This window comes from Kitasatospora sp. NPDC058170, assembly GCF_042883905.1.
In the GTDB taxonomy this organism is placed as follows: Bacteria; Actinomycetota; Actinomycetes; order Streptomycetales; family Streptomycetaceae; genus Kitasatospora.
Genome location: NZ_JBHVUV010000007.1, coordinates 230687 through 277272, shown reverse-complemented (window position 1 = coordinate 277272; position 46586 = coordinate 230687). Strand labels below are relative to the sequence as shown.

At 73.6% G+C, this 46586-nt stretch carries 25 protein-coding genes and 1 pseudogene (1 of these 26 cut by a window edge); 19 read left to right on the top strand and 7 right to left on the bottom strand.

The features are described 5' to 3' along the window. Positions 1-460: 460 nt before the first annotated feature. The 14 genes from ACFVVX_RS10905 (at position 461) to ACFVVX_RS10840 (ending at position 12963) form a co-directional block, all read left to right on the top strand. Positions 461-1132: an HAD family hydrolase gene (locus ACFVVX_RS10905; RefSeq protein ID WP_387943785.1), complete on the top strand. Its 672-nt coding sequence runs from the start codon at positions 461-463 to the stop codon at positions 1130-1132. A 552-nt stretch (positions 1133-1684) separates the two neighbouring features. Then, positions 1685-1978 (top strand): hypothetical protein, encoded by a 294-nt coding sequence (locus ACFVVX_RS10900; RefSeq protein WP_387943783.1) that lies wholly within the window; start codon positions 1685-1687, stop codon positions 1976-1978. A 135-nt stretch (positions 1979-2113) separates the two neighbouring features. Beyond that, positions 2114-3496, top strand: a complete 1383-nt coding sequence (locus ACFVVX_RS10895) for a B12-binding domain-containing radical SAM protein (protein WP_387943781.1) — start codon at positions 2114-2116, stop codon at positions 3494-3496. Beyond that, a complete protein-coding gene (locus tag ACFVVX_RS10890) occupies positions 3480-4379 on the top strand; it encodes a hypothetical protein (protein ID WP_387943779.1) in 900 nt (299 codons plus the stop codon). The genes ACFVVX_RS10895 and ACFVVX_RS10890 overlap by 17 nt, the downstream gene beginning before the upstream one ends. Positions 4380-4390: 11 nt before the next feature. After that, positions 4391-5608, top strand: a complete 1218-nt coding sequence (locus ACFVVX_RS10885) for a hypothetical protein (protein ID WP_387943777.1) — start codon at positions 4391-4393, stop codon at positions 5606-5608. A gap of 11 nt (positions 5609-5619) precedes the next feature. Beyond that, on the top strand, positions 5620-6624 hold the full coding sequence (locus ACFVVX_RS10880) for a radical SAM protein (protein WP_387943775.1): 1005 nt from the start codon (positions 5620-5622) through the stop codon (positions 6622-6624). Beyond that, complete coding sequence (locus tag ACFVVX_RS10875) at positions 6621-7913, top strand: MFS transporter (protein ID WP_387943773.1); 1293 nt, start codon at positions 6621-6623, stop codon at positions 7911-7913. Before ACFVVX_RS10880 ends, ACFVVX_RS10875 begins: the two co-directional genes overlap by 4 nt. Continuing rightward, positions 7906-9216, top strand: coding sequence for a class I adenylate-forming enzyme family protein (locus ACFVVX_RS10870; protein WP_387943771.1), 1311 nt, complete (start codon positions 7906-7908; stop codon positions 9214-9216). Before ACFVVX_RS10875 ends, ACFVVX_RS10870 begins: the two co-directional genes overlap by 8 nt. Next, complete coding sequence (locus tag ACFVVX_RS10865) at positions 9209-9571, top strand: phosphopantetheine-binding protein (protein WP_387943769.1); 363 nt, start codon at positions 9209-9211, stop codon at positions 9569-9571. The genes ACFVVX_RS10870 and ACFVVX_RS10865 overlap by 8 nt, the downstream gene beginning before the upstream one ends. 68 nt (positions 9572-9639) lie before the next feature. Next, positions 9640-10368 carry a 2OG-Fe(II) oxygenase gene (locus ACFVVX_RS10860; protein ID WP_387943767.1) on the top strand — a complete coding sequence of 243 codons (729 nt, stop codon included), beginning with the start codon at positions 9640-9642 and terminating at the stop codon, positions 10366-10368. 28 nt (positions 10369-10396) lie between these two features. Continuing rightward, positions 10397-11218 (top strand): aspartyl/asparaginyl beta-hydroxylase domain-containing protein, encoded by an 822-nt coding sequence (locus ACFVVX_RS10855; RefSeq protein ID WP_387943765.1) that lies wholly within the window; start codon positions 10397-10399, stop codon positions 11216-11218. A 48-nt stretch (positions 11219-11266) separates the two neighbouring features. Beyond that, a complete protein-coding gene (locus ACFVVX_RS10850) occupies positions 11267-11932 on the top strand; it encodes an O-methyltransferase (RefSeq protein ID WP_387943763.1) in 666 nt (221 codons plus the stop codon). 148 nt (positions 11933-12080) lie between these two features. Beyond that, positions 12081-12617 (top strand): M48 family metalloprotease, encoded by a 537-nt coding sequence (locus ACFVVX_RS10845; protein ID WP_387943761.1) that lies wholly within the window; start codon positions 12081-12083, stop codon positions 12615-12617. A gap of 181 nt (positions 12618-12798) precedes the next feature. After that, positions 12799-12963 carry a hypothetical protein gene (locus tag ACFVVX_RS10840; RefSeq protein WP_387943759.1) on the top strand — a complete coding sequence of 55 codons (165 nt, stop codon included), beginning with the start codon at positions 12799-12801 and terminating at the stop codon, positions 12961-12963. 144 nt (positions 12964-13107) lie between these two features. Here the strand turns inward: ACFVVX_RS10840 and ACFVVX_RS10835 are convergent. Both ACFVVX_RS10835 and ACFVVX_RS10830 read right to left on the bottom strand, forming a co-directional pair. Further along, positions 13108-13263: pseudogene (locus tag ACFVVX_RS10835) on the bottom strand (nitrate reductase); the annotation flags it as partial. A 153-nt stretch (positions 13264-13416) separates the two neighbouring features. Further along, on the bottom strand, positions 13417-14460 hold the full coding sequence (locus ACFVVX_RS10830; RefSeq protein WP_387943757.1) for a LysR family transcriptional regulator: 1044 nt from the start codon (positions 14458-14460) through the stop codon (positions 13417-13419). A 138-nt stretch (positions 14461-14598) separates the two neighbouring features. On the opposite strand from ACFVVX_RS10830, the gene ACFVVX_RS10825 reads away from it, so the two are divergent. The 5 genes from ACFVVX_RS10825 to ileS all read left to right on the top strand — a co-directional run bounded on the left by ACFVVX_RS10825 (position 14599) and on the right by ileS (position 23740). Further along, positions 14599-15759 carry an iron-containing alcohol dehydrogenase gene (locus ACFVVX_RS10825; RefSeq protein ID WP_387943755.1) on the top strand — a complete coding sequence of 387 codons (1161 nt, stop codon included), beginning with the start codon at positions 14599-14601 and terminating at the stop codon, positions 15757-15759. A gap of 98 nt (positions 15760-15857) precedes the next feature. Next, complete coding sequence (locus tag ACFVVX_RS10820) at positions 15858-16415, top strand: NUDIX hydrolase (protein WP_387943753.1); 558 nt, start codon at positions 15858-15860, stop codon at positions 16413-16415. A 130-nt stretch (positions 16416-16545) separates the two neighbouring features. After that, on the top strand, positions 16546-18366 hold the full coding sequence (locus tag ACFVVX_RS10815) for an ABC transporter ATP-binding protein (protein ID WP_387943751.1): 1821 nt from the start codon (positions 16546-16548) through the stop codon (positions 18364-18366). Next, positions 18363-20141: an ABC transporter ATP-binding protein gene (locus ACFVVX_RS10810; RefSeq protein ID WP_387943749.1), complete on the top strand. Its 1779-nt coding sequence runs from the start codon at positions 18363-18365 to the stop codon at positions 20139-20141. Before ACFVVX_RS10815 ends, ACFVVX_RS10810 begins: the two co-directional genes overlap by 4 nt. Positions 20142-20539: 398 nt before the next feature. After that, on the top strand, positions 20540-23740 hold the full coding sequence (gene ileS / locus ACFVVX_RS10805) for an isoleucine--tRNA ligase (protein WP_387943747.1): 3201 nt from the start codon (positions 20540-20542) through the stop codon (positions 23738-23740). A gap of 112 nt (positions 23741-23852) precedes the next feature. Here the strand turns inward: ileS and ACFVVX_RS10800 are convergent, their stop codons facing one another. The 5 genes in view from ACFVVX_RS10800 to ACFVVX_RS10780 are tightly spaced (each overlapping or abutting the next) and all read right to left on the bottom strand, a layout consistent with a single transcriptional unit that may run on beyond the window. Next, on the bottom strand, positions 23853-24641 hold the full coding sequence (locus tag ACFVVX_RS10800; protein ID WP_387943745.1) for a JmjC domain-containing protein: 789 nt from the start codon (positions 24639-24641) through the stop codon (positions 23853-23855). Further along, positions 24638-25432: a CmcI family methyltransferase gene (locus tag ACFVVX_RS10795; protein ID WP_387943743.1), complete on the bottom strand. Its 795-nt coding sequence runs from the start codon at positions 25430-25432 to the stop codon at positions 24638-24640. Before ACFVVX_RS10795 ends, ACFVVX_RS10800 begins: the two co-directional genes overlap by 4 nt. Beyond that, positions 25432-26475 carry a DUF2817 domain-containing protein gene (locus ACFVVX_RS10790; protein WP_387943741.1) on the bottom strand — a complete coding sequence of 348 codons (1044 nt, stop codon included), beginning with the start codon at positions 26473-26475 and terminating at the stop codon, positions 25432-25434. The genes ACFVVX_RS10795 and ACFVVX_RS10790 overlap by 1 nt, the downstream gene beginning before the upstream one ends. After that, complete coding sequence (locus tag ACFVVX_RS10785) at positions 26472-37709, bottom strand: amino acid adenylation domain-containing protein (protein WP_387943739.1); 11238 nt, start codon at positions 37707-37709, stop codon at positions 26472-26474. Before ACFVVX_RS10785 ends, ACFVVX_RS10790 begins: the two co-directional genes overlap by 4 nt. Then, positions 37702-46586, bottom strand: partial view of an amino acid adenylation domain-containing protein gene (locus ACFVVX_RS10780; protein WP_387943737.1) — the 3' portion only. 271 nt of this gene lie beyond the right edge of the window; 8885 of the gene's 9156 nt are visible here — the last part of the coding sequence; the start codon falls outside the window, past its right edge; the stop codon is at positions 37702-37704. The genes ACFVVX_RS10785 and ACFVVX_RS10780 overlap by 8 nt, the downstream gene beginning before the upstream one ends.

Here is a 46586-nt window from a genome sequence, read left to right as displayed (position 1 = left end):
GCCCGCGCCGACGACCTCTTCTCCGTCCTGATGGGCGAGGACGTCGAGGCCCGCCGCTCCTTCATCCAGCGCAACGCCAAGGACGTCCGCTTCCTCGACGTTTAGGCCGTTTGGTTTGGATGGGGGGCGGGCCAGAAGGGAAATGTCCGTGACGTGCATGTCGGCCGACTGGATGGTCAAGGTGTTCTCGTAGCGGGCGGTGATGCCGGCCCAATGAGTAAGGTCGGCACCTATCAGGGCGATCTGGTGATGTGCGGCAACTGTGGACCACTCCTGCGCCCGGGTTCCGGCAGCGCTCCAGTTGCGATCCAGGTGACGCGCCACCCGAAGCCTGCCACTCGAAAGGGGCCGGTCGACAGCGTGCCCCGGTGCGGATACCACCTTCATGCACCACCGCCCAGCCGTTCCGCCCGCTCACCAATCAGAATTCGCCGAGCATCGCCCTGCCCCGGGAGTGCCCATGGACACAGCCGTCCTGCCGACCCGTCTGGTCTTCACCGACGTGGACGAGACGCTAATCAACTGCAGAAGCATGTTCGACTTTCTCGACTACTACATGACCGGACGCCACGGCGCGACCGGCACCGCCAGAGCCCGGCAGATACGCGAGTCCCTGCTGGAACAGGGGTCTCGGGGGATACCGCGGGAGGAGACCAACCGGACCTACTTCCAGGCCTGGGCCGGCGAGCAGGCCGAGGACGTGGCGCGATGGGGCGAGCGCTGGTTCGCAGAGCGCTCGGCGAACGGCTCCTTCTATCTGACATCCACTCGCGAGGCCCTGATACGACATCAGGCGGACGGAGCTGCCATCGCGCTGGTCTCTGGGTCACTTCCGGCACTGCTGGACCCGATCGCACGGGATATCCGAGCCGACCACGTGCTGTGCACCCGGCCCGAGGAGTGCGACGGTGAGCTGACCGGGCGGATCCTCGGCGACCCCGTGGTCGGCTCCGGCAAGGCGGCGGCCGTACACTCGACGATCACCCGCTATCCGCACCTCAACCCCGCGGAATGCTACGCCTACGGGGATCACATCTCCGATCTGCCGATGCTGAGCGCCGTCGGGCACCCAGTCGTCGTAGGATCGAATCCCGACCTGCTGGCCCGGCTGCCATCGCGGCACCGGCTGTGAGCACAGCCGTGCGCGGATGCCGATACTCGTGCGGCCCTGCACGTACTGTTCCGGTCCGTTCCCGGTGGGCCGTTCAGAGAGACGCAGTAGAACAGCCCCACGAAATCCCGCGCCGCACCAGAGCTCGGCAATTGCTTGTGTTGCACCTCGGTCCGAGCCTTCCCGGAATCTACGGACTTAAACGATTCCACGCCCGGCAGAAGTGTTGAGCCGGTCCCAGCGGGCTGTTGAGCTGGCGGCCGGCGTCCCCGCGCCCGGCTTCTGCTTTCCCGGATGGCGCCGCAGAGCTGATAGGAGCCTCCGGTAGCAGCCTGTCGCGATCGAGCGCGATGCCCCTTTTGTCATCGCATTGCCGATTGTCTCCAGTTAGTGCACAGTCCTGCTTGATCGGCCTCTTTTGCCGAGTCAAGGCGAATTGGCCGCGGATGGGCGGGCTGCTGGGTTGCTCGCGTACCAAGTTTCTGAATACGGCTGACAGGATCTTGAGTGCCTTGATATGTTCATGGTGTCGATCGTTAGTGGCTGATCGACCTCGACAAAGGAGATGTGGTAATGGTTCAGACCATCGCAAGCACATTCACCGCCGAGCAGGTTGCAGGGGCCGAGAAGGCCGCGCAGACGCTGGAGGCGCTCGTGGCGCGTCTCGGGTTCGACGAGGATTTCGCCACGGCCCTGAAGGAGAAGCCGCGGGAGACCCTCGCCGGCGCCGGGCTCGTCATCGAGAAGGAGTCGATGGAGCTGCTGATGCTCGTCGACTCCGAGCGTTTCGACAAGGCGTGTGAGGAGCTGTTCGACCTGGTCGACTCGGACTTCCTCATCACGATGAGCGTGCCGTCCTGCGGCTGACCCACAAGGCCGGGTCGGTGCGTCTGAGCAATGCCTAGACGCATCGACCCGTTGCTCGACTCTTTGGCTGGGGCGTGCGGGCTGTCCCTCGGTCAGTCCTCGTGCCCCAGCTCATTTCCGGCGAAGAGGTGCCGCATGTCACGCGTGGTGTTAGTGAACCTGGCCAGCCTTCCGATGCCTGGCAACCAGCCGATCTTCCCCATCGGGCTCCGTTGCGTCCAGGACGCCTTGGACCGTGCGGGTCATGTGACACGGCTGGTGGACTTCGTCGAGTCGCCGGCGAGTCTGGACGACCTCGAATGGCTTGACGGCCGTTGGGACGTCATCGGGTTCACCATCAGGAACATCGATCCCATCGACATCACCTGCAACACTCACGTTGACGAATACATCGCTTTCGCGGACCGGGTCCGGACAGAACTCGACCGCCGCGGCCTTGACCCGGTGCTGGTCGGCGGGGGGCCAGGGTTCAGCCTCTTCGGCAGCCTGCTCGTCGACCGGCTGGGGCTCGACGTCGGCGTCATAGGTCCCGGGGAGCAGGCCATCCTGGATGTCGCGAACGACCCCCTGTCCTTCAAGGGGCGCGGGTCAACGGTCCAGGGTCGTCGGCACTGCGGATTCCTCACCGACACCCTGCGGCACCCATCCTCGCTGATGGCGGCGTACACGAACGCCCATCGGGCGATGATCGGCGTGGAGACCCGCCGGAAGACCTGCTACCAGACCTGCGGCTACTGCCCGTACGCCTATATCGACGGCGAGAACGCGGGCGATCTCAAACCAATGGAGATCCTGGCCGAGGAGATCGTGGGGATCCACCGCCAGGGATTCCGGAGGATCTTCTTCACGGACGGGATATTCAACAGCGAGCTACGGTACGCCAAGGAAGTTGTCGGCCTGGTCCGGGAGCTCGCCCTCGACGGGCTCAGCTGGTCGGCCTATTTCACTCCGAAACCCTTTGACGACGAGTTCGGCGAAATGCTTCAGGGGAGCGGCGTCGAAGCCGTGGTGGTTTCCCCGGACAGTCTCGACGACCGGGTGATGAGAAACCTCGGAAAGAGCTTCGACACCCGGCATGTACTGCGTTTCCTGGAACGCAGTCGGAAGAACGATCTGCCGGTGCGGGTGAACGTCGTGTTCGGCGGCCCCGGGGAGACCAGAGAGTCCATCCGGAACAGTGCGGAATTCATCAACGAGAACCTCCGGGACGACGAACTGGTGATGCACGTCGGCTACCGGGTGCTGCCGGCCACCGCGCTCGCCCGCGACCTCGGAATGACCGACGACCAACTGCTCTATCCGGCCTTCTACCCCTTCGATTTCGACGTCTTCAACTGGGTGATCCAGGACTTGGACTCCCGTTTCGTCACGCCACAGCTCATGATGAACCTGATGGCCGGCCGGGCCGCGGCCCGGAAGATGGCCAGGGTGCTGTCTGCGCCAGCGGTCACCCCGCCAACCGGGACCACCTTCCTCGCGCTGGCGGGCCAAGGCGGTGGCAATGGCTGCGACCACTGAGCCGGCCCCGGAGGCGGGCCTGGCGGCCCGACGGCTCCGGACTGGGGACGCCGAAGCGGCCGCGCGGCTCTGCTCGTTCGAGGACGTCGATACGGCAGTCGTCGAACGAGAGCTGGCAGCCCCCGACGACTATTGCTGGATGGGCCTGTTCAGTGCGGACGGCACGTTGGCTGCAGTGCACCGCGGCATGCGCTGGCACCGGCATCTCCTGCTGAAGGGGGTCTTCGTCGACGATGGCCACCGCGGTGTCAGCGCCGCCGTCGGCGCGGCCTTCGCCATCAGAGACTGGGCCCGGCAGGCCGGATACGCCGGGGTCCTCGCCTGGATGGAACGGAACAAGCCGGAGGCCCAGTTGGCCGCCCGACTCCGGATCCGTCCGGTCGGGCCGCTGCTGCACCGGTTCCTGGTTCCGCTCCCAGCCGCGGGTGACACGGCCGGCTCTGACAGGGCCCCCAGCACCGGCTCCGGGCTGCCCCGACCGAACGCCGGCACCTTCACCGTGCCGCTCCCCGGCGAGGGGGCGCCCGCCGTCGGGGAACTGCTCGGCATCAAACAGGACAACCCGGACGGCACCCGGGTCGGCTGGATCCTGGACCGTTCCCGGTTGGTGCTGAGCGGCAACCCCTGCCGTTCGGTCGACGACCTGAAGGTGCTCCGCGAGGCCGCCGCGGAGACGGCCGCCGTGACCGGGGCGACCGCACTCGAAGTCCTCTTCGAGGCGGCTGACATCCTGACCGCACTGTCCCTGGCCAAGGCGGGCGTGAAGCGGCTGAGCCGCTCCCCAGTCAACCTGGGCGTGCTCCACTTCGAGTCCGGCTCCACGGACGGCTCGACTGTCGAACGCCGCGCGGCTCTCGGACGCAGCGGGGCCGCGCGGCCATGACTCGCACACCCGTGACCCGACCGCAAGAGGCGCGCCGGATCTGTCTGACCGAGGCGCCCGCCACGGCCGCCGCGCTGTTCCGGCGGCAAGGGCTCAGCCCACGCGATCTCGAAGCCCTGCTGTCCGCCGCGAACCGCGGGGCCGAGTCGAGCAGAGCGGAGACCGTGGAGTTGTCGGACGCGTGGGGGCGGCCGACGAACATGACCCTGTACGTTCCCCCGCCGCGCACGGACCGTCCGCCGGGCGTGATCGTAGGGCTGCATGGCGTCGGGAGTTCCGGTGCCGAGCTGGACGCCTACCTGCGCCCGTTCGCCGACGCGTGCGGCGCACTGTTGCTTTGCCCGACCGCCCGACAACCGGTCACCAAGCGAAGCAACTTCGACCTGGCCGGCCTCTTCGGCAGCCGGTTCCGCGACGACCGCTGGACGACCGATCCGGGAGACTACCCTGCGCAGGCGCTTCGCTGGGCAAGGGAGCACTTGGCCGTTGACACGGACCGCTGCGCGTTAATGGGCTCCTCGATGGGTGGCATCGCCACCTGGAGCATCGCTATGCGGCGCTGGGACTCTCTCAGCATGGCGACTTCCATCAACGGGGCGCCCTCGATGTGGGAGATGTTCGGACCTGACCAAGCCATGCGCGAGTTGCTGCCCAACCTGGTGAACCTGCCGTTCGCCGTGGTCCACGGAAACCGGGACCAGCAGATCCCACCAATCCTCGACCAGGACGCGGTGACCCAGCTGAGGCGCCGGGGACACCAGGAACTCTCGTTCATCGAGGTGCCCGACGGCGAGCACAAGTTGAGCACCATGCGACTGCTCCCGGGGACCCCGCAGTTCGATGACGTGGTTCGGTGCTACCGCTCCGCACGCCGCACCTCCTGGCCTGGCCGGGTCCGCCACCACGCACGCGAGAGCGAGCACGGGAGGGCGCACTGGGTGGCGGTGGACGGCATCGCAGCCGGGCGGACGGCCTTCGTCGAGGCCCGGGCCGTGGACCGCTCGCGGCTGGACGTCCGAACTGCGGGCTGTTCCCGGGTGCGACTGTTCCTCAGCGACCGGCTGGTGGACCCCGGCCGGCTGGTGGTGACGGTCAACGGGAGCGACCAGGCAGTCGACTTTCGACCGTCCCTGACAGACACGGTCACCACCTTTGCCGAGTCTGACTCGGACACCGGCCGCTTGGCGCACATGGTTGTTGATGTGGAAACACCCGAGATCGACGAGTGAGAAGGCACGTTTTGCTGACCCGTGAAGAGATGCACAGACTGCTGGTGGCACGCGGCCAGGAACAGGAGGAGCTTTTCTCGGAGAGCCGCCGGATTCGGAATGAGCAATTCGGGGCGACTGTCGTCCTACGTGGCGTCATCGAGCTGACCAACGTGTGCCGGGTGAACTGCGACTACTGCCCGATGCGTCGCGACAACGTCCGTGAGAACGATACCTTCTTTCTGACGGCCGACCAGATCGTCTCAATCGCGGAGGTGATCCGGGACAGCGGGATCGACGTCATCCTGTTGCAAGGCGGCGAAACCCCGTCGGTGCTTCCGATCCTGGAGAACGCGATTCCGAGGATCCGCCAGCTGTACGACGACCGGGTCGAAGTGCTCCTGAACGTCGGCAATCTCAAGCGCGCGCAGTACGAACGGCTACACGCGCTCGGCGCCACCAGCTACATCCTCAAGCACGAGACCAGTGATCAGGATCTGCATCTGATGATCCGTCACGAGACCCTGGACAGTCGCCTGCGGCACCTGCGGGACCTTCAGGAGGTTGGCTTCAAGATCGGCACCGGGCTCATCTCCAGTCTGCCGGGACAGAGCCTGGACAGCATCGTCGACGACATCGAGCTGGCGGGTGAGATCGGCGCGGACATGTGCAGCGTGAGCCCGTTCATTCCGGCTCCGAACACACCGATGAGCCTTGAGCCTATTGGCGACAACGAGTTGGCGCTCAACGTGATCGCCCTGCTCCGCCTGAACTTCCCGCACCTGCTGATCCCCTCGGTCAGCGCGCTGGAGCGGGTGGGCGGCGGTGGGCAGTCGCGCGGGCTCGACGCGGGCGCGAACGTCATGACTGTCAACTTCTCCGGTGCCGGCGACCAGAAGCGCTACTTGATCTACGGTAAGGATCGGTTCGTCGTGACACTCGGCCATGTACGGGATCTGGTGGAGTCCTCCGGGCTCGAACTGCGGGGCTCGGTGTTCATCGAGCAGGAGTCGACGAGCACGGGAGTCGCCCGGTGAGCACGCCCGTGTCCGGCGCGCCTGCCGCCGGGGTGAACAGCGGCAGGTTCCTCCGCTTCTGGGCCGCCCAGTCCACTTCCCAGCTCGGCCAGCGGTTCGGCCTCGTCGCGCTGCCCGTCATCGCGATCGAGACCTTGCACGCGGGGACCTCCGAGGTCGGCTATCTGACCGCGGCCCTCACGGTCTGCTACCTCCTGGTCGGTCTCCCCGCGGGCGCGTGGGTCGATCGCAGGCCGAAACGGGCCATGATGATCAGGTCGGCGGTGGTTCGTGCTCTCGTTCTGGCCACCATCCCGGCATTGTGGGCCGCCGATCGGCTCTCCCTCGGGTGGCTGTACGGTGCCGCGATCGTCGTCGGCATCGCCTCGGTCTTCTTCGATGTGGCCTATCAGTCGTACGTGCCGTTCATCGTGCCCGACGAGGCCATCGAACCGGCCAACGCGCGGCTGGAGGCCTCAGCCCAGGTCTCCGCTGCCGGCGGGCCCGCTCTCGCCGGGCTGCTGCTCAAAGTCGTCAGCGCCCCGGTGGTGCTCGTCGTCGACGCGGTCGCATACGTGGTGTGTGCCAGCTTCCTCGCGACCGTCAAGGACTCAGAGCCGCACCACGCGAACGAGAAGGGTGAGCGCTCCCGGCTGGCCCAGGACATCCGCGCCGGCGTCCAGTTCGTCATCGGTAACCCGGTGCTGCGGCGACTGTGCGTCTCGGTCGGGGTGTCGAACTTCTTCGCCACGATCGTCATGACGCTCACCCCTCTGCTCATCCTCACCGAACTGGGCCTCGGGACCACCATGATGGGCGTCGTGCTCGGCGTCGGCACGCTCGGTGGCCTGGTGGCGTCGGCTACCCTGCCCAGGATCCGTGCCCGGCTGAGTGCCGGTACGGTCATGGCGGTCGGGCTGCTGCTGGCCGGCCTCTCCATGGTGGCCTTCCCGATCGCCGGGTCCCTGAAGGGGGCGTCTGCGGCGCTGCCGGTCGCCCTGCTCACCCTGGGCCAATTCGGCATGACCTGGAGCGCGGTGACCTTCAACATCACCCAGGTCAGCGTACGGCAGCGAACCTGCCCCAAGGACATGCTGGCCCGGATGAACGCGTCGATCCGCTTCGTCATCTGGGGCAGTATGCCGCTCGCGGCGATCCTGGCTGGCTGGCTCGGCTCCCACCTGGGGGTCGTGGCGTGCATGTGGATCGGCGTGGTGGGGTCGTTCCTGACGGCCCTTCCCATCATCGGCATGGACAGGCTGATCCAGGAGACGACCCCGTCGGCGTCGGCTCCCCTGCAGAATGTCTGAGGCGCGCCGGCAGCTGGCCGGGGCGGTCCTGGCCGCCGGTGGACGGCTCGACGGGTCCGGCCCGGAGGCCACCGCGGCCCGCATCGACCGGTGCGCGCGGTGGTACCGGCGCGCCGGAGTGGGCGACGGCGACCTAGTCCTGCTGACCGGCCTCTCGCCGGACGGCCTGCTGGCCGCCGTGGTCGCGTGCTGGAGCATCGGAGCGGCCGCCTGGGTCACCCCCCGCGCACCGGAGGGGGTGCGGACCTGCGCCGCGACCTTCGTCGCGACCGCGGAAGGGACCGTCCAACCCACGGCGCCCCGGCGGGACGAGCCGACCGGGCCGGTACCCGAGGCCCTAGCGCTGGTGCACGAGACCTCCGGCTCCACCGGCGAACCCAAGCTCGCCCGCCGCAGCGTCGACAGCCTCCTGGCGGAGCACGTCGGCTACCGCGAGGGGCTTCGGCTGGACGCCACGGACACGGTCCGCGTTCCAGTACCGGTGGCCCACTCGTTCGGCTCCGGGGTCGCCATCGGTGCGCTGCTGTCGGGCTGCCGGCTCGATATCCGTCCCTTCTCCACACCGGCCAGCGTCGCCGCGGACCTGGACCGCGGGTCGGCCACCAAGCTGGCCGTGACCCCTGCCCTGCTGGGCCTACTCACCCGCACCGGACGGCGCGGCGACAACCGTCCGCGGGCGATCCTGGCCGGCGCGGGGCTGGTCCCGGACGGCTTGGACGCGGCGTGCGTGGCCCGGTTCGGAGTCCCAGTCACCAGGGGCTACGGATCGAGCGAGACCGGTGGGATCCTCATCGGTCCGCAGGGCCTTGGCCGGCCGATCCCCTCCGTCGAGATCGTCCAGCCCGAGGTCGGGGCGTGCGGCGAGCTGGTGGTCCGGACCGGGACCCCTGTGCTCGGCCATGCCGACGAGCCCGTCCGGACCTCGCTGCGGTGGGACACCGGTGACATCGTCGAACGCGACGCCTCGGGCCAGGTCCGGTTCGTCGAACGCAAACCCGGGGCCTTGCGGGCCAACGGGAAGTTCCTCGACACCGGCCCCGTCAGAGCGGCGCTGGGCGCGGTTGAAGGCGTGGACGAGGTGGCCTTCGTGGTGCTCCCACGGGCTGGCCGTACCGAGTTCGAGGACGTCTTCGCCGTGGTGGCCGGATCCCGGGTCGACCGGAAGTCGGCCGAGCGGGCGTTGCACTCCACCACCACTGACGACTTCGCGCCACGTCTTCGAATCGTCGACGAGCTGCCGCGGACCGGCCTCGGGAAGCTCGACCGGACGGCACTCACGGAAGGGATCACGGGGGATGGATGACATGGCGGTACGGCCGGCTGGCGCCCCCGAATCGGACAGCGGGTGGACGGTTCCGCCGGCAGCCGAGGACTGGGTGGGCGTGGTGATCGGCGCGGTCCTCACGGCCGCCGGGAACGCCGGGGCGGACGAGGCCTCCCTGGCGTCGCTCCGGGCCCGACTCGGTGCCCGCGGCGACGCGCTGGAGACCTCGTCCGCAGAACTCGGGATCGACTCGCTGACCTGGCTGGAGGTGATGACCTTGCTTGAGGAGGAACACGACACGCTCTTCCCCGACGAGGTCGTCACGAGCCAGGCGTCGCACACGGTGCTCGGCCTGGCCAACGCGCTGGCGGACTGCCGACGTAGTCAGGGCTGAGGCCGGACGGAAGACGCAGTACCCACGATCCAAGAAGCGGAACACGTCCAAGAGAGAGGTGTGCATTCATGAAACTCGCAGCCAGTGGCGAGCGGTTCCGGGTGATCGACGATTTCCTGCCCGAGGGTGACCTCGAAGAGATCCGGGCATTGGCGCGGCGGCGGCAGTTCCACGAGGTCGCCAGCGTCGTCAACGCGGAGGCGGACGGGCTGGCCCACCGGTCCCGGGGCGCGCTGCTCCGCCAGGACGCGGTGCTGCTGTCCGAGGACACCGAGGTCGTAGGCATGCCGAACGCCTACGACGCGGTCCTCCAGGAGCTCCACTCGCGCCGCGACATGTTCGGGGTGGCCGGGGAGGACTGGACGGTCGTCGGGTTCAGCTTCTGGCAGTACCCCGCAGGGAGCCGGCTCGGCTGGCACAACGACGTCGACGCGCGGGGAGAATTCGTCTTCTTCCTGCACGAGGAGTGGAACGCCTCCTGGGCCGGTGACCTCACCCTTCTGGACGCCGATCCGGAGACCGTCGAGATCGACACCACAGGCATGTCCCCGCTGGAGGCCGTCGAGGCAAAGGCCGGCGCAGCGTCGCACGCGCTGACCTCCATCGTGCCCAAGCCGAACCGGCTGGTCCTGATCAAGGAGGGCACCATCCACTGCATCCAGCGGGTGGACCGGACCGCAGGGGAGAACGTCCGGCAGACGATGACCGGCTTCGTCGGAATCAACCCGCCCGAGAAGCAGCAGCAGGCCGACAACAGCAACCTCGAGCGGTTGGTGTCCGTGCTCGGCCTGGACTGAAGCCCTCCCCAGGGCTCGTTCCAGGAACATGCTCGGCGCCGTCACACTCTGTCAGGATTGGAAAACCAAGGCTATGGACAAACCGTGGATCACTGAAGGGCCCCGGGAGTTCGAGCGCTGGCTTGCGCTCGGGCAGGTCGATCCGAGACAGGTCGAGCGGATCCGTGAAGGGCTGGAGATCACCGCCCAGGAGCGGATAAGCGAGGTCGGGGGGGACCAGTCACCGGAGGTCTTCTTCCCCGGCCTCACCGCCCGGCCGTGGTGGAGCCGCGACGACTTCCCATGGATCGACGACCTCGAGGCCGCTGCGCCAGTGATCCGCGGAGAGTTCCAGGCCTTCGACCAGGACGTGGACCACACCGCGCCAGCTCCGACAGGACTCGCGGAGGACGGCAAGTGGCGGGCGCTTTACCTGGCCTGCATCGGCAGGCCGTACGCCAGGAACCTCCCGGCGTTCACGCAGACGCTTAAGACCCTGTCCGCGATCCCGGGTGGGACCAACAGCGGGATGACCTATTTCTCCACCGTCCTGGGCGGCACGCACATCGCACCGCACTCCGGGTTCACCAATGCCCACCTCCGGTGCCACCTGTCGCTGATCAACACGGAGGGTTCCCGCATCCGTGTGGCCAACGAGGAACGGAGCTGGGATGAGGGCAAGGCCCTCGTCTTCGATGACTCCTACGAACACGAGGTGTGGAACCAGGGGAGCGATCGCCGGACGGTACTGCTTCTCGACTTCTGGCATCCCGACCTCACGGCACCCGAGATTACGGCGCTGACGCACATGATGGACATCTGGCGACGCATGTACTCACGGCATTTCTGGGCCCACCAGGTGGCTGCCTGATGCCGGATCCGCTTCCCTTGCTGTCTTCCCCATGGAGTGATTTCTGACATGACGCTCGAAATCTGGTCCGAGACCGAGGAGTTCCTGTGCGGACTGCTGTGTCCGCCCGACGCTGATCTGGAGCGGGCGGTGCGTGTCAGCGATGAGGCGAACCTAGCGCCGATCAACGTGTCGGCGCTTCAGGGCCAGCAGATCAGTCTGCTCGCCAGAATCACCGGAGCCCGCCGGATCCTCGAGGTAGGAAGCCTGGGAGGGTATAGCGCCCTGTGGCTGGCAAAGGCCCTGCCGCCAGGCGGACGGATGGTGACCATCGAGAACAATCCGGTACACGCCGCGGTGGCCATAGGGAACATCAGGGCGGCCGGCCTCGCCGACCGCGTCGAGGTCCGCATCGGAAACGCGGCCGACCAACTCACGCTGCTTGTCGAGGAGAAAGCGGCACCATTCGACTTCTTCTTCATCGATGCCGACCAGCACAACAACCTGGTCTATTTCGAGAGTTGCCTTCGGCTCGGTCGTTCGGGCAGCGTCATTGTCATCGACAACGCGGTGAGGTCCGGCGAGGTCTGCAACGTCGAGAATCCGAACGAAGCCGTCCGCGCCACGCAACAGGTGCTGGAACTGGTTGGCAGCGCCGAGCACGTCGATGGAGTGGTCTTTCAGACGGTCGGCAAACGAGGGCACGACGGCATGCTCGTCGCACGAATCCGCTGACACTCGGCCCCGGCGGGGCGCCCTGGCTGTTCAGTCAGAGCCTTCCGTCGGGGCCGTCAGATCGTCGAGCCCGGTTGGTCCCAGCCGAAAAGGACAGATATGTCACGTAGTCAGCAATAGCGAATGGCGACAGGCATCGTTGACCTACGTGCGAGATGTCAACGAGCCCGGGCGCCCCGGCCGCATTGTGGTCTCCGCCGACATGCTCGACGCCCTCGCCCCTGCCAAACACCAGACGCTGCTTGCCCACGAGCCCGCCCACCTCACCCACCACCACTACCTGTTCGTCGTCCTCGCCCAACTCGCCGCCGCCAACCCTCTGCTGCGCCCGCTGGCCACGACCGTCACATTCACCGTCGAACGCAGGGCCGACGGGAGCGCCGCCACCATCATCGGCGACCGCGGACAGGTCGCCCGCACCATCTGCAAGGCCACCTCACCGCCCGCCGCACCCGCGCCCGCAGCTGGATCCCGGCCGCCGCACTCGGCATCCTCGCCCGATTCGGCGACCTGGGGCGCGCTCACTCCAGCGGCCTCGACCCAGTACCACGCCGGGTCACCTCCCTGCTCACCCCCGCCCCGCGCCGCCACATGCGGTCCATCGCCGCGCTCGCGACTCTTGCAGTGGAGACCGCACTGTGCGCGGCCGAACCCGCGCACGACCTGGAAGCGCTCCTCGAGCTGACCAAGAACGCCGCCACGGGCAGCTGCCGGGCCCCGAAACGAGGAGGCCGGGCCGCCCACTCCGCTGCCCGAAACCTTCCATCCGGTGATCTCTCGATCACACCGGTCTCCGCGATGCCCCGCACCGCCGGTCCTACGGATCCGCCGGGGCGCCCGCCGAGGTCCACGGGGCGGGGCAGAAGGTGCCCTCGGCGGGTTTTCTCGGGATCCGCGCCGAATGGGAGCTCGCCAGCCCCGACCAGCGGAACCGGCTGCTGCGGACGGTGGTGAAGCAGGTGCTGGTCCGGCGGGGGCGCGGAACCCCGTCGGCGGACAAGTACGAGATCGTTCCCGCGCGGGCGGCGTAGGCGATCGAGCAACCTGACGGGCGGCAACGCGGTGCGGCGGAGGCGCCAGGCGATCGCGCGACCTCATCCGCCCTGCCCTTGCCGACCGTGCTTGACACCGATCACCGGCGGCGTAGCATCTGCTCCGGCTCGTCATGCATTCGCCGGCGCCACGAAGCTCGCACCGAACATGGCCACCACGTGCTGGGCGCCGAGTCCTGCCGTCCGGGGCCAGGAGAGTCGTTCGTCGGGGCGGACGACCGCTCCCGGTGCGGGCGTACGCCCGTCACCGTGCAGCTTCCAGCGCACGCCGAGATCCATGTGGGGGTTCGCTTTCTCTGTACTTCCGGGGGACTGTCCGCACCATTCTCCTGGTCACCGGGCCTCCCGCCGGTCACCGCCCCCGCGCCTGACCTGCGCGCCCTCGTCCATGGAGCAGACCCAGGAGCCGGCGGCCGGCCACCCGTGCGCCCGTCAGGGCAGGCGCTCGTCCGACCGGGGCGTCCGGCCGGATCCGTCCGGGAGCAGCTCGGCGGCGCGGTCGGCGACCTCCTGGTGCAGGGCGTCGCGCACGGCCCGGACGGCGGGCTGGGTCACCGCCTCGCGCCGCACGGCCAGCGTGATCGGCAGTCGGATGTCGACCTCGTCCACCAGCAGCCGCCGCAGCCGGGCCCGATCGGCGAGGAAGGCCGGCAGCACACCGATGCCGGCCCCCAGGCGGGTGGCTTCGAGCTGGGCGAAGACGTTCGTGGAGGAGAACGCGGGTGTGACGCCCGGCAGATGGCGTTCGATGTCGAGGTCGCCGACCTGGAGCATCGACTCGATGTAGAAGACCAGCGGATGCTCCCGCAGGTCGGCGACCGTGGCGGGGGCCCCGCAGCGTGCGAGGTACTCGTCGCTGGCGTACAACCCCAGCGCGTAGTCGGTGAGGTGCTCGGTCACCAGCCGGCTCCGCGGCGGCCTGCCGATCGTCAGGGCGAGCTCGAAGCCGGCCGGGCGCAGGTTCAACTGACGGGTCGCCGTGATGAGTTCGGCATGCAGTCGGGGGTGGCGCCGGCGCACCCGGGCCAGGGCCGGGGTGGCGAAGACGGTGCCGAAGCCGTCCGGAGCGCTCACCCGGACGGTGCCGTGGAGTGACGGCGCGTCCTGGCCGGACACCGCGTCGACGACGCGGACGAGGGCGTCCTCGATCGCGCGGGCGCTCTCGGAGACGGCCTTTCCGACGTCCGTCAGGACCCAGCCCTCCGCGTCACGCTCCATCAGCCGCACTCCGAGCCTCTTCTCCAGCGCGGCGATGCGGCGCGACACGGTGGTGTGGTCCACGCCCAGCGCGTCGGCCGCGGTCACCAGAAGCCCCGTACGGGCGACCGCGAGCAGGTAGCGCAGATCGTCCGCACGGAGTGTCCGCGGATCCAGGCTGCCGCGGTCCGCCCGCAGAAGCGGGGCCTGGGCCTGGGCCTGGGCCTGGGCCTGGGCCTGGGCCGGATCGTCGCCGACCGGGCGGGAACGGGAACGCACCCGATCAGCGTATCTGCATTTCCGCACACCCCGTCTGCACGATTGGCGCTTGAACGCACAGCCTCGCGGGCGCCACAGTCGAACCGCCCGGGCCGGACGCACCCGGCCGCCGTTCCTCCCACCGTCGAGGGGTCCTCCATGGTCGCCAGCCTGTCCCTGCCCCGGATCATGCGCGTCGGCCGCGGCGCCGCCGAGGAGTTGGGCAGCGTCATCGCGGGGCTCGGACTGAGCCGCCCGCTCCTCGTCACGGACGCGTTCCTGGTCGGGAGCGGCGCCGCGGAACGCCTGGCGGCGACGCTGCGCCGGGCCGGGCTGCACCCGCGGCTGTTCTCCGACACCGTGCCCGACCCGACGACCGACTCGCTGGCCCCGGGCCTGGAGGCGCTGCACGACCACGGGGCGGACTCGGTCATCGGGTTCGGCGGCGGCAGCCCGATGGACAGCGCCAAGGCCCTCGCCCTGCTGGGCGTGCAGGGCGGTCACATGCGCGACTACAAGGCGCCGCGCGTCAACCTCGGGCCGGCCCTCCCGGTGATCGCCGTCCCCACCACCGCCGGCAGCGGATCGGAGGCGACCCAGTTCACCGTCATCACCGACAGCGGCACGGACGAGAAGATGCTCTGCCTGGGCCCGGCGTTCCTGCCGCTCGCCGCCGTGGTCGACGTGGAACTGACCCTGTCGATGCCGCCCCGGCTGACCGCCGACACCGGCATCGACGCGCTCACCCACGCCGTCGAGGCGTACGTGAGCCGCAAGGCCAACCCCTTCTCCGACGGCCTCGCCCTCACCGCGATCGGCACCATCGGCCGGCACCTGCGCCCCGCCTACGCGGACGGCTCGGACACCCGGGCCCGCGAGGCCATGATGCTCGCCGCGACCCAGGCCGGCATCGCCTTCTCGAACTCCAGCGTCGCCCTGGTGCACGGCATGAGCCGCCCGATCGGCGCCCACTTCCACGTCGCCCACGGCCTGTCGAACGCGATGCTCCTCCCCGCGGTGACCGCCTTCTCCGTGCACGCGGCGCCCGGCCGGTACGCCGACTGCGCCCGCGCCCTGGGAGCCGCGACCGCCGCGGACTCCGACGACGCGGCCGCCGACCGGCTCGTCGACGCACTCCGCGTCCTCTGCCACGACCTGGACGTGCCCACGCCCCGCAGCTACGGCATCGACCGGAAGGAATGGACCCGACTGGCGCCCCTGATGGCCGAGCAGGCCCTGGCGTCCGGCTCCCCCGCCAACAACCCCGTCGTGCCCACCACCGACCAGATCCAGGACCTCTACGCCCGGGTCTACGCCTGATCCCCCGCCGCCTGGCCCGACCTACCGACCGCCCCGACCGGCCCGCATGGTCCTGCCGACCGGCCCGGCCGGGAGGGGGCCGTGCGATCGTGGGCGGCGTGAACGAACCGGTGGAGCGCGTGGACGACCAGGACCAGGTGCTGGGGGTGGTGGACCGCGGTGAGGCCATCCGTCGGGGCTGGCTGCACCGCATCGCGACGACGGTGTGCCGTGACCGGCAGGGGCGCGTACTGGTCTACCGGCGGCCCGGCAACCTGTCCCGGTTCCCCGGCCACCACGAGGTGATGTTCGGCGGAGCCGTGAACGTGGGCGAGTCCTATGAGCAGGCGGCGGCCCGGGAGCTGACCGAGGAGCTGGGCATTCACGTACCGGTGCGCTTCCTGTTCAAGTTCCTCTGCCGGGGGGCGATCAGCCCGTACTGGCTCGGCGTGCACGAGGCCGTGGTCACGGACGAGGTGACGCCTGATCCGGGAGAGGTCGCCTGGCACGGCTGGCTGACGGAGGCGGAGCTGCAGGAGGCCGTGCGGCAGTGGCTCTTCATCCCGGACGGGCAGGAGGCGTTCGGCCGCTATCTCCTCGCCACCGACCCACCGACCCACAGACCCACAGACCCGCCGACCGGCCGTGCACCGACCGGACGTCCACCCACGGATTGACAGCGTTCGACGGGGTGAACCATAATCCCGTGATCGATCACGTGAGCGGTCACGGGACGGGGGGATCTCCTTGGGTGGGGTTGCGGCGGACCCGTTGCGCGGCCCAGTGCGCGGACCGTTGCGCGGACCGTTGCGCGGCCTGATCCGCGAACGCCTGCGGCTGTTACGGCTGCTCGGCCTCGCCCGGCGCCGGGACCGGATCGGACTCGTCTGCGCGGCCGGCCTGTTGGTCCTGGCCGCCCCGCTGACCGCGATGACGGCCGGCCGACTGGTCGGGGCCGTCGCACGGACCGGGGACCGGACGGGCTCGGCGGGCTCGACGGAGGCGTTCCTCGCACTCGGCGGCCTCCTCGGCACGATGCTGCTGTTCCAGGCCTCCTCGACGGTCCAGCAGATCTTCGAGCACCGGGTGGCCTGGGCCATCGACGGCGGCGTGCGCCGAAGGGTCCGCGAACTGGCGGTCGCCCCACGGGAGATCAGCCACCTGTCGGAACCCGGCTTCACGGCCGACGCCGCCCGGGCGACCGATCTGGGGTTCACCTGGCGCACCCGGTCCGCCGGAACGGCCACCACCGGGCAGGTGCACCTCCTCGCCCGGCTCGTCGGCACCGGCGCGGCGACGGCCGTCCTGGCGTGGCACCTGCCCCTGCTCGCCCCTCCCCTGCTGGTGGTGACCATGCTCAACCGGGCCGTGGTCAGGAAGCAGTGGGTGCACCTCGTGGCGGTCGAGGACGCCGCGATCGCCGGTGAACGGAAGACCGAGTACTGGTCCGAGGTGGCGGCCGGTCCGATGGCGGGCAAGGAGGTCCGGCTGTTCGGACTGGCCGGCTGGATCGTCGATCGCCGCCGGAGCGAGCACCACGCGTGGATGTCGGTCCGCTGGGCCGCCCGGCGCGCCGTCGTCCGGCGGCAGACGGCGCCCGTCGTCCTGGCCGCGCTCTCCGCGGCGGGCGCGCTCGTCGTGCCGGGCGCCGCCGCCGCCGAAGGCCTGCTGGACGCCGGCGAGCTGGCGACGTGCCTGGTCGCGGCCATGACGGTCTGGGGCATGGGCGTGCTGCTCGGCCAGGACCTGGACCTCGCCCACGGCCTCGGCGCCGTCCGGGCCCTGGACCGGCTGGAGCACACGAGCCCGGAGCCCCGTCAGGAGCCGGGGCGCGCGGCCGGGCCGGCCGAGGGCCCGGTCCGCTTCGAGGCGGTCTCCTTCGGCTACCCGGGAGCGTCCCGGAAGATCCTCGACGGCCTGGACCTGGAGATCCGGCCGGGCGAGGTGCTGGCCGTCGTCGGGGCCAACGGCGAGGGCAAGACCACCCTGATCAAGCTCCTGGCCGGCCTGCACACCCCGACCCGCGGCCGGATCACCGTGGCCGGCACCGATCTGACGGAGCTGGACGTCGAGGACTGGCGCCGCCGGCTCGCCGTGGTCTTCCAGGACTTCCTGCGGTACCCGGCCTCGCTGCGCGACAACGTCGCGCTGGCCGCGCCCGAGCGGCCCGCCGACGACGCGGCCGTCCTGCGCGCACTCGACCGCGCCGGCGCGGGACCACTGGTGCAGGCCCTCCCGGACGGGCTCGACACCGTGCTGTGGCGCGGCGGGGAGGCCGGCCGGGACCTCTCCGGCGGCCAGTGGCAGAGCGTCGTCATCGCCCGCGCGCTGTACGGAGTGGCGCACGGCCGCCGCCTGGTCGTCTTCGACGAGCCGACCGCCAATCTCGACGTCCGGGCCGAGACGGAGTTCTTCCAACGGGTCGCCACGACCATCGGGGACGCCTCCGCCGTGCTGATCTCGCACCGGCTCTCCACGCTCCGGCATGCCGACCGGATCGTCGTCCTGCGCGACGGCCGGATCGTCGAGTCCGGCCGCCACACCGACCTCCTGGACCGCGACGGCGTCTACGCCGCCCTCTTCCGGCTCCAGGCGGAGCACTTCGACACCGGGGCGGCCGCGTCATGACGAAGCGATGGCACACCGCGCGGCACCTGTTCGCGCTCGGGCTGCGCGCCGACCGCGGCGGGGTGGCCCTGGTGGCCCTGCTGATCCTGGCGGCCTCGGCCTCGCTGGCCGGGACGGCGGCGGCGCAGCGCTGGATCGTGCAGGGCGCCGGCCGCGGTTCGACCTCCGCCGTCCTGGCGGCCGCCGCGCTCGGCGTCGCGGTCATGACCGCGCAGAGCGCGCTCACCAGGCTGCGCCAGCTCCGCTGCGCGGATCTGGGCGAGCTCGTCGCCCGCGACCTCGACCAGGAGGTGCTGGCCGCGGCGGCGAACGTGCCGACCATCGCGCACCTCGAACACCCGGAGTACGCGAACCGGTTGACGCGGCTGCGGCAGGGCACCCGGGACATGGCGGAGACCTGCTGGTTCGCCGCCGAGACGGCCGGGGCGGTGCTGGGTCTGGCGCTCGGCGTGTGGCTGCTGGCCCAGGTCGATCCGTTCCTCCCCGCGGTGATGCTCGCGGCCGCGCCGATGCTCTACTGCACCTCCCGGGCCCGGCGGCTGGTCCGGGAGGCGCGGGAGGCCTCGGCCCCGGCGGCCCGGCTGGAGCGGGAGCTGCACGAGCTCTGCACCCGGCCGGCGCCCGCGAACGACGTCCGGGTCGCCGGCAGCGCGGCGGAGCTCGACCGGCGCGCCGCGGACCTCTGGGCGGGGGCCGGGCAGGCCGAGTCCCGGGCCAGGATCCGCGGCCTGCGGTGGGAACTGACCGGCTGGGTCTGCTTCTTCGCGGCGATGGCGGCCGCCTTCACCGTCCTGGTCCGCCTCCGCGAGGAGGGCCGGGCCACGCCCGCGGACATCGTCATGCTGATCTCGCTGATGGGCCAGCTCACCCAGCAGGTGGCGATCGCCGTGTACGGCGCCGGGCGGCTCACCGAGAGCGCCCGCACGATCGACCACTACGTCTGGTTCACCGAGTACGCGGCCCGGGCGCGCCGGGGCTCCGCGGCGGCGCCGGCCCGGCTGACCCGGGGCATCGAGCTCCAGGGCGTCACCTTCGGCTACCCCCGGTCCGACCGCCCGGTCCTGGACGGTGTCGACCTGCGGCTGGCCCCCGGCACGGTGGTGGGTCTGGTCGGCCTCAACGGCGCCGGGAAGACCAGTCTGGTCAAGCTGCTGACCGGGCTCGCCGAACCGACGTCCGGCCGGATCCTGGTCGACGGGACCCCGCTGCCGGAGCTGGCCCCCGCGCAGTGGGCCGCGCGGTGCACGGCGGTGTTCCAGGACTTCACCCGGTTCCAGACCCCGGTCCGGGAGGCCGTCGGGCTCGGCGACCTGCCCCTGATCGACGATCCGCCCGCGGTCCGCGCCGCGATCGACCGGGCCGGCGCCACGGCGCTCGTCGCCAGGCTCGCCGACGGTCTGGAGACGCAGTTGGGCCCGGTGTTCGAGGGCGTCGAGCTGTCCGGGGGCGAGGGGCAGAAACTCGCCGTGGCCCGGGGCCTGATGCGGCGCGATCCGCTGCTGTTCGTGCTGGACGAGCCGACCGCCGCGATCGATCCGGCGGCCGAGCACGAGCTGTTCCAGCGGTTCGCCCACCAGGTACGGGAAATGGTCGCGGAACGCGGCGGAATAGCAATTCTCATTTCGCACAGGTTCTCCACCGTCCGCATGACCGACCGGATAGTCGTGCTCGACGGCGGCAGCATTGTCGAGGAGGGCTCCCATGACGAACTCATGAACGCGTCGGGCCGTTATGCCGAGCTCTACCGGCGACAGGCGAACGCGTACGTCACCTGACATGCACTCAAGAACCAATGTCCACAGCCGATCTGTCGATCCGTCAGCACAGCGGAAATCGTGACGTCGGACACCGGCCATGCGGTAGCCTGTGCGCAGGAATTCCGGGAATTCGACCCGACCGGTCGGCCCGGGTCACCCGGAAATGCCCGGCCGGGTAGTTCCGGCACCGACAACTGCACAGTTCCACAGGCGTCGATCCGGCCATCACCGGGGAGCCTCCGGAAGAAACGGGCCGCGCCGGCCCGGAGTAGAACCGGACGGGTGCGGCCCGTCACAGCCGCCTACGAGAGGTCGCCCATCCGTGGGCGGCAAGCGGGGTGGTACCGCGGCGTCCCGGACCGGGCCGTCGTCCCCGTGTCAGCAAGGTTCGATCCCGCTGCACGAGGAGCAACACCATGGACGACCGTCCCGGTACCGCCTACCCCGCCGTCCCGGCCCATCCCTCCTTCCCCGCGCTCGAACGCGAGGTGCTCGACTTCTGGGCGGCCGACAACACGTTCACGGCCTCGGTCGAGGCCCGCCCGGCCGGCGAGAACGGGAGCAACGAGTACGTCGTCTACGACGGCCCCCCGTTCGCCAACGGCCTGCCGCACTACGGCCATCTGCTGACCGGGTACGTCAAGGACGCGGTGCCGCGCTACCGGACGATGCGCGGCAAGCGCGTCGAGCGCCGGTTCGGCTGGGACACGCACGGACTGCCCGCGGAGGTCGAGGCGGAGCGCCGGCTCGGCATCAAGCACAAGTCCGAGATCGACACGATGGGCGTCGCGGCCTTCAACGAGGCCTGTCGCTCCTCGGTGCTGCGGTACACGGCGGAGTGGCGCGACTACGTGACCCGCCAGGCCCGCTGGGTCGACTTCGACCACGGCTACAAGACCCTCGACCTCTCCTACATGGAGTCGGTCATGTGGGCGTTCAAGCAGCTCTGGGAGAAGGACCTGGTCTACTCCGGCTTCCGGGTGCTCTGGTACTGCTGGCGCTGCGAGACGCCCCTGTCGGCCACCGAGACCAAGATGGACGACGTCTACCTGGACCGGCAGGACCCGGCCGTCACGGTCGGGCTCCGGCTCTCCGTGCCCGCCGACGCCCCCGACGCCCCCGACGCCCCCGGCGCGCCGGGCAGCGGGCTCGACGGGGCCTACGCGCTGATCTGGACGACCACCCCGTGGACGCTGCCCTCGAACCTGGCCGTCGCCGTCCACCCCGACATCGACTACGTCCTGGTGGAGACCGACGCCGGGCACGGCGCGCGGCGCTACGTCCTCGCCGAGGCCCGGGTCCCGCACTACGCCCGCGAGTTGGGCGAGGAGCCGACCGTCCTGCGCCGGCTGAAGGGCACCGAGCTGCTGGGGCTCTCCTACACCCCGCCGTTCGACTTCCTGACCGGCCGGGAGAACGCCCACCGGGTGCTGGCCGCCGACTACGTGACCGTCGAGGACGGCACCGGGCTGGTGCACCTCGCACCGGCCTTCGGCGAGGAGGACAAGGCCGTCACCGACGCGGCCGGCATCGAGGTCGTGATCCCGGTCGACACCCGCGGCGAGTTCACCGCCGACGTGCCGCCGTACGCCGGCCTGCAGATCTTCGACGCCAACAGGCCCATCATCCGGGACCTCCGGGACGGCGCCCCGCACGCCTCCGGTCTGCTGCTGCGCCACGAGACCCACGACCACCCGTACCCGCACTGCTGGCGCTGCGCCAACCCCCTGATGCAGCGCGCCGTCGACTCCTGGTTCGTCCGGGTGACCACCGTCCGCGACCGGATGGTGGAGCTCAACCAGCAGATCGACTGGGTGCCTTCGAGCCTGCGCGACGGCCAGTTCGGCAAGTGGCTGGAGGGCGCGCGGGACTGGAACATCTCCCGCAACCGGTACTGGGGATCGCCGATCCCGGTCTGGGTCTCCGACGACCCGCGGTACCCGCGGACCGACGTCTACGGCTCGCTGGACGAGCTGGAGCGCGACTTCGGCGTGCGCCCCACCGACCTGCACCGGCCGCACATCGACGAGTTGACCCGGCCCAACCCGGACGACCCCACGGGGCGGTCGACGATGCGCCGGGTCCCCGAGGTGCTGGACTGCTGGTTCGAGTCGGGGGCGATGCCCTTCGCCCAGGTGCACTACCCGTTCGAGAACACCGAGTGGTTCGAGGACCACTTCCCCGGTGACTTCATCGTCGAGTACAACGGGCAGACCCGCGGCTGGTTCTACACCCTGCACGTGCTGGCGACGGCCCTGTTCGACCGGCCGGCGTTCTCCTCCGCGCTCGCCCACGGCATCGTGCTGGGCGACGACGGCCAGAAGATGTCGAAGTCCCGGCGCAACTACCCGGACGTCAACGAGGTGTTCGACCGCGACGGCTCCGACGCGATGCGCTGGTTCCTCTTCGTCTCGCCGATCCTGCGCGGCGGAAACCTCGTCGTCACCGACCAGGGGATCCGGGAGGGCGTGCGCCAGGCGATCCTGCCGCTGTGGAACACCTGGTCCTTCCTCTCCCTCTACGCCGGGGCGGCGGGCCGCAGCGGCGTGCGGCGCACCGACAGCCCCGACGTGCTGGACCGGTACGTGCTGGCACGGACGGCCTCGCTCGTCGACGACGTCACCGCCGCGATGGACGCGCTCGACCTCGCCGGCGCCTGCGAGCGGATCCGCGACCACGCCGAGGTGCTGACCAACTGGTACGTCCGGCGCTCCCGGAAGCGGTTCTGGGACGGCGACGCGGACGCCGTCGACACCCTGCACACCGTGCTGGAGGTCACCGCCCGGGTGGCCGCCCCGGTCCTGCCGCTCACCACCGAACAGCTCTGGCGGGGGCTCACCGGCGGCCGCTCGGTGCACCTCACGGACTGGCCCGCCGCCGACGAACTGCCGCACGACCCCGAGCTGGTCGCGGCGATGGACCGGGTGCGGCAGGCCGCGTCCGCCGCGCTGTCGCTGCGCAAGGCCCGCGGCCTGCGGGTGCGCCTGCCGCTGGCCCGGCTGACCGTCGCGGCCGCCGACGCCGCCCGGCTGGAGCCGTTCGCCGACATCCTGCGCGACGAGATCAACGTGAAGGAGGTCCTGTTCACCACCGACGTCGACACCCACGGCCGGTTCGAACTGGCGGTCAACGCCTCGGCCTGCGGACCCCGGCTCGGCCGGGACACCCAGAAGGTGATCCGCGCGGTCAAGGCGGGCGAGTGGAGCCAGGACGGCGAGGGCCGGGTGACCGCGGCCGGGATCGAGCTGCTGCCGGGCGAGTTCACCGAGCGCCTGGTCGCCTCCGACCCGGACGAGAGCGCCGCGCTGCCGAACAGCACCGGGCTGGTCGTGCTGGACACCTCGGTGACGCCGGAGCTCGCGGCCGAGGGCCTCGCCAAGGACGTCGTCCGGCTGGTGCAGCAGGCCCGCCGTGACGCCGGCCTCGACGTGTCCGAGCGGATCGCGCTCACCCTGGACGCCTCGGACGGCGTGCTGGCGGCGGTGCGGGCCCACGAGGCGTTCCTGGCCGCGGAGGTGCTGGCCACCTCCGTCGCCTACGCCGAGGCCCCGGAGCCGACGCTCGTCGGCGCGGTGGCGGACGGCGGCCAGGTGAAGGTCCGCCTGCACCGGAGCTGACGGCGGGGCGGCCCGGGGGGCCCCAACTCCCCCCGGGCCGCCGGTCGGTCGAGCCCTACCGGACCGGCACAGGCCTACCGGGCCGACACAGGCCTACCGGGCCGACACAGGCCTACCGAGCCGGCCCGGGCCGGAGCCCGTCCGGCAGCCGGATCGCCCCGGGCTCCCGGAAGGCCGTCCCGGGAGCCGCGTAGGCGCAGGCGAGGTGCAGGGTCGGCTCCCCCACCGGAACCACCTCGTGGAACCAGCCCGGCGGGACGTACAGCACGTCGCCCGCCGTCAGGTCGCCCTCCCAGAACAGCCCGGCCCGCACCTCGCGCAGCCCCTCGTGATCGCCCGAGCCCTCGCCGCGCGCGGCCGCCTGGAGGCCCTCCTTGTAGGCCGACGACTCCGGCCCCCGCACCGCAGGGCGGGTCGGCCGGTAGATCCGCCAGTGCTTGCGCCCTTCGAGCTGCAGCACCAGGTTGTCGGTGTAGTCGTAGTGGAGCGCCAGGCCCTTGTTGTCGCTCCAGGCCGCGTAGGCGTTGATGTAGACGGCCCCGCCGACGCTCGACAGCTCGGCCGCGAGGGCGGCCAGCGGCGGGTGGACCTCTTCGAGGGCCTCGACCCGCAGCGTCGCCCCCGGCAGCCGCGGGCCGAGGTCGGCCGGCGCCGTCGCACGCGGCGCGCGCCAGATCGACTCGCCGTTCGTCAGCACGCAGACCCGGCTGAGGCCCGCTCCGGGCAGGCCCAGCGCCTCGCGGATGGCCTCGCTCCCCGCCCCCTCGAAGCACGAGGTCACCAGGATCCGCTCCAGGTCGCCCCAGGTCAGCAGTGCGGCGAGGCCGGGCACGGCGGCCCGGACCGGCTCCGCGCCGCCGATCGGCAGGCCGTCCGGGAACACCCCGAGCAGTGAGGTCACGCCATCCTCCGCAGGATCGAGTCGACACAACTGGTCGTGTTGCGACCGAAGAAGTCGGTGTAGCCGGTGTCCACGGCGTACTCCCCCGGGTGCGCCGCGTCGAAGGCGGCCAGCTGCTCCGTCTTGCCCACGCTGTCCTCGACCACGAGGTAGTCGCCCTCCCGCAGCCTCGGGTGGACGTAGTCGAGGACCTCCGCCACCCCGACGTGGGCGTCCTCGAACACCAGCCGCGGCCCGTCCGCCAGCACGTCCGAGGACAGCACCTCGCCGATCCTGCGGGCGTCCCCCACCACGAACTCCACGGACGGGTGCGAGACCTCGACCGGCTGGAGGTCGAGCGAGACGATCCGGCACGGGAAGCCGATCGACGCGGCGAGGTCGGCCAGCCAGAGCGCGCTCGTCCCGGTGCCCGAGCCGATCTCCAGGATGCCGGCCGGCCGGAGCTCCTCCAGCAGCATGGTGGTGAGCGCGAAGTCGTAGACGCTCTTGAACAGGTGGCCGCCGCGCCAGCGCATCGGCTGCGCCGTCCCCTGGCTCATGATCAGGGTCTCGTCCGGGAGTTCGCTGCGGCGGTACGGGTCGAGCCCCTCCCGCCGGACGCCGGCCCGGACCGGCCAGGAGACGAACCGCCCCTCCCCCCGGTCCGCGAGGTGGTGCTCCAACCGCGCCCGCCACGCCGGGTCGTGCTCCTCCTCCTGCCGGATCACCCTCCGGTCGTAGTAGGTCGGGACACCCTGCTGGGTCTCCGCGACCCGGGCGTGCGTCTGCCGGATCAGGCGGTCGATCGTCATCAGCCCTCCATGGCCTGGTCGATGAGGTGGACCCCGCGCTCCAGCACCCGCCGGCGCCAGGTCTGCGAGGGGGGTGCGAAGGCGTGCGAGAGACGGGTCCGCGCCCACCCGGACGGCGGGTCGTCGCGCCCGCCCCAGAACCAGGCGCGGTTCTCCTGGTGCAGCGCGGACAGCACGGCGGTCGAGGACACCGACCCGAACTCCGCCGCGCACAGGGTGTACCGGACGTCCGGCAGCAGGGCCTCGCACCACGGGCCCAGCCCGCCCTGCACCCGGTAGTGCCGGACCGTCTCCAGCGCCGGCCGGGCGTCCGGGCCGAACCTGGCGACCAGTTCGTCCGCCTCCGGGGTGCCCCGCAGGCGCGGCAGCAGCAGTTGCAGCTCCCCGCTGCGGCCCAGGCCGGTGTGGATGTCCAGGTGGAGCACCTCGGCGGCGCCCCCGGTCCACACCGGGAGCGCCTCGCGGAGCAGCGGCTGGAGCGAGGACGGGCCGGACCCGCCGTAGAACAGGCCGCGTTCGCTCTCGTACTGCCCGCCGCCGACGGCCTGCAGCAGCGGCCGGCGGCCCATCCGGGCCAGGGCCAGCAGCGCCTTGGGCAGCAGCGGGTCCACCCGGCTGGCCGGCCGTTCGGGGGCCAGCCAGCCGCCGACCCGGTCCCATCCCGGCGGCGCGCCCCGGTACTGCTCCCCGGCCAGCAGGAAGTTCCGGTTCAGGTCGATGTTGTCCTCCTCCACCCGGCGCTGCCAGGCGAAGCCGAACGGGTTGAGCAGGTGCACCATCACCAGCCGGGTGTCGCCGCCGCGGTAGGCCTCCAGCCAGGCCCGCTGGATCGCGGAGCCGGCGACCCCCTCGACGCCGTGCAGGCCGGAGGAGACGACGACGCAGCGCCGGGCGTCGGCGGGGCCGATCAGGGCGACGTCGACTGTGAGCTCCTCGCCGTCCGGTCCGAGCCCGCCGTGCGGGATCCGGTGCAGTTCGCCGTGGCGTCCCGCGAGCGCGCGGAACGCCCCGCCGGCCGACGGCCAGTCGTACAGCCAGGTCATACGATCTCCTGAAGCAGTGTGTGGAGGTCACGGTCGGGCCGGACGTTGAGTTCGGCCAGGCGGCGCCAGCTCTCGGTGCTGTCGAGCCGGGCGCCGCGCGGACCGAGCGGGCCGAGCGCTCCGGCTCCCAGCGAGCCGCGCAGGTGTTCCAGGTAGGGCGCCAGTGGGTGCCCGGGCCGGTCGGCGACGGCCGACTCGACGCGCCGCAGCCACTGTTCGGGGGCGGCCGCGGTCAGCGTCCCCGGCTCCGCCCCCGCCGCGGCCGCCAGCTCGGCGAGGGTCGGCGCGGCCTCCTGGAGGTGCCAGGTGCGCGGGGGCGTTCCCAGGGTCGCGGCGATCGCCGCGGCCGCCACCCGGCGCCGGATCACCGGCACCACGAGATCCTCCGACTCGGGGTAGGCCCCGACCGACCGGCAGCCCCGCACCAGGGCCCCGAAGTAGTCGTCGGCCCCCGGGCGGCCGTCGGGCACCAGGGCGACCCGGTGGACGTGGGCCCGGCCGCCGGCGGCCGCGAACGACCTGACCAGGTGCTCCCCGACCCACTTGCTCCGGGCGTAGCCGGAGCGGCCCGGCGGGTCCGCCGGCGGGGGCGCCCCCTCCGGCAGCCAGGCCCGGCCGTGCTCGCTGAAGACCGACAGGCTGGACACGTAGTGGAGTTCGGCCCCCCGGGCGCACAGGTCGAGCACCCGGCGGGTGCCCTCGACGTTCACCGGCGCGAGCGCGGCGTAGTCCTTCACGAACGAGACGTCGGCCGCCGCGTGCACCACCGCGCCCAGGTGCTCCCCTGCGTCACGGTCGAGCGAGTCCAGTCCGCCGGGCCGGGCGCGGACCCGGTCCGCGTGCTCCTCCAGGCCCTCCGCGCGCAGCAGGGCGGCCAGTCGGGACTCGGCGTCGCCCCGCAGGAGGCAGTGCACCTCGTGCCCGCGGTGCAGGAGTTCGGCCAGCAGTGCCGTTCCGAGCAGGCCCGTCGCGCCGGTCAGCAGCACCGGGCCGGGCGAGGGCGCGGCGACCGTGCCCCGCCACACCGCGTCGGCGCGGAGCCGGTCGGTCAGCGGCACGGTCCGCGCGGCGGACTCGGCGGGTCCGGCCGGGGCTGCGGGGCCTTCGGGTCCGGCGGCTTCGGCGGCTTCGGCGGCATCGGCGCCTTCGGGCCGCAGGAGCGCGGAGAGGCCCCGGGGGGTCGGGTCCGCGAAGAACCGGCGGATCGGCACCCGCCGGCCGAGCTCCCGCTCGACCCGGCCGAGCAGCCGGATGGCGAGGACACTGTCGCCGCCGAGGGCGAAGAAGTCGCCGTCCGGGCCGATCCCGTCCCGCTCCAGCACGGTGTGGAACAGGCCGAGCACCGCGTCCCCGACCGGGGTGCTCGTCACCGGTTCGGGCTCCGGCCCGTGGTCGAGCGCCGACCGGTCCACCTTCCCGTTGGCGGTGAGCGGAAGCGCGTCGATCAGCCGCAGCGTCCGCGGGACGTGGGCGTCCGGCAGCGACGCGGCCAGGTGGGCCCGCAGCTCGGTCCGGTCCAGCGTCGTCACCACGTGGGCGACCAGCTGCCGGTGTCCCGACCGGCCCTGCGGGGCGGTCACCGCGGCCTGGCGCACCTGCGGGTGCTCCAGCAGGACGGCCTCGATCTCGCCGAGCTCCACCCGGTGGCCGCGCACCTTGACCTGGCTGTCGCGCCGGCCCAGGAACTCGATCGTGCCGTCGGGGCGGTAGCGGCCGAGGTCCCCGGTGGCGTAGTACCGCTCGCCGGTTCCGGGGTGGCGCCAGAAGGCGGCGCGGGTGCGCTCCTCGTCGCCCCGGTAGCCGAGGGCGACGCCGAGCCCGGAGAGGTGGATCTCGCCGGTGACCCAGTCCGGGCGCTCGTGGCGCCGGCCGTCGAGGACGTGCACGCCCTGGTTCCGCAGCGGGCGGCCGTACGGGACGCTGGCCCAGGCCGGATCGGGCTCCCCGATCTCGTGGGCGATGGACCAGATCGACGCCTCGGTGGCGCCGCCCAGGCTCACCACCCGGCAGCCGGGGGCCACCGCGCGCAGCCGGTCCGCCAGGGTGACCGGGATCCAGTCGCCGGAGAGCAGCACCAGACGCAGCCCGGGCAGGCGGGTGCCGGTCGTCTCCAGGTGGCCGACCAGCATCTCCGCGAGGGCGGGGACGCTGTTCCACACCGTGATCCGCTCGGCGGTGATCCGCTCCGCCCAGTCGGCCGGGTCGCGGGTGGAGTCCGGGTGGACCACGGCGCCACCGGTGAGCCAGCTGCCGAAGAGGTCGAACACCGACAGGTCGAAGTGGAGCCCGGAGACGCCCAGGACGCGGTCCCCGTCCAGCCCGAAGCGGTCGCAGAGGTCCGCGATGGTGTTCGTCGCCCCGGCGTGCGTGATCTCGACGCCCTTGGGCTCCCCGGTGGATCCGGAGGTGAAGAGGACGTACGCGAGGTCCTGCGGGCCCACCGGGACGTCCGGCAGGCGGGCGGGCGCCCACCGGTCGCCGTCGTCCAGGGCGACCTCGCGCAGCCCCGCGCCCCAGTCGCCCGGTGCGACGGCCAGTTCGGCGCCGGCGCTGCGCAGGACCGCGTCGATCCGGCGCTGCGGCCAGGCCGGGTCCACCGGGACGAACGCGCCGCCCGCGGCGAGCACGCCCAGCGCGGCCGCGGCCTGGCGCCAGCCGTGGCGCGACCCGACCGCGACGGTCCCGCCGACCCGCAGGCCGGCGGCGACCAGGCGTTCGGCCACCGCCGAGGCGGCCGAGGCGAGCTGACGGCGCGTCAGCACCTCGCCGTCCGGGGCCACCAGGGCCGGGGCGTCCGAGTCCGCGGACCCGAGCAGGCTGTGGTGGAGCAGCGCCGGGCCGGTACGCTCCCAGCGGGTGTCCCGGGCCGCGGGCCGCACCAGCGCCTGCCCGGCGGGGACCCCCGGGGAGACGGCCTGCCAGCCGTCCTTCGGCAGGGTGCGCAGGGTCGCCTCGAAGGCCTCCATCATCGCCTCGATGACGCCGGGCCGGAACAGGCCGTCCACGAAGTCCCAGGTGCTGACCAGTTCGCCGGCGTCCTCCCGCACCTTGTGGTCCAGCCAGACCTGCGAGGTCTGGGTGAGCGCGTACACCACGTCGCCGAGGCTGCCGCGGGCCGGGACGTCGAGGCCGAGCGTGCTGGTGAAGACGACGGGGAAGGTGTGCGGCCGGCCGAGCCGCCGCAGCGCGCGCACGCAGCGGACGGCGTCGCGGGCCCGTCCGTCGAGCGCCTCCCAGAGCCGACGCTGCACGCCGGCCGCGAACGCCCCCAGGTCGTCCGCCGGGGCCGCCCGCACCAGCCGGGCGCTGGTGAAGTCACCCACCACGCGGTCCACTTCGGGGTGGAGCGGCGGCCGGTCGAAGAAGGTCACGCTGATCGCGAAGTCCGGGTCCTCCGCCCAGGCACCGAGGATCCAGGCGTAGACGGCGAGCAGGGTGCCGGCCGGGGTGAGGCCGTGGGCCGCGCCGGCCTCCCGCACGGCGCGCCAGGTGTCGGCGTCCAGCCGCAGTTCCCGGCGGTCGAACCGGACGGTGTCGAGCCCGGCCTGGTCGACCGCCAGGGGCAGCAGCGGGCCGGCGGGGAACGTCGGCGCCAGCGCGGCGAACGCGGCGTCGTCGGCGGTCCGGTCCTCGGCCGCCAGGGCCACGGCCAGGTCGCGGTAGCTCGGGCCGGGCGGGGGCAGCGGCCGGTCCTCCAGGAGGTCGGTCAGCTCGCGGGCGAGGAGGTAGACGCTGTGCGCGTCGGCGACGAGGGCCGGCACGCTGAGGTGGATCCGGGTGCGCTCGCGCAGCCGGGACATCCACACCCGTACCAGCGGCCAGTCGGCCGAGTCCTGCCGGTGGTGCGAGCGGGCCCCGCGGCGGGCCAGCAGTTCGGCCTCGGGGGCGTCGCCGAGGTCCTCCACGAGGATCGGGAACTCGCCGGGGTCGGTGATCACCCGCTGGGTTCCGTCCGGTTCGAACACCGCGCGCAGCATGGCGTGGCGGTCCACCAGGGCGCGGATCGCGGCCGCCACCCGCTCGGCCGGGATCCCGGTGTCGATCTCCACGTAGCCCTGGGTGCCGACGCTGCCGAGCTCCAGGTCGTCCCGTCCGCCGACCCAGTAGGCCTGCTGGAGTTCGGTGAGCGGGAACGGCTCGGCGGCGGCCGCCGGGTCGGCCACGAGCACCGCGGCGGTGGCCGGGGCGGGTTCCGCGCCCCGCAGCGCCGCCGCCAGGGAGGCCACGGTGGGGTGGTCGAAGAGGGTGCGCAGCGGCACCCGGACGCCCAGTTCGTCCTCGATCCGGCGGCAGAGCGCGATGGCCAGCAGCGAGTGGCCGCCCAGGGTGAAGAAGTCGGCGTCGGCGTCGGGCACCGGGGTGCCCAGCACCTCCTCCCAGACCGCCGCGAGCCGGAGTTGGGCCGGGCCGGTGAACGCGCCGGCGGGCAGCGGCGCCCACGGGACGTCGGCGAGGGCGGCGCGGTCGAGCTTTCCGTGCCGGGTCAGCGGCAGCTCGGGCAGGAGGATCCAGCGCGAGGGCAGCAGGTGGGCCGGGAGGGCCTCCGCCAGCTCGGCGGACCAGGCCCGGGCCCGCGCCTGGTCCGCCTGGGCGGCCTGGGCGCAGCCGGCGTCGGGGACGATCCAGGCCTCCAGGGTGCCGTCGTCGTGTCGGCAGGCGGCCGCGCGCACGCCGTCCAGTGCGTGGAGCGCCGTCTCGATCTCGCCGAGCCGCACCCGGTGGCCGCGGACCTTGACCTGGTCGTCGGAGCGGCCGAGGTAGACGGTCCGGCCGTCCGGGAGCAGCCGGGCGAGGTCGCCGGTGCGGTAGCCGTCGGCGGTGAAGGACGGGTGGTCCGGGTCGCCGAGGTAGCCGGCGGCAAGTCCGGCGCCGGTCAGCACGAGCTCGCCCGGCTCGCCGACCGCGGCGCAGTCGCCCGTCACGGGGTCGCGGATCCAGGCGCCGGTCCCGGTGATCGGGCGGCCGATGGTGGGTTCGGCCGGTCCGGTGTACTCCTCGAAGAAGGCGTTGGAGGTGCTCTCGGTCGGGCCGTAGAGGTTGCACACCCGGTCGACCGTGCCGAGGAGGTCGGCCAGCAGGTCGGGCGCGAGCGCCTCCCCGCCGAGGTTGACGGTGCGGACGGTGGCGGGGAGCGGGCCGGCGCCCAGCAGGGCCCGCAGGGCGGAGGGCACGGTGTAGACGAGGCTCACCGGCGCCGGCGGCGGGCCGTCCAGCAGGGCGGTCAGGTCGTCGACCACCACCACCGAGCCCGGGCCGGCCAGCGGCACGTAGAGGCCGAACACCGACATGTCGAAGCGGATGGGCGCGGTCAGCAGGGCGCCGCCGAGCTCCGCCTCGGAGAAGGCCGTGCGGGCCCAGCCGATGAGGGCCCGGACGCTGTCGTGGCCGACGGCGACCGGCTTCGGCACCCCGGTCGACCCGGAGGTGAAGATCACGTAGGCGAGGTGCCGGCCGGACGGCGGCTCGGTGCGGGGCGGGCCGCTCTGGGCGGGTGCCAGCCGCGGCACCTCCACCTCCGTGTCGGCCACCACGAGCTCCACCTCGGCCAGCCGGAGCTCCAGCCGGCGCCGGGCCTCGGGCGTCCGCGGGTCGAGCGGGACGGCGGTGCAGTCCGCCCAGAGGATCCCGTAGACGGCGACCAGCATGTCCGCGCCCGGGCGCACCTGGACGCCCACCCGGGTGCCGGCCGGTACCCGGGAGCGGATCGCACCGGCCAGCCTCCGTGCCGCGTCCAGCAGTTCGGCCCGGGTGAGGCTGCCGTCCGGTCCGGTGACGGCCACCGCGTCCGGCGCCGCGGCGGTGTGCTCGACGAACGCGGCCAGCAGGTGCGGGCCGGCCGAGTACCGCGCCGGGCGGGCGTCGATCCGGGCCGGCGGCGCCTCCTGCGGCCCGGCCAGCAGGGCGTCCAGGGCGGTCCGCAGGCTGTGGACCAGCCGCTCGGCCTCGGCCTCGCGGATCAGTCCGGCGTCCACCTCCAGCTGGAGCGAGAGCCCGTCCGCGTGCTCGGTCGCCACCAGCGTGACCGGGAAGCGCGCCCGCCCGCCCGGCAGCTCGATCCTGGTCCACCGCACCGGGCCGCCGGAGCTCACCCCGGGCAGGTTCTGGTGCAGCAGCGCCGCGTCCAGCAGCGGGTCGGCGCCGGTGTGCCGCGCTCCCCCGTGCCGGGCCGCCAGCCGGGCGTACGGCACCGCGTGGTGCGTCAGCGCCTCCCGGACCTGTCGGCGGACGCCGCTCAGCCCGCCGCCCACGCCCAGCCGGGCGCGGAACGGCAACAGGTTCACCAACGGGCCGACGACGCCTTCGAGTTCGGGCCGGTCGCGGTTGGCGTGGTGCAGGCCGATCAGCAGGTCGTCCTGCCCGGACACCGCGCCGAGCGCCTGCGCGAAAGCCGTCAGCACCACCTCGAACGCGGTCGAGCCGGAGCCGCGGCACAGGGCCCGCAGCGCGGCGCCGTCCGCGTCCCCGAACGGCACCGGGTGGACGGCGCGCCGACCGTCCGGGGTGCCGCCGCCCAGGCGCGGGCGGGGCGGCAGGTCCCGCAGCGCGGCGGCCCACCACTGCTCCTGGTGCTCCAGCTCGCCCCGCTCCTCGCGTGCGGCCTGCCAGGCCGCCCAGTCGCCGGCCTGCAGCGGGGCCGGGCCGGACACGCCGTTCAGCAGCTCGCCGGCCAGCACCACGGTGGAGCTGCCGTCGGCGACGGCGTGGTGGCAGGCGAGCAGCAGGACGTGGTGCTCGCCGCTCACCCGGAAGAGCACCGCCCGCACCAGCGGGGCCTTGGTGAGGTCCACGCCCTCGTCCAGGATCCGCCGGGCCTGCCGCAGCGCCTCGGCCTCGTCGGCGACCGGCCGTACCTCCAGGTCGACGGTGGCGCCCTGCTCCACCACCTGCACCACCCGGCCGCGCCGCTCCTGCAGCGAGGTGCGCAGGGCCTCGTGCCGGGCGACCACCTGGCGCAGCCGCCCCCGCAGCTCGGCCGGGTCGAGTCCGCCCTCCAGCCGGACCAGCGTGGGGATCATCCAGGTCCCCGGCGTGTCGGAGAGCTGGTCGAGCACCCACAGCTGCGCCTGGAGCGGGGCGGCCGGCAGTTCGGTGGAGCGCGGTCCCGCACTCCGCACCGGCGCCTCGACCAGCTCGCCCAGGAGTTCGACGCCCTCCAGCACCTGCGCCCGCGGTACCCCGAAGTCGATCAGGCAGGCGACCTCGTCGGCGCCGGCCGCGGCCAGCTCGGCCAGCCGCTCGCGGCACCGGTCGAGGTCGCCGACCAGCCCGCCGGACCGGACCATGCGCTCGGCGGAGCGCCGGGCCAGCGCCGTGACGTCGGCCTCCGCGGGCCGCAGGTCGCGGTCCTCGCCGCGGGCGTGGGCCTGTTGCAGCAGCAGGTTCCGGCGCACGTAGGCCGCGTAGGCCTCGGTCGCGCACTCGCGCGCCTCCTGGTCGGAGGTGCCGACCAGGGTGTGGGTCATGACCGTGACCCGGCCGTCGCGGCCGCCGGCCCGGCGGTAGCGCGCCGCCCGCTCGGCGAGTTCGTCCAGGGACTTGTAGTTGAGGTTGGTCAGGACGTGGTGCCCGGAGGCGCCCGCGAGTTCGAAGGTCTCCGCGGACTGCGCGGTGAGCCAGAGCGGGACCCGGCCCTGGACCGGACGCGGCCAGGTCCGGACGGTGAGACTCTCGCCGTCCGGGCCGGGGAGCTCCACCGGCTCGCCGGCCCAGAGCCGGCCCAGCAGGTCGATCCGCTCGGTCAGCCGCTCCCTGCGGTCGTGGTAGGCGTCCGGTGCCAGCACGAAGTCCCGCTGGTGCCAGCCGGAGGCGATGGCCAGGTCCACCCGCCCGCCCGAGAGCTGGTCCACCACCGCCCACTCCTCGGCGACCCGGACGGGGTCGTGCAGCGGCAGCACCACGCTGCCGGCCCGCAGCCTGATCCGGCGGGTGCGGGCGGCCAGGTAGGCCGCGAGCACGGACGGGTTCGGGTAGACGCCGCCGAACTCGTCGAAGTGCCGTTCCGGGGTCCAGACCGCCTCCAGGCCGAGCTCGTCCGCGCGGACCGACGCGTCCAGCATCAGGCGGTAGGCGGCGGCCGGGTCCTCGGCCCGGCCGGCGAAGAAGAACAGGCTGAGGCCGGGCCACCGGCGGGTCACCACCGGGGCGCCGTCCGCGCGCCAGTCCCGCCGGGCGCGCGGGACGGCGGCGGCGGCCTCCGTACCGGGGGCCGCCGCCAGCGCGGCGGCGAGGGCGCGGGCGGCGGGGTGCTCGAAGAGCAGCTGGAGCGGGACCCGGCGGGACAGTCGGGCCTCCAGCCGGCCCGCGATCCGCAGCGCGTCGAGGGAGTGGGCGCCGAGTTCGAACAGGGCCCGGTCGGGGTCCACCGGGGCGCCGACCACCTCCGCGAAGACGGCCAGCACCGTGGCCAGTACCGGCTCCGGTACCGGCTCCGACACCTTCGCGAGTACCTGCTCCGGTACCTGCTCCGGTGCGGGCTCCGGTGCGGGCTCCGGCGTGCCGCCGGTCGGGCCGGACCGCAGGGCGGCACGGTCGACCTTGCCGTTCGCCAGCAGCGGCAGCCGGTCCAGGCAGTCGACCCGGCGCGGGACGAACCCGGCGGGCAGCCGGGCCGCCAGCCCGCGCAGCAGCGCGGCCGGGTCGAGCGTCCCGGGCACCGCCCAGGCGTGCAGCCGCACCTCGGGCCCGTCGCCGACCGGGAGCACCTCGGCCGCCGCCACCCCGGGCAGCGCGGCCAGCACGGCGCGCACCTCGCCCGGTTCCACCCGCACGGCACCGATCTGCACCTGGTCGTCCCGGCGGCCCAGTACCTCGATGCAGCCGGACGGGCGCCGGCGGCCGAGGTCGCCGGTGGCGTAGCTGCGGCCGGCCGCCGTCTCGCGGAACGCGTCGCCGTCGCCACCATCGCCGTCCTCGCCGAGGTAGCCGCGCGCGACGGCGTCGCTCGCCAGGACGATCTCGCCCCGGGCCCAGGGCGCGTCGTCGCGCCGCCCCTCGGCGTCGACGATCCAGGCGTCGGTCCCGGCCACCGGCAGGCCGGCCGGCACCGGGGCCGCGCGGGTGCCGCGGTCGGCGAACCACTGCAGCCCGGTGCTGCTCTCGCTCGGCCCGTAGCCGTTCACCAGCACGCAGCCGGCCGGGGCCGCGGCGTCGAAGAGGTCGAGGTCGGACGGCAGGACGCCCTCGCCGCCCAGCACCACCAGCCTGATCCCGGCGGGCAGGCGCTCCTCGGCCAGCAGCCGGAACAGGCTCGGTGTGGTGTGCAGGACGGTGGCGCGGGGCAGGATCCGCTCCCGCAGGTCCCGCAGGGTGTGCCGCTTGGGCGAGCCGAGGAGCAGCGTCGCGCCGACGGTCGCCGCGGCGAAGATGTCCATCGCGGCGGCGTCGTAGGCGAACGACGAGGTCATGCAGAGCCGGTCGCCCGGCCGCAGTCCGATGGCGGCGGCGTACCGCCGGGCGTGGGCGTACACCCCGGCCTGGGTCTGCACGACGGCCTTGGGGCGGCCCGTCGATCCGGAGGTGTGCAGCAGGTAGGCCGTGGCGTCGGGCGCCGGCGGCACAAAGCCCGACAGGTCCGACGGGTCCGACGGGTCCGACGGGCCGTCCGCGGGCGGCGGCTCGACGATCCTGGCGCCGGCGTGGGCCAGCCGCTCCTGTCGGCGCGGGTCCGTGCCTTCCAGCGGCACGTAGGCCCGGCCGGCCAGCACGCAGCCGAGGATCCTGGCCACCGTCTGCGGGTCGGTGTCGCCGACCAGCGCGACGGGCCTGGGCCCGCCGGCCGCGACCGCGCGGGCGAACTCCCGCGCGGCCGCCAGGACCCGCTCGGCGCTCCAGCTCTCCTCGCCGTCGTCCACGGCCGGTCCGGCGGCCAGGATCGCCGCGGTCAGGCTGTCGGCCTCCGGTGGCGCGGTGCGCACGCGTTCGCGCAGCCGCTGCTGGGTCAGCCGCTCGCGGCGGCCGAGCAGTTCGGCCGGCTCCCGGTCCATGCCCTCGGCGAGGTCGACCAGCCAGGCCGCCAGCCGCTCGCCCAGGGCGTCGAGCACCTCGTCGGTGAGGCCTCCGGGCGGCGCGGCCAGCCGGAGTTCGATCCGCTCGCCGGGCACCACGGCCACCACCAGCGGGACGTCCGCCCGCTCGTGGACGGTGACGGCGCGGACGGCGAGCGGGGAGTCCTCGATCACCGCGCGGTCGAGCGGGTAGTTCTCGACCACCAGCACCGACTCGACCGGCCCGAGCCCGGTGGAGCGCGCGACCTCGTCGAGCGCCAGCCAGCCGTGCCGCCGGTCGAGGGCCAGCTCGCCCTGGAGCCGGGTGAGGAAGGCGTGGACCGTCTCGCCCGCGGCGAAGCGCGCCCGGCACGGGACGGTGTTGACGAGCATGCCCACGATCCGGTCGGCGCCGGCCAGGTCGGCGGGACGGCCCGACACCAGGGAGGTGAAGGTGACGTCCTGGAGGCCCGCAGGCTCCGCCAGACAGGCCGCCCAGGCGGCCGCCGCCAGCGTGCCCAGGGTGACGCCGCGGGGGCGGCACAGCTCCCGGACCCGCCCGGACTCCTCGGCGCCCAGCAGGATCCGGCGCTCTCCGCCGCCGCCCCCGCGCTCACCGCCGACCGGGGCGGTGGCCGCGCCGTCGAGCCGGGTGCGCCAGTGCGCGCGGGCGGGTCCGGGGTCGGCGGCCCGCAGCCAGCGGACGAAGTGCGAGAACGGCACGGCCGGCGCGGCGGGATCGGCCCGCCCGTCGAGCACCGCCCGGTACCCCTGGTCGATCTCGGTCAGGATCCGGCCCAGGCTCCACCCGTCCAGCAGCAGGTGGTGGAAGGTCCACACCAGGACGGCGGAGTCCGGCAGCAGCACCAGGACCAGGCGGAACAGCGGCGGACGGGTGAGGTCGAAGCCGCGCTCGCGTTCGGCGGCGGCGAGCGCGTCCAGATCGGCGGCGAGCGTGTCGAGATCGCCCCCACCGTCGCGCCGGTCCTCGACCCGCCACGGCAGCGCCGCCTCGGCGTGCACGACCTGCTGCGGCTCGGAGAGGCCGGCGTGGTGGAACGAGCTGCGCAGCACCGGGTGGCGCCGGGCCAGTCCGGCCCAGGCCTGCCGGAGCGCGTCCGGGTCGGGGGCCGCCCCCAGCTCGATCCGCAGCTGTTCGACGTACGCCCCGGAGCCCGGCTCCAGTACCGCGCGCACCAGCATGGCCTGCTGCAGCGGGGCGAGCGCGTGAATGTCCTGAATGCTAGTCATCTGCCTTCTCCAGGCCGGCCAGAAGCCGCCGTAGTTCCTGATCGTCGAGCCCGCTGTCGGGGAAGTCGTGGGTACCGGCGGCGGCCGGGCCGGTGGTGGCCAGCAGCTGCGTCAGTGCGTCGTCCAGTGCGGCCAGCCAGGCCTCGCCGTCGCCGCGGTGGTTGAGTTCCACGTGCAGCACCCCGCCGCGGTGGAAGAGCGTGCTGCGCCGTTCGTTGGGCCGGGGGAGGTCCGCCGACCGCAGGGGGAGCCCGGCCTCCCGGACCAGTTCGAAGCGTTCGGAGGCCTCGTCGTCCAGGCGGCCGAGCGGGTTGACGGCGAGGGCGGTGGAGCGGCCGGAGGCGGCGTGCGCGGCGCCCAGTGCGAGCCCGCCCTCGGGCATCGCCCGGAGCAGCCCCTTGACCTGGACGAGGACCTCGGCCGGGGTGCCCGGCCGCAGGGCCAGCGGCACCAGGGTGGTGAGCCAGCCGACGGTGCGGTTGAGGTCGACGCCCCGCAGACTCCGGCCGTGGCGCTCCAGTTCCACCTCCCAGTGCCCGGTGGAGGTGCCGTCGGCCCAGGCCGCGGCGGCGAGCAGCAGCTCCTCCCGGGTGCAGCGCAGGGTGCGCAGGGCCGCCGCCGTCTCCTCCTCGCCGGCCCCCGGGAAGGCCCTGGTGGTGACCAGGGACTCGCCCTCGGTACCGGCCGCAGGCACCGGCAGAGGCACCGGCACAGGCACCGGCGACGCGACGGGCAGGGCGGGAGCCGGTAGGGCGGCCACCGCGTGGCACCAGGCGGCGTACCCGGCGGCCTCCGGCGGCAGCTCCGGCCGGCCGCCCGCCTCCAGCGCGTCCAGGGCCTGTTCGAGGTCGGCGACCAGGACCCGCCAGGACTGCGCGTCGACGATCCAGTGGTGGGCGCAGAGGACGAGGCGTCCGGGGAGCAGCGTGGCGCGCAGCAGCGGCCCGTCCGGCGGGAACCCCCGGCAGGCGTCCGCGACGCTCCCGCCCTGCTCGACCAGGTGGCCGCCGCCGGTCTCCCCGCCGAGGGTGGCGGTGAGCACCGGGTGCGCCGCCACCACCGCGGCCAGCGCCCGGTCCAGCGCCGCGGCGTCGAGCGGCCGGAGCAGTCGCAGGACGATCGCCTGGTTGAAGTGCCCGGGCAGGCCCCTGGCCGTCAGCCAGGTCCGCATCGGTCCGGGTGGCGTGGGCCCCTCGGGCAGCGGCTGTTGCGGCTCGGCGGGGGCGAGTTCGGCGCTGATGCCGCCGAAGGTGGCGTCCCGGGCGATCGCCGCGACCGGCAGCCGCCAGCCGGCCCGGGAGACCTGCGCGCACAGGCGCAGCCAGGTCACCGAGTCGCCCCCGGCCATGAAGAAGTTGTCCTCCGATCCGGTCGGCGGGGCGCCCAGCAGTTCGGTCCAGGCCGCGGCGAGGACCTCGGAGTCGGCGAGCACGGCGGAGTCGGTGGGGAGCGCGGCGGAGTCGCCGGGGAGCGCGGCGCGCACCGCCGGCTCCCCCGGTGCCCGCAGCAGCAGCGCGGCCCGGTCGACCTTGCCGTTCGCGGAGAGCGGGAGCGCGTCCAGCAGCCGCCAGGCGTAGGGCACCATGTACGGCGGCAGCCGGTCGGACAGGCCCCGGTGCAGCTCCTCCTCGGTCGTGCCGCCGGGGGCCAGGACGAAGCCCACCAGTCGGAGGTCCCGCTGCGGGTCGCCGACGGCGAGGACCACCGCCCGTTCCACGCCGGGCAGTTGCTCCAACGCGTGCTCGATCTCCCCCAGCTCGACCCGGTAGCCGCGGATCTTCACCTGGGAGTCGTCCCGGCCGAGGATCTCGATGGAGCCGTCGGGCAGCCGGCGCCCGAGGTCGCCGGTGCGGTAGAGGCGCTCCCCGTCGCGGACGGGGAACCGCTCGGCCGTGCGGGCCTCGTCCCGCCAGTACCCGTCGGCGAGGCCGCGGCCGCCGATGAAGAGCGCGCCGGTGACGTGGACGGGGCACGGTCGGAGGTGTTCGTCGAGCACCTCGAAGGTCTGGTTGGTCAGCGGCCGGCCGTAGGGGATGCTCGACCAGGCGGGGTCGACCTTCTCGATCCGGTGGGCGATCGACCAGATCGACGCCTCGGTGGCTCCGCCGAGCGACCACTGCCGGGCCTCGGGCGCGATCGCGCGCAGCCGTTCCGGGAGCTGGAGCGGTATCCAGTCGCCGGAGAGCATGACGGTGCGCAGCGCGGGGAGCGGGAGGTCCGGGTCGGCCTCCCGGGCGTCGACCAGCATGCCCAGGATCGAGGGCACCGAGTTCCACAGCCGCACCCGGTGGGTGTGCGCCGTCGCGGCCCAGTCGCGCGGATCCGCGCGGTCGCCCGGGTAGACGACGGCCGCGCCGGTCCGCCAGCTGCCGAAGAGGTCCCACACCGACAGGTCGAAGGCGAACGGGGAGACCGCCAGCACCCGGTCCCGGCCGGACAGGTCCATCCGGGCCGCGATGTCGGCGAGCGTGTTCACCGCCGCCTCGTGGCGGATGACGACGCCCTTGGGCCGGCCGGTGGTGCCGGAGGTGTAGATCAGGTAGGCGACGTCGGCCGGCTCCGGCAGCCGGCGGGCGCGGCCCGCGGGCAGGGTCTCGAAGGCGATCGCGCCGGGGCGGGAGCCGTCGAGGTCCAGCACGCAGTCGGGCAGCGCGTCCTGGAGGATCCGCTCGACGCGTTCGGCGGGCTGCGCGGTGTCGACCGGGATGTAGGCCGCCCCGGCGAGCACGATGCCCAGGGCGGCGATGGCCTGGCGGCGGCCGTGCGGCAGCAGGACGGCCACCCGGCCGCCGGCCGGCACCCTCCGGGCGAGCACCGCGGCGGCGACCCGCTCGGCCTCCTCGACCAGCTGGGCGAAGGTCAGGGACCGGTCGGTGTCGATCACCGCGAGGGCGTCCGGTGTCCGGGCGAGCGTGGCCAGCACCCCGTCGGCCAGGGTCTGCGCGAGCACCGGCCCGTCGGTCGCGTTCGCCTCGTCGATCAGCGCGAGCTGGTCCCCGGGCAGCAGTTCGGGGGCGGGCGTCCGCCAGGATCCGCCGGCCAGTTCGGCCAGCAGGGCGGTCCACGCCCCGACCATGCCGTCCAGCACCTCCGGCCGGAACATCTCCTCCACCGCGTCCCAGTTGAAGTGCAGTTCGCCGCGGTGCTCGTACACCTGGAGGTCCAGCCACACCTGCGGCGTCTGGGAGATGCCGTCGACCAGCTCGCCGAGCCACGCCCAGTCGAACGCCCGCCCGAAGCCGGGCGCGGTCAGGGCGCTGGTGAACACCACGGGCAGGCCCGTCGCGTCGAGCCGCCCGGAGCGGCGGGCCGACTCGCGGGCCAGGTCCACGCCGGAGACCGAGCCGTGGGCCAGCTCCTGCCAGAGCCGGGCCTGGACGTCGCGGGCGTGGCCCTGGAAGTCGTCCCACCGGCAGGCCATGGCGTGCGGCAGCACGGAGGTGAAGTCGCCGAGGATGCGGTTCACGTCGGGGTGCACCGGCAGCCGGCGGAACACGGTGACGTTCAGCGCCAGCCGGTCCTGGGCCCCCCAGCGCGCGAGCACCCAGCCGAAGGCGGCCAGCAGCGCGGCCGACGGGGTGACCCCGCTGTCGCCGGCCCGCCGCTGGAACGCGGACCAGGCCGCGTCGTCCAGTCGGCCCTGGCGGCGGACGAACCGCGAGCCGGTGCGCTGCGCCAGCGGCAGCCGGGGAGCCTCCGGCAGGCTCTCCAGTTCTCCCCGCCACCACTCCAGGTCGGCGTCCTTGACGACGGCGTCCGCGCTGAGCACGTAGTCCCGGAAGGTGAGGCCGAGGTCCGCCAGTTCCGCGTCCGGCCGCTCGTAGAGCTCCCTGAGCTCGTCCACCAGGATCACCCGCGACCAGGCGTCGCACACCCAGGCGTCGATCCCGACGTGGAGCCGGACCTCGTCCGGGAGCAGACTGGCCCGGACCTCGATCAGCGGCCAGCTCTCCAGCGGCCGCACCCGGTGGCCCAGCTCCTCGCGCCACCGCCGCAGGGCGGGCTCGGGGTCGGCCTGCGGGCGCAGGTCCTGGACCGGGATCCGGAACGGCGGCGTCCGCGGCAGCACGTACTGCCGCCCGTCCTCGGTGGCGACGGTGCGCAGCGAGGGGTGCCGCTCCACCAGTCGCCGGAAGGCCCGCTCCAGCCGGTCCAGGTCGAGGCCGGCGGGGCAGCGCAGCTCGCGGTAGGTCTGGGCGGCCGCGCCGCCGAGCTCCAGGAAGTCCCGGCGCCCGACCCAGTACGCCTCCTGGACCCTGGTCATCGGGAACGGCTCGTGGGCCTGGTCCGGCGCCCGGACCAGCTCGGGCAGGCCTGCCCCGGCCGGGCCCGAGGCCGAGGGCAGCCGCCGGGCCAGCTCGCGCGGGGTCCGGGCGGCCAGGACGTCGGCCAGGGGGACGTCGCGGCCGAGCTCGCGGGCGAGCGCGGCCACCAGTTCGAGGGCCTTGAGCGAGTGCCCGCCGTGGACGAAGAAGTCGGCGTGCACGTCGAGTTCCGGCTCGCCGAGGGCGGCCCGCCAGACCGTGAGCACGGCGGCCTCCAGCGCGTCGGCGGGCGGTTCGGCCGCGGTCGGCGCCGCCGGGCCGGGGCTGGGCAGGGAGCGCAGGTCGACCTTGCCGTTCGGGTGGACGGGCAGCCGCTCGCAGGCCAGGGCGCGCTCGGGGACGAGGGCCCGGGGCAGCCGGTCGGCCAGTTCCGCCCGCAGGGCGTCCCAGCCGCGGTCGGCGGCGAACCAGGCGACCAGGCGGTGGTCCCCGTCCTCCGCGGGCTCGGCCCGGACCGCGGCCTGCCGGACCCCGGACAGGCCGGCGAGGAGGTCCGCGACCTCCTCCGGGTCGACGGCCACGCCGTGGACCTTCACCTGGCGGTCGCCGCGCCCGAGGATCTCCAGCGTCCCGTCGAGCCGGGCCCGGCCCAGGTCGCCTGTGCGGTAGACGGACTCCCCGCTGCCGAACGGGTCCGGGACGAACCGCTCCGCCTGGGCCTGCGGCGCGTTGGCGTACCCCCTGGTCGCGAAGGGCGTCCTGAGCACGATCTCCCCGGACTCGCCCAGGCCGCACGCGGCGCCGGCCCGGTTGACCAGCGTGACCGCGGTCTGCGGCAGCGGTCGGCCGATCGGCTGCACGCCCGGCGGCGGCTGCTCGGGCACCCGGTGGAACACCTTGGTCTGGGTGGTCTCGGAGGGGCCGTAGAAGTTCAGCACCTCGTAGTCGCCGGGGAAGTGCCGCCGGAAGCGTTCCACCAGCGCGCCGCTCAGCGGCTCGCCGGCCAGGAAGACGCTGCGCAGGGCGGGCAGCGGCGTGGGCTCCGCGGTCGCCAGCCAGGACCGGGCCAGCGTCGGCAACAGGTGCAGCCGGGTCACTCCGCGGGCGGCGAGGAGCGGCACCACGTGGTCGCCGCCCACCCGCTCCGGGTCCTCCAGCAGGTTGAGGACACCGCCGGTGCCGAGCGGCAGCCAGAGGTCGCGCAGCGCCATGTCGAAGGCCAGGTTGGTGAGCAGGACGAAGCGGTCCTCGCCGTCGACGGCGAACTCCCGCCGCTGCCACTCCAGGAAGTGGCCGAGGCCGCGGTCGGTCCCGACGATCGCCTTGGGCGCGCTCGTCGTCCCGGTGCTGAAGACGACGTACGCGGGCGCGCCGGGGTCGACCGCCACGGCCCGGCCGGGCCGGGTGCCGGGCTCCAGCACCCGCCCGAGCTCGGCGTCCCGGACGTCCCGGCCCTGGGCGCGGAGCACCAGGGCGGCTCCGGCCTCCCGGACCATGGTGGCCAGCCGTCCGGCCGGGATCCGCCGGTCCAGGTGCAGTACGGCCCCGCCGGCGAGCATGGTGCCCAGCGCGGCGGCGACGGTGTCGAAGTCGGCGCTGCCGAGCACGCCGACCACGTCCCCGGGGCGCAGGCCCGCCTCCTGGAGCGTCCCCGCCGCCGCCAGGGCCCGGGTCTGCAGCTCGCCGTACGTCCAGGTCCTCGCGCCGCGGCGCAGCGCGGTCCGGGCGGGGTCGATGGCCATCACCGACGCGGGTACCGAGGGGACGTCGGGCCGCGCCGACGGCGCTGTCACCAGCGGGAGTTCCCGCTCGGCCCGGGCGGTGCGCAGGGACCAGCCCAGGCACGGGGTGTCCGCCGCGGCGAGCAGGGCGTCCAGGGCGAGCTGCACCTGGTCGGCCAGTTCCTCGGCGGCCTCGTCGCCCAGGTAGGAGCGCTGTCGCAGCAGGTGCAGCCGCAGGCCGCCGTCCTCCACGGCGGTGATCGTGAGCGGGGCCTTGGCCTGCGGCGGGCAGCTCTCCAGCGAGGTGCCGTGCACGGTGAGGGCGCCGACCCGCTCGGGCACGTGCAGGTGGTCGAAGACCACGTCGACCCGGGCCCGGTCCCCCGGCAGGCCGAGCCGGCCCGGGAGGGCCTCCAGCGGGACGGACGAGTGGCCGCGCAGGTCCTGGAGCTCCGCGGTCAGCTGCCGTACCAGTTCGGTGCCCGTGACGCCGTCGGGCAGGTGCGCCACCGCGCGCTGCACGGAGACCAGGCAGCCGACGGTACGCGTCCAGGGCGGGGTGCGGTTGGCGAAGGGGATGCCGACGGCGACCTCCGGCCGCCCGCTCAGCCGGCCGAGCACGACCGCGACCGCGGCCAGCACCAGCACGGCGGGCGTGGTGTCGAGCTCGCGCGCCAGCCGGCCGAGGGCCTCGGCACGGTGGAGGCGGCGGGTGGTCAGCCCGGCCTCGGCACCGCCCGGTTCGGCACCGCCCGGTTCGGCACCACCGGGTTCGGCCCAGGGCAGGGTGGTGCGGCCGTCGGAGAGCCGGTCGCGCCAGAAGTCCAGGTCGGCGGCGTCGTCACCGGCGGCCAGCGCCTCGCGCTGGGCCTGCGCCCAGGCGAGGGCCGACGGCGGGGCCGGCGGCAGCGGGCGGCCGGCCAGCAGGGCGTCCAGCTCCTCCAGGAGCACCCGGATCGACCAGCCGTCGATCGCCCGGTGGTCCCAGGCCAGCTCCAGCCGGTCGCCGCGCAGTTCCGCCGTGAACGGGTGCCCGGCGTCCGGGTCGGGCCGTCCCGCCGGGGCGCTCCACTCCGTCCGGTGCTGGCGGCCGTGCCCGTCGGGGCCCGCCGTCGCGAGCCCCGGGTGGCGGCGCACCAGCTCGGACAGGGCCAGGTCGACGTCCGCGCCGGCCGGCACGCCCACGGTGACCCGGACCGCGGGCTGCGCGTCCGGGGACAGCCGGGAGAGCAGCCAGAGGCCCTCCTGCTGGAGCGAGAGCGGCGCGCTGTCCGGCTCGGCTGCGGCGGCGACGCCCCGGGGGGCCGTCCCGATCAGTGCGGCCTGGGCGCGTAAGGAGCCGGCCGCGAGCAGTTCGGCCGGCGTGATCCGGACGCCGAAGCGGTCGGCCACGCGCACCGACAGCTCCACGGCCAGGACGCTGGCCCCGCCGGCGGCGAAGAAGCTCTCGTGGGCGGAGCGGACCTCGGCCCCCAGCAGGTCACGCCACAGCACCGCCAGGGCCTCCTCGACCGGACCGTCGAGGCCGGCGCCGTCGGTGCCCGCACCGCTCGCGGCCGCGCCGTCGGTGCCCGGACCGTCGGTGCCCGGACCGTCGGTGCCCGTGCCGCTCGCGGCCGCGCCCGGTGCGACCCCGGCCGCCGTCCACCGGTGCCGGACCGGCAGCCCGCCCGCCGCCCAGGCGTCCCGGCAGGCGGACCGCTGGAGCTTGCCGCTGGTGGTCCGGGGCAGCGACCGGCCGCGGACCACCAGCACCTCGTCGGGTTCGAGCGCGAGCCGGTCGCGGAAGGCCCGGCGGACCAGCTCGACGGCCTCCTGAGCGCCGCGTCGCACCTCCACCGCGACCACCATCCGCTCCCGGCCGTCGCCGCCCGGCGCGGCGAAGGCACAGGCGGCCAGGACCTCGTCCGCGGTACCGGCGATCTCCTCCAGGTCGGCCGCGTGGTGGTTCTCCCCGCGCAGGATCACCACGTCCTTGGACCGGCCGCGGACGTACAGTTCGCCGTCCCGCAGCTCGCCCAGGTCGCCGGTGCGCAGCCAGCCGCCGCGCCCGTCGGCCGTGCGCACGTCGAACGACCGGTCGCCGGGCCGGCCGTGGTAGCCACCGGCCACGCTGGGGCCGCGCACCCAGATCTCCCCGACCCCGTCGACCGGCGCGCCGTCGGCGTCGACGATCACGACCTCCTCCAGCGGTCGTCCGCAGCTCACCCCGGACCCGCCGGTCCGGGGGGCCTGTCCGACCGGGTGGGAGGAGACCAGGAGCGTCGACTCGGCGAGGCCGTAGCAGGGCGTCAGCGCCTCGGCCCGGAAGCCGTTGCCGGCGAACGCCGCCGCGAACCGCTCCAGCGTGCGGGGCGAGACCGGCTCGGACCCGGTGAAGGCCACCCGCCAGCGGCTCAGGTCGACGCCCGCCAACCGCGCCGGATCCACCCGGTCGGCGCTCCACGCGTACCCGAAGTCCGGCCCGCCACTGGTCGTGACGCCGAAGTCGGAGACGGCCCGCAGCCAGCTCTCGGGCCGGCGCACGAAGTGCTCGGGGGCCATCAGGACGGTGTGCAGGCCCATCCGGAGCGGGTGCAGCAGCGTGCCCACCAGGCCCATGTCGTGGAAGAGCGGCAGCCAGCCCGCGACCACGTCGGTGTGCCGCTGGTCGAAGGCCCGCTCGATCGCGACGAGGTTCGCCTCCAGGTTCGCCGTGCTCACCCGGACGCCCTTGGGGGCGGAGGTCGACCCCGAGGTGTACTGCAGCACCGCGAGGTCGGCGGGCTCCACCCGGAGGTCGGGCTCGCCCGCCAGGTCGGGCACCACCGCGTCCGCGACGTCGAGCCGGGTGAGGACCAGCGCGCACCCGGCGTCCGCGACGATGCCGCGCAGCCGGTCCCTGGTCCGGG

Excerpts from the sequence above, each read along its gene's own strand:
- ACFVVX_RS10905 (WP_387943785.1), top strand. The coding sequence starts at position 461 with ATGGACACAGCCGTCCTGCCGACCCGTCTGGTCTTCACCGACGTGGAC.
- ACFVVX_RS10900 (WP_387943783.1), top strand. The coding sequence starts at position 1,685 with ATGGTTCAGACCATCGCAAGCACATTCACCGCCGAGCAGGTTGCAGGG.
- ACFVVX_RS10895 (WP_387943781.1), top strand. The coding sequence starts at position 2,114 with ATGTCACGCGTGGTGTTAGTGAACCTGGCCAGCCTTCCGATGCCTGGC.
- ACFVVX_RS10890 (WP_387943779.1), top strand. The coding sequence starts at position 3,480 with ATGGCTGCGACCACTGAGCCGGCCCCGGAGGCGGGCCTGGCGGCCCGA.
- ACFVVX_RS10870 (WP_387943771.1), top strand. The coding sequence starts at position 7,906 with ATGTCTGAGGCGCGCCGGCAGCTGGCCGGGGCGGTCCTGGCCGCCGGT.
- ACFVVX_RS10865 (WP_387943769.1), top strand. The coding sequence starts at position 9,209 with ATGGATGACATGGCGGTACGGCCGGCTGGCGCCCCCGAATCGGACAGC.
- ACFVVX_RS10860 (WP_387943767.1), top strand. The coding sequence starts at position 9,640 with ATGAAACTCGCAGCCAGTGGCGAGCGGTTCCGGGTGATCGACGATTTC.
- ACFVVX_RS10855 (WP_387943765.1), top strand. The coding sequence starts at position 10,397 with ATGCTCGGCGCCGTCACACTCTGTCAGGATTGGAAAACCAAGGCTATG.
- ACFVVX_RS10850 (WP_387943763.1), top strand. The coding sequence starts at position 11,267 with ATGACGCTCGAAATCTGGTCCGAGACCGAGGAGTTCCTGTGCGGACTG.
- ACFVVX_RS10825 (WP_387943755.1), top strand. The coding sequence starts at position 14,599 with ATGGTCGCCAGCCTGTCCCTGCCCCGGATCATGCGCGTCGGCCGCGGC.
- ACFVVX_RS10810 (WP_387943749.1), top strand. The coding sequence starts at position 18,363 with ATGACGAAGCGATGGCACACCGCGCGGCACCTGTTCGCGCTCGGGCTG.
- ileS (WP_387943747.1), top strand. The coding sequence starts at position 20,540 with ATGGACGACCGTCCCGGTACCGCCTACCCCGCCGTCCCGGCCCATCCC.
- ACFVVX_RS10795 (WP_387943743.1), bottom strand. The coding sequence starts at position 25,432 with ATGACGATCGACCGCCTGATCCGGCAGACGCACGCCCGGGTCGCGGAG.
- ACFVVX_RS10790 (WP_387943741.1), bottom strand. The coding sequence starts at position 26,475 with ATGACCTGGCTGTACGACTGGCCGTCGGCCGGCGGGGCGTTCCGCGCG.
- ACFVVX_RS10785 (WP_387943739.1), bottom strand. The coding sequence starts at position 37,709 with ATGACTAGCATTCAGGACATTCACGCGCTCGCCCCGCTGCAGCAGGCC.